This is a genomic window from Pseudoalteromonas sp. P1-30, assembly GCF_001400005.1.
GTDB classification, from domain to species: domain Bacteria; phylum Pseudomonadota; class Gammaproteobacteria; order Enterobacterales; family Alteromonadaceae; genus Pseudoalteromonas; species Pseudoalteromonas atlantica.
In genome coordinates this window covers 1-57,671 of the sequence record NZ_LKBC01000017.1, presented here as the reverse complement: position 1 = coordinate 57,671, position 57,671 = coordinate 1, and the positions used below count along the sequence as shown (strand labels likewise).

Here is a 57,671-nt window from a genome sequence, read left to right as displayed (position 1 = left end):
TGATTCAATATTTGAAACACATGGTTAATAATTTCATACTCGCATTATTATTTTATATTCCTTTTTATAGTTTTGCTTGTGACCGTACACTGTTAGTAAGTGCATCATCTACGTGGGTGCCATATTCATACACAGTTGGCGAAAAATTCAAAGGTCTCGATATAGAAATTTTGGAATTAATTTTAACGAAGAACAATTTTTGTTGGGAGTATATTGTTTTTCCTTCTTCAAGCCGTGCTTTTACCGAATTAGAAAAAGGGGACGTAGATCTTATCTTTGGTGCAACTTATACACAAGAGCGCAGTAGCTTTGCAGCATTTAGCACCGCTTATCGAGATGAAAAAATGATTTTTTTCTACAATGATAAGAACCAGCATAACAAAGATTTAATTAAAAATCTTACTACTTCTAACTCACCTTATTCATTATTATCAAAAAGCCTTATTGCTAAAAATAGAGGGAGTTATTACGGCGAAAGTTTCGAAAATTTTAAAAAAGAATGCTCAAGTTGTTTACTCGAACTAAGCTTAGCAAAAAAAAGGTTTATGTTATTAAGTACCGATAGGGTCGACTTTGTAGTCGAGGACTATTTAACCGGCCTTTATCTTCAAGTAGCTAAAAATATAATGCCTGGTCGCTTTATAGTAAATAAAAGCCCAACGCACTACATGTTTAGAAAAAGGTTATTTGACGATAAAGCATTAGAAAAATTTAACTCAACTATACGCAATAGTGAAAAAGAGATAGCTCAAATTATTTCAAAGTATGGGAATATAGAATAATAAAATTAACCTATTAAAGAGCTAATACGCTCTTAGTAGTTAGGTTACATGAGATTATGCAACCTAACTATTGATACATTATTAAAAGCGGTAACTCGCGCCTAAATACACAGTACGGCCGTTAATTGTTGTATTGTATAGACGATCATTTGAGTCTGAATATTGCTCTTCACGTTCGTTAGTTAAGTTACTTGCTTCAATTGTAACTTTTAGCTTATCACTTACCTGATAAAAAGCAGATGCATCTATGTAGGTGCTGGCATGAAAACCATTTTCGTCTTCATCTCCGTTACCTGCTTGTACTGCTGCAATATAGTCACTTCTGTATGCAGCTGCAACGCGTGCGCCCCATGAGTCAGAATCGTAATATATTGTAAAGTTACCAGAATGTTCTGAAAGACCTGGGAATGATTTATATTGATCAACACCTGAGTTACCCACATTACGGTAAAGCGCTTCACCATCAGCGAATGTATAATTAGCAATAACACCTAAGTTATTAAGTGGGGCGGGTAAAAAGTCTAGGTCACGTTGAAAAGCGAGTTCCCAGCCACTAATATCACTTTCATCTAAGTTTTGTGGTTGAATAACAGTGAATATGGTACCCGCATTTTGAGGATTACCTGCTTCATCTACATCACCTAGAAAGCTAAGTGGGTAGCCTGTTTCACTGTATGGGATATCATAGGTTTCGGTAATAATGAAGTTATCGATAGATTTATGAAAGTAACTTACGGCAGCATATCCAATATTTTCAAAGTAATACTCTACTGAAAAATCAAAGTTAACTGATTCATAAGGCTTAAGGTTAGGGTTTCCTGAACTGATACTTAGGCCATTGGTTGATGTTGCATCATTTTGTACAACGCCCGTAGGAACTAAAGCACCAAGTGACGGACGCGTTAGGTTTTCCCCGTAGCTCGCACGTAAAACTAAGCTATCATTACTATCCCACACTAGGTTGATTGCAGGTAACAAACCCGAATAAGTATTTTCTACATCAACTACTTCGCCATTTATTAACCCTATAGCATTGGTTGTAGTATCGTAATGACGCACGCCCGCATTACCCATTAAGTAACCTGAGCCTAGCTCCCATTCAGCTTCGTACTGCAAATAAGCACCAAAGGTTTTTTCTTGTACATTATCGGTAAAATCAGGATTATCTAAATTAGGGTCGATATTCATACTCGCTAGAGTGCCTAGTACATCAACACTTACCCATTGTTGCTTATTGTGCGCAGTATTAGTAAATGTAAGGCTTGAATCTACCGTGTCATCTAGTATGCCATTTTCCCAATCACTGCGATTAATATTATTAGATTTAGTTTCACCGTTTTCACTTTCAAACTTTTTATCTGACAAGCCAAATTTAATAGTTGAAGAATTATTAAGTGTGTAATTAAAATCTAGTTTAATTGAATCGAAAGTATTGGTTATTTCCTCTTCTGATAAATCAATTTCGTGGTAACGGAATAAACTACTGTCGGTAGGAGCAAACCCATACGTATTTTCTCCATAATAAGCATCGCCACGGTAGTCAATAGTTTCGTCACCGAATGTTTCTAAATATATTTTTGCGCTACCGGTATTAAACTTAGATTCAGAGCGCCCTACTAACGCAGCCATATTTAAATCTTCGGTAATTTGCCAATCGCTATTAAGCACATATTGGCTAATTTCAGTATCAGCATACTGTTTTCTACTTTCTGAATGAATTGCGGCATCTTCATATACTGAGTAAATAGCGTCATTATTTTCGTTTATCTCCAACGAGGTGAGTTTTGAACAAGTAGGTTCACTTATATAGGCCGGTCCTGTACAGCCTAGCGCAGTTGAGCTAGAGCCACGACTTTGTAAATGAAACTCATCACGTTCATTATTCAGTTCACCATATAAAGCATCAAAGCCAAATTCAAGGTCATTAGAAGGACGATACTGCAAAGCTAGAGTTGTACCTAAACGTTCCTGCTCGTTTTCAAACAATGAATAGCGGCTACCACGTGAAAAGCTCACTTCTTCGTTGTTAATTTTATCTTGTAATTCATCTGATAGTTCAGATATATCGGAGCCTGATGCATTTTTTTTGCGCCAGCGATAAGTATTGTAACCTTGCTCATTTACATCACGTTTGCTAAATGCAACTGAGAATAATGCGCCAAATTCATCATTCCAAGTATTTGAAATTAGCGCTGCAATGCGTGGGCTAATATCGTCGGTTTGTGAGTTATCGCCTAACTGCCCTGTTATGGCCGTATTGAACCCATCAAAATCAAATGGCTTAGCTGTATGAAGACCAACAGTACCGCCTATACCGCCTTCATCCATTTCGGCTGAAAATGATTTTTTCACATCAACGCGTTGAAATAACTCAGAAGCAAAAATATTGAAATCGAATGCACGAGAGCGACTTACAGAACCACGACTGTCCATTGCTGAAGATGAGGTACCTAAAGCTTCCATACCGTTGAGTTGTACTTGTGTAAAGTTTGGACCCAAGCCTCGTAACGAAATTTGTCGGCCTTCGCCGCCTTCTCGAGTTATGGCAATGCCAGGTACACGTTGTAGTGAGTCTGCTAGATTTAGATCGGGAAAATCTGCAATATCTTCAGCCACAATAGAATCTTGCGCGCCCACAGCATTTCGTTTTAAATCTTTTGCTTTTAACAAACTGTTGCGATAACCCTGTACAACAATTTCTTCCACTTCTGTTTGCGCAGATTGTTCTGCATACACATAATTAGACGCGCCTAACGAACTTATTATAGCCGTTGCTAAAAGCGTACGAGATGGTTTGTTCAACATAATGCTTCCTTGGTTTTTAATTTAAAGTTGATTATTAATAAAAGGGTTTGTGCGCACTAAATGACCTTCGTCAAATTGCACCACATAGTTAAAGCGCGCCTGCTGTGGCGAGCCGGGTATAAAATCGGTTGAAATTACTTGTGCGCCGCTATTTTTTGCAGCATTAAACTGCATTGTTCGTTGCGAATTAGTGGCACTTAAATTTGCATCTGCGCGGGTACGCACCATGTAGCCTGAAGCTATTAATTTTTGAATTTTTTCGAAATGCTTTATGGGGTTATTCACTATCATGAAAGCAGCTTCTGGTTGGTCTGCTTCATAGTGTGCAAACATACTGGCTCCTCTCAGCGAAGGACGGTTTTTTCTATACAATGAGGTTTGTGATTTCTTTCCATCAAATAAAAAGATAAATTTTTGCTTAAGCAGATCTACATTTGGCCAGCCAAATTGGGTCACTGTCTCATTTAAAGACAGGCTGCTTTTGCGTAAATTATCGGGTGTAAATAATGAGCCTGATAAAGTTTGCTTTATTACGGCATCAAGAGAATGGTAATCACTGGCTTTAAATTTTAATGTAGGGGGTTGAGGGTCTATAGAGGTACCCGTTTCCTTAACATTAATCATGACAACGATAGGATAATGGAGCGGATTTGCCTGTGACCATTTTTTGAGATTGTTTAAACAGTCACTAAATAATACGCAGTGACTTTGTACGTCAACACCAGGTATATGCATGACTTTAAAACCAGGAATTGATAGCTGCTCTATTTCATGTTCACTAAACAATGCTTCACTTGAGAAACGCTCAGCCCACGGCCTGAGGTATAAACCACCATTTGGATCTTTTAGCACATCGATTTCTAAGTGCCTGATACCACTATTGAGCTGATCAACAATATTAATATGGCCATAATCAATTTGTGCCGTAAGCTTGGGGTTAAGCTTGCTTAGCTCTTTTTTAACTCCAAGATTAAGTACTTTTTTATAACTATTATGTGAGCCAATCACTTGGAATTGATTCAAAGGGGTGGCTAAAGCACCTGTTAGCCACGTTATAGCAGCAATAAAAATAATAAAACGCATAGCGCATCTCAATTGTGAGTTTGCTACCTAAGAGCGCTCATTTTTAAATTAGGGGACACAAAAGTTTTGATTTAATAAAAGCTTCATAATTAAAGTCGTGTTTTTAAAAGTTTTGTCCCCTATTTCTCATAACTGAACTCTTTATCAATAAAGAAAACATTAACTGAGGTGTGTAGTGGTGGTGGGACAAAGGTTGACATGGTTATTTGTAATACTTGGCGCTTTTAATTCATTGAATGCTGCAGGTATTGAATATTTTGATATGAAAAGTGAGGATCAGCCTGGTACTGTAAAAGTGGCTTTTCTAGCAGATATTCATCTGCATGATATCTTTGCAACCACAGTTAAGGCTGTGAACACTGCGTTACCTAAAGACCCTAAAACCCGACAACCTCTTCTAATCCGTAGTATGTATGCTCAACTTCATTCGACTCGCTTATTTAATGAGAACTACTTTGCTTTTATTCATGTATTGGATGAGCTAGCTCAAAAAAACATTAAGCTAATAGCATTACCAGGTGACTTTACTGATGATGGCCAGCCAATTAACGTTCGGGCTTTAGCTAAAATATTGAGCAGGTACCAAAAAAAATACGGTATGAGATTTTTTGCAATTCCTGGTAATCATGACCCCGTAAAACCATTTTCATCTCCTGCTGGAAAAGCGGACTTTTTAACTTCTGACGGTAATGAATTTGGCCTTTATAGCCACGGGCATACAAAATGTGCACATAATCACTCTCTTTGCGATGATGGAGTTAAGCATTGGGGTTACTCAGAAATTCTAAGTACACTTAATGACTTTGGCTTTAGTAAACACGAATCCGACTTACTATATGAAACACCGTATAAAAATAGAGAGTTTTCATGGTGTGATCCGAATAATGCGACTCGCTGTATTATGATGCCTGATGCCAGCTACTTGGTTGAGCCAAAACAAGGGGTTTGGCTCTTAGCAATTGATGCCAATGTATATGCACCTCAATGGAAAAATACACCTATTACGTTTAAAGGTTCATCAGGAGCTGGCTACAATGCTTTAATAAAAGCTAAGCCTTTACTAATCCAGTGGATAAAATCTGTGGTTAAAAGGGCTAAGGAGCAGGATAAAACACTTGTCGCATTTAGCCATTTTCCGATGGGAGATTTTTACGATAATGCTAATAAGGAATTACATAAGGTATTTAATAACGGAGACTTTTCATTACCACGAGTCCCCACTGCACAAACCGCAAAAATACTTGCACAGACAGACCTAACATTACATTTTGCCGGCCATATGCATTTAAACGATACTGCATTAATTACTAATAATAAGAGCTCTCAATTAGTTAATGTTCAAGTGCCAAGCCTTGCTGCCTATAAGGCTGCTTATAAAGTTGCTGAATTAAATCTACAAAAGCAAACCGCCCATATAAATACCTATACACTTAACGATGTGGCAGATTTTAATAGGCTCTTTAGTTTTTATGATAGAGAGTGGCTATACAGAAATGATAATAAACAAGATAATTTTGATCGCACTATTTTAAATTCTAAAAGTTATGCAGAGTTTACTAAGCGTCACCTTATTGGGTTGATTGAGCAACGATTTTTAAAGCGTGATTGGCCTAACGAGTTAGTATCGTGGCTAGATAAAAACCTTTATTTAGAGAACTGGTTTACGGCAATGCAATGTATTGATAGTGCTAGCCCTGAAATGTTAGTTCAATTGAAATTGATATCAACAAAATCTTGGCTGCAAGACTTCTATTTATTAAGAAATGGTGATGTAACAGCTGATATATCCGATAAAAGGCGTATCTTTTACCAACAGTTAAGCACCTTATTAGAACAATCAAATTGCAAAACTCAAACGCAGATACAGCAATATTTAGCTTCACTTACACAAGTAATGGCAAAGTTTAGTAAAAATACCCAGGGAGAAAATTTTAGCGTTGATTTAAAAACAGGTAAGGTTTTTTAATATTGATAACTCAGGCCCAGGTAAAAAGTGCGGCCACTTGTTGTAGAGTTATAAGCTCTCAGCGATGAGTCACTATACTGGCGTTCTTGTTCATTACTAAGGTTAAAAGCACTTAATTTTAACTTCCAGTTTTTAGTAAAGTTGTAGTTAAAGCTTGCGTCCCAATACGTTGTTGGCATAAAGCCGGTTTCATTTTCATCATTTATTAATCCTCCAGCACGTACCAAATATCTACCTCTGAAAATAGCACCTAGTTTAAAGTTCAGGTTGGGACGATCGTAAAAAATCATACTCGATGCTGTGATTTTAGATAAAAACGGCAAGTTCTTTTTAAATAATGCTAAGCCATCATTGGAGTTGTAATAAGTTACCTTGCCTTCGTTATACGTACTTTGTAGGTTAATACCCCAGTAAGAGTTGGGTATTAAGTAATTTAAATTTAATTCGATGCCCCATTGATAAGCTGTTTCTGCATTGCTTTGCCATACCGCTATTTTATCGTTGGCAGCTTTAATAGGGTGGGGTAATGGAGCTTGAGTAGTAACAATGTAATCGTTTAAATTTTTATAATACAAAGATAAATCCAATGAACTATGACCACTAAAATCACCCTCCAGAGATACATCAGTATTATAGGATATGTAAGGCTTAAGATTTGGGTTAAAAATATATTCAATATTATCTAGGGTATTGTTAGAGTCGGCAAAGTTTAGAGAACTTAATAACGGTTTAGAATAATTTTTAGAAGCCCCAAAACGAAAGCGCCAATTCTCACCCACGAAGAGTGTACTATTTAGGCTAGGTAGCCATAAATCATAGCTTAACCTTGATAAGTCCTGAGTAGAAGTTGTTATAGAATCAAACTGGTAACGTAGCCCAAAATCGACCTCCCACTTATCTCTCTCAAGCGCTAATAATGTATACACACCCAGACTGTTTTCTTTTATATGTTCATACTTTCTTATAAAAGAAGCGTTATTTTGTTTTATGTTAAATGGATTTATTTTATAAAGTGCAAGTGCATCATTAGTGTTAATGCTCAACCAGCGCTGGTTATTATGTTTATTTTGGGGCGTTATGAGTGTTTCGGGTAACTCAATTAATTGTTGTGGAGAGTTGTTTATTTCACTAAAAAAAATATCATTTTGTTGAAGGTTATTCATTTTATTTGTAAATGAGATCCAGTCCCCACCAAATTTCATAGAGAAAGTGCCATTAAAACGATGCTGTAGGTCTATCTTTGCAAATAGATATTTATTATCTGATTGATAGTATTCTAAATCTCCGTGATATAAATCCCATATACTAATGTCTTGTAAGTTTTGGCTATAGTTAATGTCGGCGTAAAAAGGGTCTTGTGTATAATCAATAGTTACATCACTTAGCCCTTGAGTATAAATTTTATTACTATACGGTATTTCGTATTCTGATTGCTGCATACCTAATATGGCATGCACATCCCACCGTTTATTGAGCTTTTTTTCAATTGAAAACTGGCCTTGGTGGTAGGACGTATTTATTTTTTGCACTCTGCTTTCTGTTGCTACTCTTGCATCAACATAGTGAGCATATACTAACTCATTGTCTTTATTTGTTTTGATACCTGTTATTGATGTTTGATCTTTTATAACGGGTGTAGATTGGTCCCCCCGAGGATATAAATGAGACTCTGAGCGATTTCCTTTTAAAAAGCCAGATAGCACATCGACATCTATATATGTAGTCGGGTTTTTGTATTCTAAAGACAAGTTTGTACCAAAGCGTTGCTGAGTTCCCTGCCAAACAGAATATCTGTTTCCTCGGGGAATGATGTAATTCCCTTGTGCTAAATTTTCTGATTGTAATTTACTTAATGAGGATAAGTCAGCATTATTAATGGCTATGTTACGCCATCTGAATGTATTAGCACCTTGTTCTAATGATTCTCTGCTCGTATAGGCTACACTTGCAAGCGCCCCCCAGTTCCCCCACGTATTTGACAAAAGGGTAGAGTAACGTTTGGACACTGAGCCAACATAATCGTTATAGCCAATTTCGGGGGTAATAACAAAGTTAAACCCTTTCTTATCTAGTGGACTTATTGTTTTTAAGGCTATCGTACCTGATATTCCGCCGGCGATCTGGTCAGAAGAATAACTTTTGAATACTTGTATTTGTTTAAATAGCTCAGCCGGTAAAATGTTAAAATCAAAAGATCGATCGCGCTGCTTTTGCACTCTACTATCCATAGGTGAGTCATTATTTGCCAATACTGGCATATCATTAAGTGTAACTAGGCTAAAATCTGGGTAACTGCCTCGAATAGATACTTGTCGACCTTCACCGGCCTCGCGAGTTATAGCTACCCCGGGTATATATTGTAGAGCCTCTGCTAAATTTGTATTTGGAATATCTGTGATGTCTTGTGCTGAAATGGCTTCACTAATTGCCTTTGTGTTGTGCTTTAAATTACGCGAGCGGGCTTGAGAATAACGAATACCTTTAACTGTAATCTCTTCTATTAGTTTAATATTGTTTTGGCTTGGGCTTTTATAAATTACAAATCCATTATTTTTTATTTTAAAAGACAAAGTAGTATCATCTAAAAGTAATTTAAGCGCTTGAGATAAGGTGTAAGAACCACTAATAGTTGGGCTTTCTTTATTATTGAGTAGTGTAGGATCGCTGCTATAGGAAACCTGATATGCAATTGCAATCTGGCGTAAACTGTCGCTAAGTGGACTTGCTGGCACCTGAACAAATTTACTTTTTGTTTGTGCTGCTTGAATAGGGCTAGGAATTAATATGCTTAAACAAATTAGAGCATGCGTAAGGTATAAAATTTTATGTCTTAAACAATGTAGCTTGTTCATATCAATGAATTTAAATAAATCGAACACTTAAATTCTCGAAATGAGCAGTATATTTTCTCTTTCTTCAAGTTTTAAATTATAAGCATCAGCTATTAACATCAAGCTCTGTTTTGGTGTTTCTAGATTGAATCGACCACTAATAATCGTATTACTAAGCTTACTATCTAGTTTAATTTTATCGTTACTATATCGTTGTAGTTGTTCAACTATGCTGTCTAAAGTTTCTTTTTCTGCTTCAATCCAGCCGGTTCTCCAAAGGGGAAGTTGCTCCAATGATTTATCAGTAGTTACAGTAATACGACCACCCACCACGACTGCTTTTTGAGGAGGAATTAATGTTACTGTGTCATTTGCATTAACTTTTACCTTCCCTTCATAAACAGTCACTACTACTTTATTTTCATTATGCTGTACATCAAATGAGGTCCCTAACACGGTGATGTTAGTTTCTCCAGAGTCGATAATAAATGGGCGTTTTATGTCTTTTGCTACATCAAAAAAAACTTGCCCTTTATTTAGTACTACTTTTCTTACATTGGGCTGTAATTTCGCTGTTAGCTCACTCCCTGCATTTAAGTGCAGATAGGTACCGTCCGTTAGCAACTTTGAAACACGCTTACCTATAGGCGCGCTAATAGCTTTAACTGGCTCAAACTTATCATTAGAAGCAATGGTCGGTGTAATTGATGCTTCTTGTTGTGGTAAAGAAAACCAGTACGCCATAAAGGCAATAGCACTAAAGCTAGCTGCAATGGCTATTTTATGAAAACTCTTTTGCTTGCTTGCATTTTTCTTTAATGGAGTAATAGACGTATCATTATGGTAGATATGTAAATTATGTAGAGCTTTATCAATTGAAGGGTCGCCAAATATTTTAGTAACTCTATCAAATGCAGCTTTATTTTGCGGCCGTTTTAGCCACAGGGAAAGTTCTGCTGATTCATCTTCGTTTAAATCGTTAATCCGATCTACCCAGTCAGCGGCTTGCTCTAGTGTTTGTTCATTCATTCAAAAATTCTTACCAGCATGTATTAATATTATAGAGTGTAATAAAACAAAAAAGGGGACATCTCTACTGATGTTTTTCTATATGCAATGTTATTTGGGTCATAGCTCGAGTGATATGTTTTTTTACAGACTCTTGGCTCATACCTAGTTTTAAGGCAATTTCTTCTCGGCTTAAACCTTCTAAACGTCTAAGTTCAAAAACTTTTCTCCGTAATGGGGGAAGTTCATCAAGTGCTTGTTTAACAAGTTCTAGTTTTTGTTCTGTGATTATTTTAGACTCGGGGTCGTTACTTTCTGGTGCTATCAGCTCCATTTCGTCATCATTATTGAGTTGATTCTTATTTTTTTGCCAATCATGATAAATGACAGATTTTGCTACTTGATTGATATAGGCTGGAAAGTTATCAATTTTAGTGGATTTATTCCTGTTTATTGTTCTTATTAAAGCTTCCTGCACTAGATCATCTACATTATCTGCATTAGAAGTTCGACGGGTTATATATTTCCGTATATGACGAATAATATTTTTAACTTCACTTTCTTCAGAGGAAGGCTGTAAGTCTAAAGGGCTTTTAAAAGTTTTCATTACTCTGTCGTTTATTCCGTTTACAGAGATATTAAATGAATTATATGACTGAACTATTACAGGTACATTTCGATATGAGCACCTGTAATAATTAGATCCTACTTATAGGTAAAAAAGTTCTTTGAGCAGAGTAGCTTCTATTTTTATTTCAGCAGGGTTTCGTTTACACGTATTTTCAGTACCGTCGATAAACCCAGCAATGACACTACCACCATCCTCTTTACAAACACCATACTCATGAGGCTGTTTGTCTCTCTGTAAGGGGTTTTTTGAACCGGAAAAAACAGATTCCTCGCCAATTGAAGAAAGTGGCTTTACACCCAATGCCCACGTTTCTCCTGGGCCTCGAGGATCGCGCCAATAGTAGCAATATGTTCCGGTAGAATAGCTCCATGCATTAGTAGAGGTACGCTTACGTTGATCGTGATAATTACCATGAGCATACTTGCCAACATAAACAATAGGATGAGTACCATCTTTTTCTATGTCCTTAGCATCTAGGGTATACCGGCCATTGTGTTGCCAATAAGTAATATGTCTCATCTGGTTATCCACAAGATGGACGGTAATTGCCTCCCAATCATCGCTATGGCCAGAGTCTAGAGTAGTACATGAATTTTGATTACTATAATAAGCCCAATAAGTTATGAGCTTATGGGATTTCCCATTTATTTGTTCCCCATTTAAGCTTTGAGGATATACCTCATAATATACAGGTGGAGGGTTCTTTGTGAACTTTTCTTTGGTTCGGCACTCCCCGGAGTTTATGCCATTATTGGGAAAACTTGGCCAACATTGCAGGTCGCTTCTAAGCTTATAAACAGGTCGAAAATCTTCTATTTGATTAGCCAATGTTAAATTAGCGTTAATAATAAAAAGTAAGAAAATATATTTAATTACACTATATTGCATTGCGTTCCTCTATTTAAGTTAATTATTTACAAACTTATAGAGAGGTATTAAGCAAAAAGGTGGACTATTTATCTTGATTATTAACTTTATAACATCATAGATATGTTTAATTACGGCAGATTAATAAAGAATTTAAAAGCGTTCTTGTCTTGAGTTTTTCTAGCAAAATTAACGCCAAGCTCCTTGAGTTGTTGATTATTCGGGTAGCGAAAAATATCACTCTTGAGCTTATTCAACGCCCTCTTTGTTTGACCAATGCCATCAAGCGCTAAGTAGTACAAATAGGCGTACTGAACATTGCCGCTATCAAGCGACATTGCCTGTTTAAATGAATTAACAGATAGCTCCTTATTACCCGCTCTAATTAACGCCATGCCATTTGCATAATGCAGCGGTGCAGAAGTTGGTACTGTAGTTAAACCGCTATTAAGCGTATTTTGCATTTTTTCTATTTGGCCTAGTCGGTAATAAATGTCGGCTAAATTTACATAACTTGCATCAAAGTAAGGGTCAATGCTAATGCCTTTTTGTAACGACTTAATAGCGCCGTTTACGTCTTGCTTGTTAAGCGCGAGCATACTTTGATTTATATTTCCTTCACCGCGCCATGTATTTACCTTATTAGCATATGCAAGTTCTCTAATTGATTGATTAAGCCCATTTAACTGCGCTTTTGTTTGGCTTAGATTTTGTGCTGCAGCAACTCGCACCGACTTTAACTTGTCGGTTAATAGTTGCTTATAACTTTTTAAACGCTCTGCTTCGGGCAGCAAAAAGCCTACCTTAGCAATCGCTAAGCGAATAAGCGGAAGCGGCGAGTTAACCCAACTTTTTACGTCACTATCGCTAAGCTCTGTAGTTGAGCCGCCTAAATAACTTATTGCACTGGCACGGTCTATTTCGTTCAACGAAAAATCATTAATCAAGCTCATATGTGCATTTTTCGATATCGCTTTTAATGAGCGTAGTTCAAGCATACTGTGCTCGCTTGCACTTAATTCAGGCGGTTTACCGTGCCACTTTTCAAGCGTGCTTGCTGCCCATTCGTTTGTTTGGCCGTCATGGCATTGCACACACGCATTGGGTGTATCGTATTTTATTGATATGTCAGGGCGCGGAATTTTAAAGCTGTGGTCGCGCCTGTCATCAACGCCCATGTACCTGTTTGTTGGCATGTGGCAACTAACACATTGTGCACCGGCTGACTGTTCTTTATGGCGATGATGCTCGGGTTTATTGTATTCGCTGACACTATGGCACTGTAAGCACAGCCCATTCGTTTTTGTTTTAACTTTCATGGTGTGTTTATCGTGACAGTCAAGGCAGTTAACACCGGCTTTGTACATTTTACTTTGCGCAAAAGAGCCAAATACATACACTTCTTCTTTAATTTGGCCATCAGCATGATACAAATTCGGTTCTAAAAAGGAAGGGCTAAACTGGTCTAAAAACGCTTGGCTATTGTCAAAACCATCCGTTAGTGGGCTACGTAATGAGTGGCACGCATAACAACCTTGCATAAAGCTGTTATCGCGGGGCTCACCTTGCCACGTGGCGATTGTGTCATCGCCGATTATTTTCCACTGCGACATATTGGTGGGGCTTGTTTGGGCCGAATTAGTCACTTTTTTAGTTTTATGTTCATCCGTAATCTCACTGTGGCATGATTTACAACCCACATTTATGTTTGAAAAGTGTGTATCAAAGCGCTCCTTTTCACTATTGAAATTACGCTTTAAATTATCTGAATGGCAATCGGCACACATGCCGTTCCAGTTTTGTAGAGGTTGTAGCCAATGGAGACGATCGTCAGGTTTTACATCTTCGTTAGCGTAATTGGCATACCAGCGCTGGCCGCCTAGTGATTTAGCGCGGCTATCCCATGCAAAAGGAAATACTTGGTATTTGCCTTTTTCAACTTCAATTAAATACTGTTGCAGTGGGTCAAAGCCAAAAACATAACTTACGGTGTACGTTTTTTTAGTACCTTGCTCGGTCAAATCAATTAAAAAGGACTCTTTTTCTTTATAAAAAACGGCTTTTTGAGAAAAGTGGGTCGCGGTTATATCATTAAAATCACCAAGCACCGTATCTTTATTGGCTAAAGCCATTGAACTTGCATGATCTGATTGTTTCCAATCACGGGTTTGTTGTTGATGACAAGACTGGCATTCTTCGTTAGAAAATGAATTAAAGCTGCACAAAAACAGAAAGGTTATTATTGTAAATAAGGTTTTCATATACTGTACTTTTAATCCATTAAACAGATGTTTGCAGATTAACATTTTGAGTTAACAAAAGTCATTTAATGAGATTAGATACTTTCGAAATTTAAAAAACCACTATCGCCCTTCTCAAAATTAATAGGTGTATTGGTAAGTGAAATCATAAAACCTATTAATTTAACATAATGATAACTACCGTAAATAAACATTTACGTTAGTTATTTAGAGAAAAATCAATTACACTTAACTTATTCCAATATATGCAGGCGTAAATAAGGAGGCTATTTATCAAAACACGTTTTGATCACTTATTAAAATCCCAAACATTAGTACCCCTTAAGCAAAAAATGCCTTTAGTTATTCAAAATGACGAATGCCCTGTATATGCATATATAAACTCTCTTAGGGCTGTTTCATCAAAAAGTACGGCATTACGTGTACTCCATTCAATTGCACAAAAGTTAGGTCAGAGTAATTACTACAGTATTAACTGGGCTCGCTTTGATAGGAATACACTTAATAGTCTAGTCGCACTGTTACAAGATAAAGATTTATCTTATGAAACAATAGGCCTTTACCTATCTATTACAAAAAGTGTTTTGAGAGAAGCTTTTCTGCTGGGTCAAATAAATTCACTACATTGGGAGCGAGTTAAATCAGTTAAGCCACCTATGCTCGGGAAAAAAAAGCTACACGCTACCTTATCGCAAAGTGATTTTGCACGTTTGCTAAATACAATAGAGGCGCTCGCACTTACTAACACAAAGAGAGTTAGAGATAAGGCTATATTCCATTTACTCATCGGTTGCGGTTTACGCCGGTTTGAATTAGCTAAATTAAAGTTAAGCGCAATTGATTTAACCGGTAATAAAATAACCTTTGATGGTAAAGGCGGAAAAGAACGTACTGTTGCTATTCACCCCATAACTATGAGAGCGCTAAAGGAGTGGATGGTTATACGAGGCTATAAGGAGGGTGCTGTATTTACACGAGTCTATAAATCTGGCGAACTTCATAAAAGTGTAAGCATAAACAATACAGATGAGATCCCCCACTTTTCTTCAGAATCTATATACCTACTATGCAAGACATATGGTTTGGTATCAGCTGGGATAACTCCTCATTCACTTAGGCGTTCGTATGCAACCTGGTTAAGTCGTAATGGCGCTAATATTCAGCATATTTCAAAGCTAATGGGGCATTCTAGTATAAAAACAACTGAGATCTACATTAAAACAGAGCAGCGAGAAATAGATAAAACTGTATTAGATAAATTATTTGTATAAAGTAATTATTTATACCATCATACATATTTGCAGGCGATAACAACCTTTAGCATGGTAAGCTTTGATTCGATACGAGCAATCATAAGTAAAGGTATAGTGCGTTATATTAATAAAGTATGATGGTATAAAATGGATTTGTTTACTCACGTTGATTTGAACTTTACAGCCCTTAAAAATTTAACTGATAACCTTTATCAGGAGTTGCATAGCATTGAACCCCTTAGTGCTAATTGTACTATTATTCCACCAGTATATTCATCGCCTTCTACCGTCGCAGATAATCCATCAATAGAGCTATCCCACATTAGCGGTTTTACCGCACAAACCAAAATAATCAGCTCATATAAACAATTTAATCCAGTAGCAAAAAGTAATGCTAAGTACCCTTTTAGATTACCGGGAGTATTAATTGTAGAAGAAAAGCACTCGGCTAAACTCTCTTCGCTTATAGAAAACTGTAATATTCATAAAGACAATATAAAAAACGCTATTTCTTCATCAAAAATCACAGCGGAGAAAAAACGAGAAGTTATTCAATCTGTAGTTCCTAATGCTATTACTTTGCAGATTTACAGACATATATTACCTCCACTAGTAAACACAAGAAGAATTAGCTTTAGTTGGTGTAATAAATTTAGCGTTAAATGTTTTACCTATGAAAAAATGTGTGATTATCTAAATAATAGTATGAAACACCCGCCCAAAGGGGTAACAAAGAGTGAATGGTGTTACTTTGTTGGACTAGAACTTCACCTGGTACAACAACGTAAGAGAGATGAACCAATTAAAATAAAAAGGCCCCTAACACCAGCGCCTATGGCGAACATTTCCTTCATAGATAACAGCCCCAGTATTTTACGCCACGCGCATTTACCTTTTATAGTCGCTAGTGATCATCTAGTAAAAATTAAGAAGTTAAAAAACTTTACCGTAAAAAATACTCAACTTAACAAACTAGAATATATGATCAATCGTCTATACGCGTTGTGACTTTAGTTTTTTCCACAATGTGGAAATTATGATTTTACTTATCGGGCAGCTCTAATAAATTAGCCTAGACTTTAAAACATTAAATATCAGTAACTTATTAATTTTTCCACTATTATATTTAATTTTATTCTTCCTGCTTACGTAGCTGTGCTTGAACGCGCTCACGCTCTTTTTGAAGCTCTATGCGAAGCTCTTCTTCAGTAGGAAGGTGAGCTAAATATTTTGCTGCAAAAAGTTGTTTTCGATCACTCAGTACCGAGTATTTTACTACTGCTTCACTTTTTTCACTGCACAACACAAGGCCGATAGTGGGATTATCACCTTCGCTGGTGTAACGCTCATCGTACAAACGAATGTATGTATCCATTTGCCCTATATCTTGGTGCTTAAGCTTGCCAATTTTTAGATCGAGTAATAAAAAACACTTAAGTTTAAAATTGTAAAAAACTAGGTCGATGTAAAAGTCTTCATCGTCAAAGCGCAAGCGCTTTTGCCGCTCAACAAAAGCAAAGCCTTTACCTAGTTCCAGTAGAAATTGTTGCAAGTTATTTATTATTCCCTGCTCTAGCTCATTTTCTTGATAGCTTTTATCTTGTAGGTTTAAAAAATCTAAAATGTAAGGATCGCGCAGATAATCTTTTGCTGACTCAGCCAATACTTGTGTTTTTTCTTGTGCCTCTTGCTCTACAGGTTGTTTATTTTTACTTGAAAGTAAGCGCTCGTAGTAAAGCGTACCAATCTGACGCTCTAGTGCCCTGACACTCCAATGCTGCTGTGCTGACTCTTCCATATACCATAAGCGCGCAGCTGGATTTTCTATACGCGCAAGAACATTGTAATGCGACCAACTTAATTCGAGAGACAGTGTCTCTTGTTTTTCGAACGCGAGATAAAAACGTCTCATATTACGTAAGTTAGTTACATCAAATCCTTTACCAAGATCTGCTGTTAATTGAGTAGAAAGGCTTTTAAGTACGTTTTTACCGTATTGGGCACGAGTATTACCTAGTTGCTCATCTTCTACAATTAAACGTCCAATTTGCCAATACGCATGTACCATTGTGTTATTGACTGTTTGCCTAACATGGGCGCGCGCCTCCACGATTACTGACTTAATATCGCTTAGTAATGCACTATTGGAAGTGCTAGGACTATTTTTTTGAGTAGTGTGCTTTTTAGGTGCTGAGTCCAAGGAACCTCTCCTAGGAAAAAATATCAATACAAATTATTAGGTTATCATACCGCAAAGGTCACGTTTTTTTGAGTTTTAATTAGTGATAAAAGTGAAGACAAATTAGTAAACATAAGCATAAGAAAAGGTTTCAGCCTTTATCAGTAAAATTTCCCGTAAGCTTTTTATAGTCATGTATTTAATGAGTTCAATGATTTTTGTTTAACGATAAACCCATTACTGAATTTAAGGTTTACAAAATAGTTGGTCTAAACCTGTGAATCTAAATTTTGAAACTTGCAAAAAATTTAGTTAGCACTTGTAACTACTAATTTTTACCCTTTGCGTAAGCTGAGGTATATAAAAACTAATTTGTATATTCTTTGTGGTTGGTAGGTGTGTATTTTTGCATGTCTATCAACTCATTGAACCAACTCCCCTCTAAGTTACTCTCTCCTATTTAGTCGTATTTAATAGTTTTAAAAACTCATTTTTATATAAACTTTTATCTTTTTTATCTTGTGACAGTCTAAATAATGCTTTCAACAAAAAAGCGCCCTGATTACTCAGAGCGCTTTGCGTTTCGGACAAATAAACAAGGATTATACAAATTTAAATAACAAATATTGCAGCATAGCTTTCATACTACGCTTATTACTTTGGCGATATTGCTCATAGTTAATTATACCAACAGACATTTTAGTGCAAAACAAACTTAGAGCGATAAACCAGGCAAAGTTTTGAGTTGATTGATATTGAAAAAGCAGTATAGCTGAGCCACTAAAAGCAATAGTAGAATAGGCAATTTCTATTCGATAACCACGGATAGCTTTTAAAAATTTGGACATCAAAAACTATCATCAAACGAGTCAAATGCATCAAAACAATCGTTCTCTATAGAGCCCCCTACCGACTCTTCAATCTCATAAACAGTCATTACTCTATCAGGTTGGCCCACCACATTGCCACCAACATCTACGATATTAGCGCTCGCATTTGTGATAGGTAACCCTGTTGTTGGATTAATAGCAATATCATTAGCGTCGTTTTTCATTTTTTAAACCTTATTAATCATTAATTACAACTTCACAATTTAATGATTTCGTGATAAAAAACAAACTCGTTTGACTGCGCAGCTCAGCAACAAACAGTTTGGATTAAGTAATTAGCCCTTCCCTTACTTCACCTAATTTTATTAAGTAAAAACCCCTTATTATTTTCTAAAAAACTTTATTAATTAGTTTAATTTGAAGGCGGTTTTTGTCTGAAAGATAGGTTTTAAGATCGCATTTTTCGGCACGAAAAACTGCAAAAAAAGCGCCTCAGAATGAGGCCAACAAGCGCGTAATGTGTTGTAGGCGAAGCCGTAGACACATGGAGACAGCGCGAATGTACAGGCTGGTCTGTACTAACCGCGATAGTGTTTCGCATCAGCGAAATTCGATATCAATTTGGCACAAATTGATATCGAACCATCTATTTTCGTAGAAAATAAAAGCGAAGAAAAATGCGGATAATGGGGCACCCATCGCATTGTCTGAAGCGGCAGTATGGCGGTTAGTACGGAGCGTAGCTCGTACATTCGCGCGGGGTCTACAACGCTAGCGCGATAGCGCGTCGAGTCAGCTCGTTGCGGAGCAACACCAGAGCTGGCGGGCGTTTTAGACCCTATGGTTGAGTAGCGAAGCGACGAGGCCATCCGCTGAAGGCGGTTTTTGTTGCGATAATTATCGCGACAATCATTCCGTACATGCTGTAAGAGCATCTCGGAATGAAAAACGGAAATACATTTATAAAATGATGATAATTTTTGTGTTGCGGTACTAGTTAATTTTACTAATTAACTCACTAAAAGGATTTTGTGAATTGACTCAGCAGCCATCAAAAAATTTAGAAATAAACAGCTCATTACTACTTAACTACCCTCGCTATTTTGATATAGATATGCGGTATTATCCAGGCGCAAATAACCATCAAAAAGGCGTTAACCGAACTAGATTAACCGTTTTAATTGCTATTCGATTTTCTATTGTTACACCAGGGATTATTCGTTGGTTATATTGCATCAACCATCGGTTAGCACTAGAGCATTTAAACCGGCTAGAAAACGATGGGCTATTGCGTGTGGTAAAAACACACCGAAGCCCAGACGGTCGAGTCTATGTACCTACCTACACTGCAGCCAAATTTGCAGAGGAGTTAATGGGCATCGATATACATTTTAGAGCGAATAGAAACCCTGCTCTGCAGTTCAATCAAAACAATGTAATGCATAACCTGATTAATGCATTTGTCATGCTGCGCGGTATACATAATTACCACAGTGATGAAACGTACGCACCAATGTGGAATGGGTTTATTACCGAGCCTGAATTTAAACGTATTAATAACCTATCTGATACACGAACTGTGGATGGTGCTGTGCGACTCCTAGATGGCTCTGTTGCAGCAATTGAAATTGAGCATTCATTTAAAAATAAAACGGCACGACAGGTCATTTTACTAAAATATTTGGCCTCGTTAAAAGAAGCAGATTACAGTAAGATTTTTTTATTCTCTCAGTCGGTCAAAATTTTTGATGATATAAAACGATTACATGAGCAGCTACTTACGGAGCTACCTGAACGTTACGACAAAAAAACACGAGCACCACTTCTCAGTGAAAGTGATGCTGAGCTGCTGCGTGCCTCAATAATATACCGAACTAAATTGTGTGAAGAAATTAATGAAATGTTTTACTCGTAATGCAGTAGTATAAACATTAAGGCGTTATGGTTTTTTTGTTCAATTGTTTAGAGTAAAAAACCTTAGTTTCATCGTCACCAAGGATTTTTGCATACGTTATACAGCGCCTTATATCGACTTTTGCCAACCTAAAATCAGGGTTTTGATTCTGTTTTAACAACTCATAGGTTCTTAATAGCTTGAGGTTTTCACGAGCCCAGACACCTTCTTTAGCTGACCCTTTTTTGACTTTAGGGCGGCGAAATAGATTCGGCCGTGCTATATGTTCACTTTTACTAGGGCATTGGGTGAAGTACGCAAACTCAATCGCAGTAATACAATTGCCCATTTTTTTTGGCCTAAACGTTACGCATATATCTGTATGAGCATTGATTTTTTCAATAGCGGGTATGAGTACGCGAGCCTTAAAATCCCGCCATGCTCCATATGATTCGGATAAAAATAATTTTTGTTTCATCTCTGGTAATTGAAAATTCACAACTACCGCGCCCCGTCGTTTGTAATTGTGGTAATTTCGCACCCGATTAAGGAGTGCGTATAATCGAAATGATGCCAGACTGTTTAATTTTACTGTGTTATGAAAAAATAACTCTGTGAAATCACCCTCAATATTAAAAATATAGGGCTCGATGTCTTTTGAGAACTCCAATGTGATAAACGAGCCCTGATTTTTCACCTTTTCATATCTAGCATTGCTCACCCAGGGGATTGAAAGCGACGTCCCACTATCGTCTAAAATAGTGACAGATTTATCTCTTAGTGACTCTGCAGCTGCGCTCAGCTGCTCATAGACACTGCTTTTATTGAGGCCGAAACACTTGGCATATTCCGTTGGATAAATCACAATTTTTCCTGGGTTAGGCTTTTTTGAATTTACTTTAGACAGCGCTAGATTTATTAATCGCTGCTCATTAATATCGAGCGAATAACCCGCATGTAGTAATTTATTAGCGAAAACAATTTTTGGAGAATTTTTACTGCTCATTTCTCTACCTCATTTCTGGTTGATGCTGTTATGCTAACCGCGGCCCAACCAATAAAAGAAATTTCGGTAAGTTTTTTGATAAATAAAATTTTTATTTATTCACAGCATACATGTCCCCCTAAACCGTATAAATTGCCTACTCATTTCGTATAAAGTGCCACAACAAACATATAAATTGCCCACCAAAACAGTAAATATTTCATTTAATTTCAATAAGATAAACCACTCTAAAAGTATTAAAATAGAAAAAATAAAAATACAGGCACATTTGCCACTTTTATAAATTTATTAATTCATTTCTGACAGTTAAAAAATAAATTAATTATTTTTTTTAATTTTTTTGACCACGCCACTATGATTTGTAATGAGGCTACTGAGTGAACTAACTGACTTACTGAAATACGCAAAAGGGAGGTAGACGTATCTACCTCCCCTTTGCATTTGACCTATGCGCCCTGCCAAACATGATTACAATGACTGCGCTTTTGAGCCACCGTAACGAAATCCTGTATTTGCGCAGGACCTCCTCCCAGGTTTGATACTCAGTAACTGAGTAAAATGCCCTATTAAACGCTATTGCAGTTAGGGCAACGAATCAGCAAATAATGATTCACGGCATATTTTGGGAGACATGATCAGGCTGTTACTTTTTAATTTGAAAATAACCATTATGACCTAGTTCAACTGCTAATTATTTCCAATTTCACACTAAGCAAAAACATCATCTTCAAAGTCGCACGGCAGCTCCACACGCTCTACAGGGTCGCTAATTAGAGCATGCATAATCTCGTAGGTGAGTTTTCGCATAGCATACTGGTTGAGCGCTCTATTTGCTGTAATTTCAGGGCCAATAACCTCCCACAGCTCATCTAAATTCGCATTATCACTGCGTAATTCTAATAAGTTTATCTGATGGTCATTAGCGGAGATTACTCGGCTAAATGTTTGTAATAAATTTAAAAAATCCAATGTTGATACATATCTATTTTGCATGTTCATAACTATCCTTGTGTGGTTTGTTATCAAAATCGATAACTCATTATTAGGTAATAATCATGCATGGGAATTTAAATCTATTTACGAAAAAATTATAAAAAAAAGCGAACAAATGTTCGCTTAGGGGGTTATGCATTGTCGATAATATCGACCCAATCACTCTCTGCTGCTGCAAAAAATGTAGTTGGCGTTTGCATAAATATTTGCTGAAACTCCTCCGAGAAAAAATCACAAAACTGCGTTATTTGCTCTATGTAGATAAGTAAAAAAAGCGTCATGTCGTGCCCTTCTAAATACCTATTCTCAAAACTTGGATTTTTTTCCAACATACTATTTGAAATACTAATGCCAAGTATTTTTCCAACGCTATCTCTATGTAAATAGATGTAATTATTGAAATTTAACTCTAATGTTTGTTCATTAACTACATCTGCTAACAATAAAATTGTAGAGCAGTCATCCCACGGAGATCTACTGGCTCGAACGTATTGGCGAATAAATTGAGATTTAGTGTTTTTCATGATTTGTCCTAGTTAATTGTCCTGAAATTAACTAGGGCCATGCGATGGGTAAATTGAAGAGTTGCGTTTATGTTGGCTAAATTTGCAAAAATAATAAAAATCATTAATGTGGAGTACAGACCTTTCACCTCGAGAATGAACAATATGACTGATTTTATTTGGATATTACCAGCGATAGTACTGACGCTAATTGTTATAAAAATTATACTGAGACACTATAAAGAAGGTTAAATTTATGGTCTTTCTAGCCTTTACTTGAACAGTGCCATTTACTCAAATTGAGAATTCCCAAAATTTTTATAAGCTACTGATTTATCATCAAATACAGCCCCCTATTGGAATTTATTATCGTAATTACGATCTAAAAATAACTATGTTTTTTATTAGGTAAATTTCAAACACAACGAGAAATTGTTTTAAGGGTCTATTAAAGTAAGTGCTTTGAAGTGAGAATTAGATTAATTATTCTGACGAAGATCATTGAACAAAGTAAATAGTATCTAGGCTGATAATTTCCAGAGGAACTACGGCGACAGCGCATCGTCTACTTTTGAAGCGCACTAAGAGCTTTTACCTATGGGTAATTATTACCGCGGATTGCTGCCTTTCAAGTTTTACTAGCGAACGGCTCTTGTGTGCCAGTTGCGGACCTTCAAGGTGTGAATCTGTAACTCTGTTGGGTGACGCCTTCGGCTTAACCAACCTACCTTTTGACGTTACTGTACGGGGTAGGTCGGATAAGTGGCGAAGCCACGCCATCCGACAAAAATGATGAGTTTACTAGAAACAGCCCGACTTACCGCGTTTAGCTGCGTTTTAAAATTGGCAATACTTCTGCGGTTTCAGAATCTAACATTTCCAAAACGCTTTCAAAATCATGTATAGGTGACCAACCTAATTTCTCACGTGCGGACGATGAATCATATACGCGATCTAAGCATTGAGGTAATTGCCAATTTCTTTGTTTAAATGCTAGCGCGATTTCTGGGCACTTACGCTTGATGACAGATCCAGCTTCAGTATATAAAGCTTCGCAATCAGAAAGATTAAAAGGTGTTGTACCTGAAATTATAAAACGATTAAAACCGTTTAAACGTTTTTCCACAGCACATAAATGAGCACTTGCTACATCTCGAGCATCAATACCACGAGTCAGACGAAATACCGCCATTAAATCCGCAGCCTCAGGAAAACATCTCGACATTTGCAGCACAGTCACTGGAAGCTGAAACAGGTTTGAAATTTCTTTTAGCTTAGTTTCAGCATCAATTTTACTTTTATGGTAAATCGACTTAGGTTGCGGAGTAACCTCCTCATTAATCCAACCTGAAATACCTTTCGGAGTCGAAGCATAACCGTACAACGCAGTTGTACTGGTAAAAACAAAGTGCTTAATACCTGCTTTTACGCCAGACAGAGCCAGTTTCTCAGTCGCGTCTACGTTGATAGATTTAAACTCAGAATCAGGCACTAAACCAACATGAGGAGCATGAAGAGCAGCTGTATGAATGATGACATCAATATTTTCAAGAACCCCATCAATCAGAGCACTATCACGAATATCACCAATGTAATCGGCTGTTGAACAAGGTATTTTATCAATACCGACTACGTTATGTGTTCGCATTAATTTAATATAGATCGCACGCCCTACTCTACCCGCAGAGCCTGTTACCAATATTCTCATTTACAGCACCTTCTTAATGATTTACCTCAAAGCAGCTAACAATTTAATAGTGCGCTCATCGCGCATATTTCTGCTGACGCTACGCTCATTTTTCTAAATTATATAGTTTTAACAAATTACCTAAGGTATTACTATTACTAAGTTTTCTAGAATTTTTAGATGAAGTTAAATTAACCAATACGCGTGCAGCGCTCATTTTTGTGAATATATGCACTAAGAGCTGTTTAACAAATCAATTAACGACGATATTAGCCAACCTCAACGGCCGCTTCTCGCTCTAAGCCCCCTCCCATATAAATAAATAGTAGATATGGAAATGCGTTCCACATTGTGGAAACAGGTTATCAATACATAATTCTGGTTAAATACACCAGAATTGTGTATTCACTGTCGAATACCTCCTTAAATACACCATAAATATGTAACCTTTGGCTATTAACTTTACATAATTATGGTAATTACACTAAAAACACCATTATTTTGTACTCTATATTCGAGTAATACTTAGTTTAAAGGCTTAATAAACAAATTGAGATAACACAATTATGGTATTTTATAAGATTAGATAACATAATAGCGGTATAGAAACACCATTATCTTGTTATCTTTATAAGCCACCTTAACAGCAAAGCATTGAAATATAATATTTTTCAATAATAATAAATTTATCGATTACATAAAACTGGTAAAAAACACCAGTTATATGTAAAACAACCGTTTCAGATACACAAAACTGGTGTTGTTGACCAGTATTGTGTATTTTAAGCTTATTAATTATAGATTTCTGGTGTGAAAGTGGAAAAAAAACTAAACCCAAACCCAATTTCTCGTTCAAATTTACCTAAACATATAAAACAAGGGCATAAACTTGTATTCAGCCGCAAGGACTTGTCGCAAAGAGAAGCGGACTTATTTGCATTGATGATGGCGCAGATGAAAGATTCCGATTGGGAAAAAAGCACACCACAGTATACATATACAGCAAGCCAGCTATCAGAATGGCTTAATATAAGCTCTAAACATGTTGGCAGTATTTTATCTCCTGCTGCTGAACGACTTGCAAGCTACAAAATAGGAATAAAAGTAGAGGGGACCTCTGGCGACTTTGAATTTGATTACAAACCTCTATTTAAAAATATTAAGTACAAACGAGGCGTGTTAACAATGGTGCCTAACGACATGCTTGAAAGTGAATATATTGAATATAAACAAGGGTTTGCATTAATAACAACAAGAACATATTTAGATATAAAACAAGAATACGCAAAAAGATTGTACGAAATTCTCAGCCGATTTAAGAAAGACGGTTATGAAATGCATTATATTGCAATTGAAGAACTTAAAGGACTTTTTGGTTTACTCGATGAAAGCGGGCGACTGAAAAAAAATAAAAGCTCTTTTAAAAACAATGGCGTATTCATGAAACGCTGCGTAAGAGATAGCATAGAAATCTTACGTGGGCACCCTATTGCTCGTAAAGAATTTTTATTTCTAGAAAGCGAAAGTAACGACATTGGTTATGAATTAAAAACACAAGGTAAGAAAATTTCTGAAATAAAATTTCTTATTAGATGGCTAAATAAAGGTACTACTGAAGAATTAAATACTCATGATGCGCTTAATACAGTAAAAGAACTTATTTCTAAGCAATTGATTCAAAAGGAAAAGCTATCCCCAGCAGAACTAACAAAATTAATGTTTGCTTACAGGTATTTAGGTCAGGATGCAGAAGCTAATAAAGTTGAAAAAGCTTTAAGTACTCACTCTGCACTCAATAAAAATAAAGAAAACGATAAAGAAAAACAATTAAGAGAAGAGGTGTCATCGTTGATTGAGTTGACTAAGGACATCGATTACTAGAATACACCATAATTATGTAGTCTTAATACCAGTTTTTTGATCAACAACACCACTTTAATGATCCCGAATACCAGTTATATGATCAGCAATACCAGCTAAGTGATCTTAAATACCATATAACTGATCTTAACTGGCTTGTTAATTGTTAATAATCAATAATTTAGAAGTTCTATAGTTTAATAGTGTTTATATTTTAAAATAGGAATAATAGAATTTATAGTATCTGTGTATAAGTGCATAACATTGAAATACATGAGAATTATGAAGTGTACTATTTATTTAATTTAATGTTTACAAACTTATTCATATGCAGCATTATATGGAAACTTTTAAAAAAGCTGCACATTTCAAGGTAAGTTGATGGATGACAGAATACTAAAAATAGCCACTAGGGCAAAAGTAACCTTAGAGGCATTGTCTGAAAAAATTACAAATTCTCAAATAGAATTTGATGCTGAAAAATATGAACCTACTTATTCAAAATCTGCAGTTGCAAACTTACCAGAATTAGCCAAAGCAAAAGTTGATAAAGCCGTTGCAGAAATGGAGCAAAAAGGCTATCAGTTCCAAAAAAAACCAGCAGGTTTAAATAACGTTTATAGTATGGGACATAAAGATATTACCGCTATTTATGAACACAGAGGTGTTCCTAAATACCGTGATAAATTTAAAGAAGCCCATACAATTTTCCTTACAAACCTTAAAGGAGGCGTTGCGAAGACGGTCTCCAGCGTGACTCTCGCTCACGGCTTAAGGTGCACCCCTGCCCTACTTCACCATGATTTGAGAATATTAGTGCTCGATCTAGACCCACAGGCAAGTGCAACAATGTTTATGAAACATGACCTTTCTATTGGCGTTGTAGATGAAACCGTTGCGCAGGCGATGCTACAAAACGTAAGCCGTGAGGAGTTGTTGGAAGAGTTTGTAAAACCAACGAATGTATCTGGCGTGGATATTATACCTGCCTCTATTGAGGACGCATTTATAGCCTCTCAATTCGAAAAATTAGCAAGTGAGCATTTACCTGGACAAAATATATATGATGTCCTGCAAGAAAATATAATTGATAAGCTAAAACATGATTATGATTTCATTTTTATTGATTCAGGGCCTCATTTAGATGCATTTTTATTAAACTCTTTTGTTGCCGCCGATACATTTTTAATACCAGTTCCCCCAGCTCAAGTTGATTTTCACTCGACTTTAAAATTTATGCAAAGGCTCCCTGAACTTTTCGATATGACCGAAACAGCAGGAAGCGAGATTAAACTTAATTCGATATTTGGATATATGGCTAAAATTGCAAGGAAATCTGATCATGCTGATGCCCAGAGCCTACTTCGTGAAGTTTGCGGTGCAGATATGCTAGATACGTCATTGCCATTATCCACTGCATTTGAACGTTGTGGTGAGAGTTTTGGTACTGTTTTTTCAACTAATCCAAAATTTTATCCTGGCGACAGAGACGCGTTGAAAAAAGCGCGTTTAAAGGCTGAGGAATTTACACGTTCAGTATTTGACACAATTACGTTTAATAGAAAAAACAAAGGCTAGACCACTATGAACACAAAAAAAAGAGCCGTGATCGGGCGTAAGGTTACAACTACTAATCTAGATGAGCTTATTACAAAAAATAGTGGAAATAATATAGTTGAACGTTCACCTATTTCTGAACGAGACATTGAATGGGAACGCGTTGAAATTGAAAGCCAGGATGTTTTAAATAAATGTAGAAAGTCGATTTATAATAAACGATCTTTTAAAGATTTATCTTTAGCATCTGTGCTCGATATTTATCATTCGATAAAATCTACAGGCGGTAATACCGAAGCCGTAAGAGCTGAACTTGTTGATGGAAAGTATGAAATCCTAGGTGGTCTTCGTCGTGCTTATACTGTTTCTCTTTTACCAAACACTAAATTAACTTTGGTTGTAGCCAAAAATTTAACGGAAGAAGAACGTGCTCATTTTGCATTAGTAATGGATGAATACTCAGAGCCTAGCTATATGGATAAAGCACGCTCTATTAGTGAGTTAAAGGATAAACTCGAAAAAAGAAATGGTATAGAGCTGACAGGAACAAAACTTTGCGAAATTTTGGGGATGAAAAAAAGCAACGTGTACTACGCGTTAAGCTTTTCAAATATACCTAACGACATTATAAAACTGTTCCCTGCCCTAAAATTTATATCTACTCCATTTCTACGAGAATTAGTAAAATACAATAAGGAAGGTTATCTAGATAATTTAGCTATACATTTTAAATCGATTGAAACATCACCACTCACAGGTAAAGAATCTAAAGAAGAGTTATCAGAAATAGACGAGCTTTTAGAAAAGGAATCTAAAAAGTTACAACGTGATATTTTAAATAAAATTAGAAATGATAAAACTGAAGGTGAAACTGTTTATAATGGTAAATTTAAAGAGCTTATAAAAAGCAATGTAAGTGGGGTAAAATTTACGACGACAAAGAATGGTGTAAATATTTCAATAGACGAGTCTAAAGTGAGTCCCGATATATTAGAAATGCTATTAACGAGTTTTAACGCCTAACGCTTGCTTATTTTTAATACCCTTTCCACACTGTGGAAAGGGTATTTTTATTACAAACAAACTACTTATTATATAAAACTTTTTCCTAAACCAGACCTATCACAACAGTTCACTCATAGTTTTCATTAGTTTAAATTCTGCTCGCCTATAATGGTAGAATCATATATTTAATTTACACTAGTTTTCCATCACGACGTTGTACCGTATGCTTAAGCTGCATCGTAGTTTTTTATGCGTCATTAAAGAGCTATAAGTGATAGAGCGTTTGAGAATAAACGTTTATTTTTACTCATTAGGGCATTAGTAGCTGCAAATATGATCACCTCGGATAAATACAGATTTGTGTGAAGCATATCTACAACCAAGCGAAAAACATATTGTTAGAATAATTCACCGATATAATCTTAAAGAGTAAATTAACTATCAATATTGCCATTTCTCAAACGGCATAGCATCTCGCATTGTAAATAATTTATTATCACGTAAATAAATCAATCGTGGCTAAGCAACATTACTTAATAAAGTAACTATGAGTTTTTTTATATGTGGGAACGGTAATGAATTTATTCTTTCAGAGGATTATAAGTTGGCCAATGAATAAGCATTACCACCTTTTATAAATGTACTCTCAACTACTGTTTATCAACGTTAAGCTAAAAGATTGTAAGTAGGGCTATGCTAATTAGCTTGTACTTATGAAAAAGTGTAACTTTTGCTACCAATTAGTCGATTTAAAAAATTGCCATGACAATGGGATTACTAAATTTCTAACGATTAAAAAGCGAATAGTTAAGCGTAAGATATACTCAATGAGCTAAGCTGAGAAAGTTAATTTTGTAGAAATGTTATACAATCCAAAAAACGCGATTCATACACAGGATTGATTGAAGAGACGTACTATTTTGAATTAAAAACTGTTTGATGAAAGTTGGGAGTTCTAGGGGGGGGCTAGTGCAATAAAAGAAAATGTGGATGTAATATTAAGATTTCCACAATGTGGAATGACTATTAAAAAGCATTATGGCATAGCACTTAGTAAAAATTTGATCTGCAATTTTCACTAAAAATAATATTGTAAATTATGAATGTTAAAGCGCTTTTAGATTTATTTCTTTCCAGTAATATCACCCTATTGGTCTATTTGGATGACTTCTCATATCTTGATGGAAATTTTCTTCATTTAATCCCTATTCTTCTTTTTTATACAGAGCTGGTTACCTCTAATACCAAGTAATAAATAATATTGAGTATAATTAGCAACTAGACGCTATGAGTTCTGGATCAGATTTTTACTAAGATTATTTATATCAACTGATTAAGGGGAGCTATAGGGTTCCATAATAAGGGTATATATACTTCTGATATTATAATTTGTAATTATTTTAATAACATATAATAATTTTTCATACTTATACTTTGTTGTTAATTTGTTGGCTCCACACAATAAATATAAGGTAAAAAATATGAGTGAACATGTATACCCAAGAACTTTTTCTCACATTGGTATTTCTGTTCCGGACGTAGAGAGAGCGGTGAAGTTTTATTCTGATGTACTAGGCTGGTACACAATAATGGAACCAACAGATATTGTTGAAGACGATTCGGATATTGGTGAAATGTGTACAGACGCACTGGGTGAGGGGTGGGGCTCTTTGCGCATTGCTCACATGTCTACAGGTGATCGTGTTGGCATAGAGCTGTTTCAATTTAAAAACCAAGAAAGCCGCGAGAATAACTTCGAATATTGGAAAACTGGGGTGTTTCACTTTTGTGTTCAAGACCCTGATGTTGAAGGGTTAGCTAAGCGAATAGTTGCAGCTGGCGGGAAACAGAGAATGAAGAAGCCACGGTTTTATTACCCTGGAGAAAAACCATATCGAATGATTTTTATGGAAGACCCTTTTGGTAATGTAATCGAAATTTATAGTCACAGTTACGAGTTACACTATGCAAGCGGTGCATATAATTAGGGCTGTGTAATAGCTAAAGTGGAACACATATTTTAAGTGTTCCACTTATCTGATTTTAAGCTACTAATAGTCGCTTTTAATTTACTCTAATAGTCATGGTTCTTCGCGCTGCATAGAGCAATAATATTGTCGCAGTGATTGCCATGATGGTATTTATTAAATAGACATCCCTATAGCCAAGTAGCTGGGCGAAAGAAGCGATAATTACCGCGCCTAGAATATTGCCTACATTTGTTGTATTCCAAAATAGTGCAGAAGCAGCACCTGTTTTATTGGGCATCAAATCTTGAAACCACGTCATGCCTAAACCAGCAATAAAGCCTATCATTAATGCATTGCTAATTTGAAGTGGGAATAATATCCACAACTCAGTAGCCTGCCAAAAACCTAAGTACAAAACAATTGGAGCAATAGCTCCTATGCAAACTAAAGAAGATATCGCAAAGCGTGTGCCTAGCCACCCTGCAAAAAGCATTATTGGAATTTCAATAGCTGCAGCGGTTCCCATCAGCCAACCTGACCAACTTACATCTACCCCTAATTCTTGTGTTACATATAAGGGGAGGGCGATTATATAAGCCTGGTTACACGCAAACATAAGTGAGAAAGCTATAAAAGCAATAGCTATCAAGGCGTTGGGTTTAGCATTAGTCATCACTTTTGATGATGAGATAGTTGCTGCTGGTAAAACAAAAAGGGCTAAGGCTGTGCAAGCAATATAGAGCAGGGCTATCAGTTTATAGTATGAATAAAAATTAAAATAATTAAGTAAAATAAACCCTAGGGCAGGGCCGCCAACCCAGGAAAATGCAGATAATGCGCGTAAACTAGTATTGAACATTACTATTTCTTTACGATTAAAGCTTTGCTCTGCATATTCTCTGGCATGAGCAAAAATCTGAGAAATACTGGAAAATGAAATACTAAAAAAAGTAACCCCTGCGAGTAAGGCTACGATATATGTATGTGCTTCTGAAAATATGTAACAGCTTATTGCACCTGAAAATAACCCAAATGTAATTAAAGGGCGTCTATCTGTAAGCTTATCTGATAAATTTCCCATTAGTTGAGATATTACTATTCCTGATAGCGCTATGAGTATAAAAAACATACCTATTGAAAAAGCATCAGCTGAAAATTTTTCTGAAATATAATAACTAAGCGTCGGAAGGGTTAAAGAAAACAGAAAAGCCTGAAGGCTTGACGTAATAAATATAAATAATACGGGTAAGGATAAAGCTCTTTTAAATATCATATAAAGTCTTTTTGTTAATTTAGCTTAAAGCTAAAACTTACTAGAGAAAAAAGTATATAGATTGTACAATCAAAATGAACCGGTTCATATGGCGTGTTGTATTTAATTTCAAGCCTTACGTAACCCCTTTAAAGCCAAGTAATAATTTTTATGGTTAATTGGGGCTCAGTTACGTTGTTGAGCTCAGATAAAGCAGGGAGTAATTAGTATGAAGGCAGAGAAATTTTTCATTATTGTGGCGTTAAAAATTTTGCTACTAGGTGGTTGTACCCATACACAAATTAATGAGTCTAAAGAGACAGATAACGAAAAGCTTAAACCCAATATATTGCTTATACAAGTAGATGATTTTGGATATGACGACCTAGGTATTCATGGAAATGAAATTATACAAACGCCTAGCTTAGATGAGCTTGCAAACCAGTCAGTTCAGTTTAATAATTTTTATGTATCGTCTTTATGCGCACCAAGCCGAGCTTCATTATTAACGGGTAGAAATTTCATGAAAACAGGAGTTTCTGGTGTTCATGGTGGGCGCGATTATATTGATTTATCAGAAACACTGCTCCCGCAAAAATTACAAAAAAATGGTTACATAACAGGTATGTGGGGTAAGTGGCACAGTGGAAAAACAAACGGTTACTTTCCTTGGGATCGTGGTTTTGATGAAGCTTATTATGCGAGCCTATACAACTATTTTGATAATGTAGGTTTATTAAATGGCAGTGAAATAAAAACTCAGGGCTCAGCCACTAAAGTGATAACTGACTTTGCGATTAACTTTATAGAAGAGAATAAAAGTAAACCATTTTTTGCTTACGTTCCTTATATGGCACCTCACAACCCTTGGCGGGCGCCTGAGAGCATTATAGAAAAATATCAAAAAAAGGGGTTATCAAGAGCGATGTCTTCTCTATATGCCATGATTGATAACTTAGATCAAAATATAGGTCGTCTACTCGAATCACTAGAAAGAGCTAAGGTCAGTGATAATACCATAGTTATTTTTGTTAGTGATAATGGGCCTTGGGTTAAGAGTTACCGTTTTGGTTTATCCGAAGATGAATGGGCCTTGAGAAACCCAAATAATAAAAAAGGTATGAAAGGAGATAACTGGGAAAATGGTATACATTCGCCATTATTTATACGGTGGCCAAAAAATTATGCAGCTAAAACTACTGAGCAGCTCAGCCAAATTGAAGACTTGTATCCTACAATTCTTACTTGGGCAGGTATTGAATTTGATAGTGAAAAACTAGATGGTTCATCGTTGGTTAACGTTTTAAATGGCGGCGAATTAAGTGAGCGCTACATTGTGAGTGCTTACGCATCACCTTCAACCCAAAAGGTGAATTATCACGAATTAGATCCTACAGGGTTCTACTATCCTTTATCTTCTGATTATCGAATAGATATATCTGATGCTTCTGAGCAGAGGCTTGCTGTTAGGCATGGCGATTTTAAATTAGTACAAAATGAAGGTAATCAAGATAAAGTTGTACTGTATAACCTAGCTAAAGACCCACTAGAAACAACAAATGTATTCGCTGAACACAAAGGCATAGCCAAGGAAATGCAAGAGTACCTAACTAAATGGTATGAAAAAGTATTGGATGAACCTAATTCTCTGAAAATGCCTACTTTTCAAATTGGTTATAAAAATAGAAAACTTAGTCAAATTTACGCATCATCACCTTCGGATATTAGCGCTGACTTAATGAATACCAATCACTTTCTAGCTAACTGGACTAACGAAGGCGCATGGGCCAAATATAATGTGAATGTTAATTCAAGTGGTACTTATCAAGCTAGACTAATTACAAACATGCAAGAGCCCTCATCAAGAGTATTTACCCTTAGCTGTGGTGAGAGCGCTCTATCATCGAGCCTTGAAGCAAGTGACACTACTAATGAGTTTGGAACGTTAATTCAAAATGAAAGTGCTTACTGGAGCGACTTTGATAAACCGGAAACCTTTAAAGCAGAAATACATAACTTTATTCTTGGGGATATAAAGCTAGATGCCACTTGCTCAGTGTTAAAGTTAGAACTAGTTGAGGTTAAACCTAACACAACTGTTGCTGAACTTGATCAAGTTATAGCGATACAATTAATAAAGCACTAAAACGCGAAGTAGGAGTTGGCCTATAAAAGTAGCTTTTGATAGGCCATATTTGTTGAAATTCGTCGTAAAGTTTAAGTCATGAGAAAAGTATTAAGCTTCACTTTATGAGCCAGTTATCTGAATAAGTGTGATTATCAAGGGATTATGTCGGTCTAATTACCAAGGAATTATGTATTAGTCCAGACAAGATCTGACAGTCGCATAAGTGCCATGAGCCGACTATAAGCCGTAACTCGTTTCTGCCCCAAAGTGAGTTAACGTAATTACTTTATAGGTCGGCTTTGAGCTATCAGATACAGTCTGATTCATCTAATGATATTGGTTCTACTCCATAATCTTATATTCCACTAACTTTTATGTTGGTGATGACATAAATAACTGTATGAACACACAGTTTTGTTGTTGTGCTCCCATATTCAAGAAAAATGAGCGACGAGTGCATTTTCTTGAATATCTTTAGTGTCAATAATAATATTAAAGTTGGCTATGCATTACGTTATTTGTTAAAAATAGATTCATTAATACATGCGCGTAACATCGGCACAAAGATGCGCGACGAACGCACTATAAAATTGTTAGCTACCTCAATCAACATAGGAGCATAAATGAGCATTCTTTGGTGGGAAAAGACAGTTGAATACTATTTCATCCAAAAGTACGTTGATTTAAGAACATTCGTAGCTCCGCTAGATGGAAATCACGAAAAGGCTGGAGATGCTATATTTGCAAATGTTTCTAAATGGGTGTTAATTGAATTTAAGCGAGATTCTAAGAGTGTTAGTGATGAATTAAAAAAATTCACAGATTATAAGAAAGCTAAGGAAGAGCTTGAATCAATTGGTCAGCACCATCTAATAATTTATGGGGAAGAAAACTTCTTAGGTAAAGATATTGAACTTGTATGTCAAGAGTATTTTTCTGGCAAGAAAGTTGATACCGAACTGGCACTAGAATCGGGAATATCAAAGAGTAAGTTCATCGAATATATTAATAAATTTGTTGAACATAAGAAAAATTCTAAAAGTGGTTCTGGAAGTTTTGGACTGGTAGCTGGTGTAAGCAAAACAGGTGCTGTAACCAGATGTATGAGACTAAATGAGTTTGGTAAAGCGATAAAATTAGAAAAAAAACTCCAAATCAAACTTGATCAAGAGCTCCAGAATCAGCAACAAACACAAGCGCCTCGTATGCGGTAGCAAACAAGTAAATCCAGGTGATGCCTACGACGCAGCTGATTTAGGCTTTAGATTCCTACGCGCCGTCTAAGAGGGAAGATTATATAGAATCATGGATAAAAGCATCGAAAAAATTATCAATCCGCCTTGGTTGAATTCAATAAGAAAGATGGAAAAACAATTAAGCCTTGCTGCTTCAGTGTTTCAGGAATCTGAAACAATTCGAACAATAAGAAAGCTCAGTGAGACAACAAGGCTGGCATCTTTGGCTTTTAACGAATCAGAATTAATGAAATCTGCTCGGATTGCCGCTGACAGTAGCAGACTCGCTTCGCATACTTTCCACGAATCAGATGCCATGAAGTCTATTAGGCAAATGACAGAATCAACTCGGTTGGCAACGTTAGCTCTACAAGAATCGGATGCTATGAGGTCTTTTAAGGCTGTAGCTGAATCAGCCCGACTATCCTCTCTGGCATTTCAGCAGTCTGATTTTGCGAAACAGCTGAAAAGATTTGAAAAAACAAGTCAGCTTGCCTCAATTGCCTTGCAGCAATCTGAGGCATTTAAGCAAATATCTCAAATTAGTAACTTGGCGTCATTTAAAGCTTTAGCCAGTCTAGATAACAGCCCATTTCCTGAAAGTGTAGCCTTGGTCTTCACGTCGGAAATGGGCAAGACCGATACAATAGATGAATCTCTTATAGAGATAGATGCTCAAATAAGCGCAGAGGTATATTCACAAACAGACTTTAATGCGCTATCTGACAAAACTAAGAGCATCTTGCTCTATTTATACCACTATTATTTTTTGCCGATTTTACTTAGTTGCTTATCTGCTTACATGATGACCAACGCAGTGGAGGCAAGAAAAGAGCTAGAGTCTATATCTACGCCTACCGAGGTTAGGCAATTTACTCGCGCAGCTAACAGCAATTTTGATCGTTCCTCGTTAAAAGGGTTTCGTGTAACAACAGTGCAATCTCTTCATTTTAGAGAAGGCCCCAGTATGAAATCTGAAATAATAACGACTTTGCCAATTGGTTCATTAGTTGAGGTAATAGATAAGTCACACCGCTCATGGCTTTTAGTCGAAGTAGAGATTGATGGAGTGCTTGATCAAGGCTGGGTGTCGAGACGCTATACGGCATATTTTAAATGAATCTAACAAACGGCCGCACCGGACAAATTTCTGCTTTCACCTTTTGTGCAAAAGACGCACAAAAGTCGCCATCAAAAATTTGCTCGGAGAGCCGGGCGTTATGTTTACTATGGAGGTTTGATGTTAGGCCAATTTGCTAAGTTCTTAAACTCATTATGTAATGCAGCTCCAAAGCTGTATGAACTTTACCGACAAGGACAACATGACGATAAAATAGTTGAGCTTCTTGAGTGTTTTTTTATCATGGGTGACCTCGTTGAAACCGCTGATGAGCTGTTAGATATTTGCCGAGGAAAAGATGCCATCATATTTTCAGAATTAGATGAGAATGAACTGCAAAAACATTATGGGATCGTGCAGAGCAAACTAACAATTCAACTTCAAAGGCTACAACGGATGGAGGATATATTTCTGGAAAATCCTACTATTGAGTTACTTGATGCCGATATCCAAAAAGATTTGAAAAGAGCAATTGGAGGTAAAGAGCAAGGACTTTATCACTTAGGTGCAGGTTTGTTTTTCAATCAAATGTTAGGGGATTCTATAAAAGAGAATGAATTAAAAGACGACTGGATGCGTAGAGTTGTCATGGAAAAATATGAATTTTCAGAATCAATTTGTGATTTAAAGAAATTTTCGATTAAAGATCAAAAAGAAATTGTAGTGGAACTTAGAGTGTTAAGGCATTGCTATAGAGATATCCTTGATAAAATTGCTGAGCCAAAGCATAAAACGTTATTTGCAACAAAAGCAAAAGAGTTGGCAAAAACTTACAGCGTACGAGTGTAAATAAAACAAGTGTCTAAATCAAAGGACGCAAAACAACAGGTTTGCGCTTCTTCGTTGCTATTTTAAGTCTGCTATTCCGCGCAGGTTAGGCAAGCATTACCGAATAAATACTCTAACTTGCTTTTGTCCAAAAACGAGTTTACTCGACCGTCTGCTTCTCGCTCAAAGCCGCCTGTAGGGCGAAGTCTAACCCCGTTCTTTTAAACTGTAAAATCGGACATGAGCTACAAGTTATCAAGTTGATTTAGGTAGGTTTTTAGTGCTTTAGCTAGTGATGCAAAGCCAATCATGTCAAAATTTATTTTGCTTATTTCTATCCATTTAGCTTCTGATATTTCGCTTTTTTGTAGCTCTAAACAGGGAGAACTTGTCAATTCAAAGTAAAAAACACTATCTAAAGTATGGTAAGTGATATTTTGGAAATTATAGGTATTTGGGAATGATGCAATATATTGCCAACAGGTACTCTCTATCTGCAAACCAAGCTCTTCTTCTACCTCTCGGCTTAAAGCCTGTTCAAGGGTTTCGTTATGATCTACAAAGCCACCGGGCAAGTCTAACATTCCGTGGCATGGTTGTTTTGCCCTGATCGTAAATAGTATTTTATTTTGAAACTTAATTATTCCTGCAACCGCAGAAGCAGCATTATGATAATAAAGAAAATCACAATCTTTACATTTCCAGAAATGCTGATTGATAAAGTTGATATTAATACTTTTACAATTAGGGCAAAATTTAAACATAATGGGACCTATATTCTCTTAATAAAATTCACTATTTCAGAGGTTTTTTGATTCAGTAAATTAATATCACCTCTTGTTTCTAGATTTACCCTAAGTAGCGGCTCAGTATTAGAGCATCGAACGTTAAAACGCCATGTATCAAAGGTAATTCCCAGGCCATCAATATGCTCGGTTTCAATAGCATCATGAGCGTATGCTGTATAAAGAGCTTCTAGTACGGTTATTGCATTATCTACAGTTAAGTTAATTTCGCCACTGCATGGGTATTGTTGCTGGTATTGCTCTACTAGAGAAGATAGCGGGGTGTCTATACTACTCAAAAATTGACATATTAATAACCAAGGAATTGTCCCATTATCACAATAGTAAAAGTCTCTAAAATAGTGATGTGCACTCATTTCACCGCCATATAAAGCATGTTCTTCGCGCATGCGTTCCTTTATAAAGGCGTGCCCCGTTTTACTTTTTATCCCTAGTGCATTTGTATCATTAATGATGGACTCTGTATTCCAATAAAGGCGAGGATCAAAAATAATTTTACCCTCTGGTTCTTTATCCAGCATTAGTTTCGCAAAGAGTCCTACTAAATAATACCCCTCAATAAAGTCACCTTTTTCGTCAAAGAAAAAGCAACGGTCAAAATCACCATCCCAAGCAATTCCTAAATCAGCTTTATGCTGTTTAATTGCATGCTGGGTAACAGCTCTATTTTCAATTAATAGGGGATTTGGTACGCCATTAGGAAAGTGACCATCAGGCTCAAAGTTCACTTTGATAAACTCAAAAGGTAAGTGTTTTTCAAGTGAATTTACCACTTCTCCAGCTCCACCATTGCCTGGATTGACAACTATTTTTAGTGGTTTCAGCTTATCGATATTAATAAACTCGAGTAACTTTTGCGTATAGGCACTTCTTGGGTTTTGAAATGATAAGCTCCCTTTTTCTTTAACGGGAGCAGGGAAGTTATTGTCTTCGATTATAGCCTTTATTTGAGCTAAACCCGTTTTTTCGCTTACAGGGACTGACTCTTTTCCAACAATTTTCATGCCGTTATAATTGGCAGGATTATGACTCGCGGTTACGCAAATACCACCATCAGCATTATAATGTGGTACGGCAAAGTATATTTCTTCGGTACCACACTGACCTATATGAATTACATCTACACCACAATCAATTAATCCTTGTGCTAAGGCTTCACAAATATCTGGGCCTGATAAACGTATATCGTGACCGATAACAACTTTATCACCCGTAAGCACTTGTGCGTAAGCTTGCCCTATTTTATAAGCAAGTAGAGGATTTAATTGCTCTGGCACTATGCCACGAATATCGTAGGCTTTAAAACAGTCTAGGGAATACATAATGTTCTCCATTATTGAGGCATTTTTAAGTCATGATTTGAAATCTCGTAACCTTTAGGCACAAGTATTAGGCGCCTAAAACCTGATATTTCAGCCCAGGGTTTGTAGCTATTATTCTGCATGACATTAAATTTAATTTGTTGAGTACCGATTTTTAATTTTACCGAACCTAATTTTTGTAAGTTCAGCTCTGTTAGCTCAGAAGAAAGGTTGTTTTGTCCGATATTTACATTTATTAATATTCCCGCGGCATCAGTATTGTCTTGCTTGAAATATACATCGTAATTCCCTGCTTTTTTTACTTCTATTAAGTAACTAGCACTATCTCCTTTAGCTTTCATATTAGTCATATGATGCGCTGTACTAATAGTATTTCCATTTGTTGTTGCAGCTCCAAAGCCATTTACCACAGAGATCGTTTCGTTACCACCTACAACAAAAACAGGTGGTGCATAGCTTGTTTTTGATACAAGAAGTTGATGAAACTTTTCTTTTAGCTTTACCTTCATTTTATTTGCTACAACAGGGTGTTTTGAAATGACATTGTGGCGCTCTAAAGGATCTGCCTGCATATCAATAAGAATGTATCTTTGTACTGGTTGCGGGTAGCCATCGCGGTCATTAGCTGGGTTTAAAATAAGCTTATATTGCTCGTTTCGCAGACCTATTACTTGAGAGTGATAGGTCATTTGTGAACGAGCCTCATCATCAATTGGTGTCCATTGATTAAAATGCTCTTTATTAGATTTAACGCTGTGCGAAGCTATATATGTTTCTCTGTTGTTAGGCCCCTCAGTATTACCGTACAGGTAATCGACAAAAGACTGTCCATCTATAGGTTTATTTGTTTTTGGTAATTGAGTTTCGGTTAAAGATAAAAGTGTTGGGAAGATGTCTTTCACGTCTACGTAACGATTCACCGTACCTGCTTTGAATTCATTAGGCCAGCGAATGAATAGGGGGGACTTTATGCCATTTTGCCAGCTTTGCCCTTTATTACCGTTCATTTTAGAGGGGTTACGTTCTTCCCACTCACTTTTGGTCATTGCGCCTAAGTTACTGGAATCCCACCAAGGGCCATTATCGCTCATAAAAATAACTATAGTATTATCAGCTAAGCCTTGTTCTTCTAAGCTTTGTAAAAGGCGACCTATTTGATAATCCATTTCTTCAATCATTCCGTATAAATTCGCAATGGCTGGCCGCATTCCCTTATTAATAAATTTTTGTGTAAATTCTTTAGGTGCTATCCAGGGTTCATGAGGGGCTAAGTAACTTGTATATGCAAAAAAAGGTCTATTTTTATTTTTTCTTATAAAATCGATACTGTAATCAGTGATTACTTTTGAAACCCAACCCTTATGCTCTACTGGATTGCCATTATAAAAACCTGTACTGTTTTTATGTTGGTAAAGCTCTGCATAGTAGGCTTCATCAAAACCTCTATCGGTTGGCATATAACCTTCAGTTTTACCTATGTGCCACTTACCCCATAGCCCAGTAGCATAACCATTGTCGTTTAAAATATCAGAAATCAAAGTTTCAGATAGCTGCATGTAATCACGACCACCGTGCACCCCAGATACGCCTGTCTTATAAAAATCTCTTCCTGTTAATAAGGCCGCCCGTGTAGTTGAGCAAACCGGCGTAACCGAAAAGTCAGAGAATTGAACTGATTGCTTAGCTAAGGCATCTAAATTAGGAGTTTTTATATATGGGTGTTTATGCAGTGATAAATCATCAAATCCCATATCATCGGCAGTAATAAGTAATATATTAGGTGGTTCCTTCGCCCATAGTGGGAGGCTAATTAATATCAGAATAAATATACTAAGACGCATGTGAAAGCTCCTTTATTAAGGGTAATACTTCAACGCCAGCCATAACTAGATGGTAAAGAGTACTCGCAGGGGCAGTGTCATTGATGACATCATTATTTTTATCAAGTTGGTCTACGTATGCACCTTGAGCAGTTGAGCGAATAAAGTGAGTTAAAATTCCACTTGCAGCCTGATCGGCATCTTGCAGATAATTATAAGTTGATGCTTTTTCATATTCAGCTTGCGCTAGGCTTGCTTTTAACCATTCCGTCATAGGCCAGCAGCGTTTGGTACCTGATGATACAAGTGTTTTAATGTTTATTTCATCAAGAAGTAGACCGCTATTTTCGTCTAAGCCTAGTTTTAGGGCATTGTGGTAGAGTATGTTACAAATTTTATCTACCGGTGCTTGAGTGTATTTTTGATACTGGCGAAGTAACCAAACCCACTCCATCATGTGCCCAGGCTCAACGGTGTTTCCTTTATCACATGCTGCTTTTTCCCAATTTTTGCTAAAAAATTCATATACAACACCTTGCTCTAAATCCATAAAGCAGGTTTCGAACAAGCAATATACTTCCCCAGCTTTGGCTAACCATTTTGCATTATTTGTAAATTTATAAAGAGTTAAAAAGGCTTCAAATAAATGCATATGAGGGTTTTGTCTACGAAATTTTGTTTCATAGCTACCCTCACTCCAACCTCCTGGTGAATCTTTTAACTGTTTATCAATTTGACTGAGTAGTTCGTTTGCCGCATTAAGTGCGTTCAGGTCATTGAATACGTGATAACGCCAACCGTATGCTAGTAATAAAAAAGCTATGTCATATAAATCTTGATCATCATTAATTATTTCATGCTGATAATTTAATAAATGAGCGTAATGTATTGCGCCAGGTTTTTTTGCATATTTGGATATGTAGTTTTCTAGGCCTGAAACCAGCGAAAAACCATTTTTAATCCATCCTAATTTATGACCAACAGAAAAAACAAACATCTGTCTTGTTTGTACTCTCACTCTTCGATCAGATGTGATGTCAGGCTCACCATTAGCATTTATTTTTTCATAGCTGCTACCGAGCTCATCAATAGCCAATGTGCTCCAATAGGGTAGTGCTTTATTTTCTAACCAGTTCACATACTCATATAGGTTATTTTTCATTGTGTTATACCTTTTGATTTTTAACGATTACTCTGACAAATTTTAAATTGTCAAAAACACCAATGTGAACCGGTTCATTTTTTATTTAAATTTTATTTGGGCGCGCTAGTGCTTTCTCTGATCACGAACTCATAAGGTAAAATATGCTCTGTTACTTTTGGTTTTATTCCTGAGAGTAGCTCAAATAGTAGCTCTGCTGATTTTTCCCCAATCTTTTCAGCCGGTTGTGCTACCGTGGTTAGCGTAGGTGTGCAGTAGCGAGATACATTCATGTCATCGAAACCAGTAACAGACATGTCATCAGGAACTTTGAGTCCTTTGTCGGTAAACCCCTTCATAGCGGCAATTGCCATCTGGTCATTCATACAAAAAACTGCAGTTGGTATGTTGGCCATTCGAGTAAATGTTTCTGCGGCACTTAGTCCTGACCAGTAATTAAAGTCACCTTCAACGATAAGATCAGCGTCATATTCTATGTCAAAGTTAGATAAAGCTTTTTTATAACCTTTTAAGCGATCCACTGTATGCGGGTTATCAGCTAGGCCACTAATCACTCCAATTCTTTTATGGCCTAAGCTTATTAAGTATTCAACCACCTTTTGCGAAGCTTGAACATTGTCTATTCTAACTGTTGCCCCTGGTGTATTCTCACAACTACTAGCATTAACGGAAATAATACCTTCTTTCGGTAACAGCGCATCACCGGCCTTATATGGTCGAAGATTTATAATACCGTCTGCAAGTTTAGTTTCCACCATAGAAACAAACTCTTTTTCTCTTTCAATTGAGTCTTTTGTATCCCCAAGTAATACGCTAAACCCTTCCTTTTGAGCTACTGTTTCGATACCAGAAATTACTTTAGCAAAAAACAAATTGGCTATATCTGGTACTAGAACAACAATGGTATTCGATGTTTTTTTCCTAAACTTTTGCGAAAGCATATTAGGCTTATAATTTAGCTTTTTAATTGCAGCTTCAACTCGAGCAAGATTTTTAGGCGACACTTTTTCTGGCGTACTTAAAGCCTTAGAAATAGTACCGGTACTTAACCCCGATTCTCTAGAAACGTCTCTAATTGTAGCCATTATCAACCTTTGGGCAAAAACATTAATGTACTGATAATAAAACAGTTAGATTAACTTTTACAGAAATTTAAAGATATCTCTGGCAATCTTTACTATTAAAAGTTATCTTGAAAATATGAACCGGTTCATTTGGTTCATTTTTAGATTAACACAATAAAATAATTTATCCACAATCTTGTGGTCAAAAGTCACTAAGTTAGGTTGTATAAAATGAATATGACAACATTAGACTTGGCAATAATTTTAAGCTACTTAGTAGGAATTGTTCTATTAGGAGTTTGGATTTCCAGCCGAGCAAAAAAAAGCACACAAGGCTATTTTTTAGGTGGAAATAGTCTCAAATGGCAATATCTCGGGCTTTCAAATGCCTCTGGTATGTTTGATATTAGCGGAACGATGTGGATGGTATATCTTTTATTCATCTACGGGGCTAAAAGTATATTTATTCCCTGGCTATGGCCTGCGTTTAATCAAATATTTCTAATGGTTTTCCTTTCTATTTGGCTAAGACGATCAGGGGTTATGACTGGTGCCGAGTGGATTAGGTTTAGGTTTGGGGATAACCGTGGTGCAAAGCTGAGCCATTTAATTGTAGTCGGTTTTGCTTTATTAAGTGTACTAGGCTTTTTAGCCTATAGTTTTATCGGTATAGGTAAGTTTGCAGTTGCATTTTTACCGTGGGAGCTTTCAGCTGACCCGCAAACCAATGAAGTGTACTACGGACTAATATTAACCGCTTTTACAACTATTTATGTTGTAAAAGGTGGCATGACAAGTGTGGTTTTCACTGAAGTTCTCCAATTTATTTTGATGACTATTGTGTGTATTGCAATTGGTATAATTGCAATGAATCAAGTCTCAGCTGAAATGCTAGCAAAAGTGACGCCAGATGGCTGGGCTGAAATAGGCTTCGCTTGGCAATTAGACATAGATTGGTCTGGTATTTTAGACAGCGCCAACCAAAAAATTATCGAAGATGGCTGGTCATTATTCTCGGTATTTATAATGTTGGTATTATTTAAAGGGATTTTACAAAGTCTGGCTGGGCCAGCTCCTAATTTTGACATGCAACGTGTTCTTTCGGCGAAAACTCCGACAGATGCAGCTAAAATGAGCTGGCTTGTTAATGTTGTTCTATTATTTCCTCGCTACATGATGATTGCAGGCTTGACTGTTTTAGCTTTAGTATTTTATATGGACGAGCTAAATGGAATGGGCGATGCTGTTGATTTTGAAAAAATTCTCCCTTTTGCATTAGCTAATTACGTTCCAGCGGGTTTACTCGGTTTAATGATTGCAGGCCTGTTAGCTACTTTCATGTCCACATTTGCTGCCACTACTAATGCGGCACCTGCCTATGTTGTAAATGACATATATCGACGTTATATAAATCCAGAGGCGACTGAGTCAGTTTCATTAAAACTAAGTTACGTTGTATCTATCTTGTTCGTTGTTTTAGGTACGGCTATTGGCTTATTTGTACCTTCATTAAATGACATAGTACTGTGGCTAGTTTCAGCTCTATACGGTGGTTATACAGCATCTAACGTTCTTAAGTGGTATTGGTGGAGATTCAATGGAATGGGCTACTTTGCCGGCATGGCCGTAGGTATTGTGGCTGCTATCCCTATGATGTTCACAAGCGTTTCGCCTCTTTATGCATTCCCATTTATGTTTGCTTTTTGTTTACTAGCATGTGTTGTCGTGAGCTTAAAAACCAAGCCAGATGATATGGAAGTTCTTAAAGCATTTTATCTAAAAACTCGACCTTGGGGGTTTTGGAAGCCTGTTTTAGAAGAGATTCATAAAGACAACTCAGCTGTTTTACCTAACCAAGATTTTAAACGCGACGCATTGAATGTTGTGCTGGGTATTATATGGCACACATCGCTTACCGCTGCTCCAATCTTTATGGTTATTAAACACTGGGTGCCGTTCACCATCGCATTAACTGTTGCCGCAATTACGTCGCTAATCCTCAAGTTCAATTGGTGGGATAAGTTAGTCGATTACCCCGAACATGCGCAGTTAGCCAACACAAAAGTTTAAAAGTCGTTAAATATTAAAGAGAATTATGATGAGTAAATTAACAATCACAGAATTTGAAGCAAAGCTTACAAAGTTACAGGCACAGCACAAAACATTAATTGCTAAAGAAAATTCAGAAGTACAAAAAAGCAATGGTATTTATAGTCGTTGGAGCAATCCAATAGTCACTAATGATCACATTCCATTAAATTGGCGTTACGATTTTAATCACGAAACAAATCCGTTTTTACTAGAACGAATAGGCGTAAACGCAACACTCAATTCAGGCGCGATAAAATTTAACGGAAAATACGTAATAGTAGTTCGAGTGGAAGGTGTTGATCGAAAGTCATATTTTGCGGTTGCTCAAAGCGATAATGGCGTCGATAACTTTGAGTTTTGGGAACGTCCGATTACGATGCCCGAGACAGAAGAGCCAGATACAAACACATATGATATGCGCCTCGTGGAGCATGAGGATGGCTATATTTATGGGCTGTTCTGTACAGAACGAAAAGACAAAACTCAACTAGAAGACACTAGTGCGGCAGAAGCACAGTGTGGTATCGCAAGAACAAAAGATTTAGTTAATTGGGAGCGCTTACCTGATTTAGTTACTTTCTCTGGCCAACAGCGCAATGTTGTATTACACCCTGAGTTTATTGATGGTAAGTACGCTTTATACACAAGACCTCAAGATGGTTTTATTAGTGTTGGCGGAGGCGGTGGTATTGGCTTCGGACTATGTGACTCTATGGAAAAAGCAGTCATCAATGAAGAAACGATTATCGATGAGAAAATCTACCATACAATTACTGAAGTCAAAAATGGGCAAGGGCCTGCGCCACTTAAAACTTCACATGGTTGGTTACATTTAGCGCATGGGGTACGTAACACCGCGGCCGGTTTACGTTATGTTCTATATACATTTCTAACTGATCTAGAAAAACCTTGGATTATTACTCATAAACCTGGTGGTCATTTAATTGCACCTGAAGGTGATGAACGAGTGGGTGATGTATCTAACGTTGTGTTTAGCAATGGTTGGATAGCTGATAGTAATGGTGATGTATTTATTTATTATGCCTCGTCAGATACGCGCATGCACGTTGCTACATCAACCATCGAAAAATTAGTCGATCACTGCGTTAACGCGCCAAGTGATGGACTAAGTTCTGCAAAATCAGTTGAGTCAATTAATAAGTTAATTGATAGCAACTTAGCTATTTAGTTTGAGGTTTAAAGGATATGACTAACTTTAATCACTCTACAATTTCAAAAGAGCTTGAGAACATTGCTTCATGGTGGATAGATAATTCAATAGATCATCTCAATGGTGGCTTTATTGGTGAAATCGATTGCAAAGGTAATCAAGTACTTCACGCTAGTAAAGGGATCGTTTTGAATAGTCGTATCCTTTGGTTTTTTAGTGAGTTGGCTTTGAAAACTAAAAATACAGCTCATGTTGAAGCAGCAATCCGCTCATTTAATTACATAATTAATTATTTTGATGATGCCGAATTTGGAGGGGCTGTTTGGGAGCTTGATTACCAAGGTAACGTTATCAACTCTAAAAAACAAACATATGCACAGTGTTTTTGTATTTATGCTTTTTCTTCATACTTTAAATTAACAGGCTCAAAATTGGCCTTCAGTAAGGCTGAACAATACTTTGAGTTAGTGGAGAAATTTGCACTAGATAAAGTGCATGGTGGTTATATAGAAGCGATGACCCAACATTGGGAAAGCATTGAAGACTTTCGGTTGAGCGAAAAAGATATGAATGCGCCGAAATCAATGAACACTCATTTACATGTGCTTGAAGCCTATACTGCTTTCTATCAAATAAAAAAAGATGCAGTGACCAAGCAAGCTTTAACAGGTGTACTTGATACTTTCGCAGACAATATTGTTGATGCTGACAGAGGGCATCAAAAATTATTTTTCGATATGGAGTGGAATGACTTATCAGAAGCATTTTCCTATGGACATGATATTGAGGCTAGCTGGTTATTAAATGAAGCTATTGAAGTGTTGGATAATCAGAGAATTAACGCAAAGATTTACCCAATAGTTATTAAGCTTGCCTCTTCATGTCTATCTGAAGCTATCGGTAATAAAGGGCAAGTTTGCGATGAGTTTGTTTTTTCAACTGAAACAAGGTTGGAACATAGTGATTGGTGGGTGCAGGCTGAAGCGTTGGTCGGATTTTTAAATGCATATGCAATTACAAAAGATAAAAAATACTACGATGCTTGTGTAGCAATATGGAATTACATAGACGAATACCACTTAGATAAAGAGTTTGGAGAGTGGCATTGGGTATCCACTAACGATCTTAACGATGTGAAAGCTCGCTATAAGGTCGGATTTTGGAAAGCTCCTTATCATAATGGTAGAGCGATGATGGAGTTATGTAGATTGTTCACCGAGTTAGATGAAGGAATTAAATAATGCGCTTACTGACACTTCTTACAGCACTTATCGCTACCCCTACATTGGCTTTTGATAACTATATTACAAGAACAGGTAGTGAGTTATACGATGGTAACACGCCTTTTCGTTTCGCAAGTTTGAATGCTCCAGAGTTACATCGAATTGAGGATGATGCATTAGGGGTTTGCAAGAATGATAGTCGAAGTTGGGGGCAATATTTTAAATGGCCAACGTCAGATGAACAAAAAAATTGGGTACAATCTTTTGTTAAATCAGGTCTAAATGTTACTCGCACATACGTCTTTTCAGTTGCGCAAAAAGATGATGAAAAATGTGCGAGGGAGACACATATATTACCTCCCGAAGAAAAAGATGGTATGCCAAGGCTTAATGAGAAAGCTATGCGAATCTTCGATCAACTTATCGCACATTCTGATAATGAAGGGTTACGCTTAATAATTCCATTCATTGACCACTGGGAGTGGTGGGGGGGACGTAAGCAGTTAGCTGCATTTTATGCAGAAACGGAAGATGACTTTTATAATACTAATTCAAAAACATATGCCGCTTACAAAAGTATTATTAAACAGGTGATTACCCGAAAAAATACGATTACAGGGCGATACTATTATGAAGAAAAAAGTATCATGGCATGGGAAACAGGTAATGAACTAGTAAAAAGTACAACAGACTTTGTTTCACAGACTGCAGCGTATATTAAGTCTTTAGCCCCTAATCAATTGGTTATAGATGGTAACTATTTGTCAATTTTAGATTCTTCTTTGGACGATCCGAATATAGACATCATTAGTAATCATTTTTATACGGTAAATGGTAATAATAAACCTCAAACAGTTAAAAATGACTTAAAAAAAATCGCAGGGAAAAAACCTTATATTGTAGGTGAATTTGGTTTACAGCCCATAGAAGGGCTTCAAGATATCATGGAGACGGTTGTAAATTATTCTTACAACGGAGTTAAAGCATCAGGCGCTATGATTTGGGGTTTCCGTGGGCGCAGACATAATGGTGGCTTTTATTGGCACGCAGAGGGCGATAGTGGTTACTATAGTTACCATTTACCAGGCTTTGATGCAGGCAATGCTAACGAAGAGAAAAAGGTGATTCAATTAGTCAGAGAGTCACAGGCTAAAATGAATGGCCTAGAAAGTGCTCCTACTCTTCCTGTTCCACAAGCACCTATATTAAGAAATGTGACCAAAGACCTAAAGTTATCATGGCTAGGTTCCCCAGTTGGTGAACATTATTCAATAGAGCGTAAACTGTCAAACAGTTCAGACTGGGAACGAGTTGCTAGTGAAGTAACTGACGGTAAAAATAAGTTTAATCCACAAAAAGATACATTGTTTCAAGATACTTGGCCAGCTGGATACTCAGGTGAAATAAGCTATAGGGTAATTGCTGAGAACGAGGCGGGGAAATCCGCGCCAAGTAATGTTGTGAATACAAATTCAAATAACAAAAATACTTTTATCAAGGTTGAAGGCTCCCAGTTCATAAAAAATGGAAAGCCTTATTACTATGTAGGTACAAACTATTGGTACGGCCCTCTTTTAGCTGCTCCCGATGGGGATAGGAAAAGGCTTATTAAGGAACTCGATAATTTAGCTAATAATGGAATTAAAAACTTACGAATACTAGCTGGAGCTGATGGCGGGATAACAGACTCCTCAGTGAAACCAGCATTACAAATTAAACCTAACGAATACAATGAAAATTTATTAATTGGCTTAGATTATTTACTTGCCGAAATGTCAAAGCGAGACATGGAAGCGGTTCTATATCTAAATAATAATTGGATCTGGTCTGGGGGGATGTCGCAGTACTTACAATGGATGGGGTATGGGGATGTGCCTAATCCATTTGAAGAGGGAGTCTCTTGGCAAGAATATATGGATTACACTGAACAGTTTTATAGTTGTGATCCATGTAAGGCAAGCTACTACAAACACGTTAAATTCTTATTAGAACGCACAAATAGTATTACAGGTGTGCCTTATAAAAATGATCCAACCATAATGAGTTGGCAGCTTGCTAATGAGCCTCGTGTATTTTCAGAAAAGTCAAAAATACCATTCAGACAGTGGGTTAATGAATCGGTCAACCTTATCAATGTTTTAGCGCCAAATCAGTTGATAAGTACCGGTAATGAGGGCGCTGCTGGGAGTATGGGTAGTCTAGAGCTGTTTAGAGAAAACCATACCAATAAGCATATAGATTACTTAACTATGCATATGTGGCCAAAAAATTGGTCTTGGTACGATGTTAATAATGAAGCTGAATCATTAGAAACAGCAATAGATGAAGCAAACCAATATATGAGTGAACATATTGAAATAGCTAAGTCTATGAATAAGCCAATCGTTATGTCTGAATTCGGCTTTCCGCGTAATAAGGAAAGTAACTCTCCTAAATCTCTTACTGATTACCGCGATAAGTTTTACAAGGCCATGTTTAGAAACATTACTCATAGTCGAAATCATGATGGTGAGCTTGCGGGGTTTAACTTTTGGGCTTATGCCGGTTATGGCGTTGCTAATCCCAAGAGCAATTATATTTGGCAAGAAGGAGATGACTATCTTGGCGATCCTGCACAAGAGCCCCAAGGTTTGAATAGTGTATTTGCAACCGATGTTAGTACCTTAAAAATCATCAAAAAAGTAAATGAGAATTTACAAGGAGTGAATCAATGAGAGCGATATTTTTAATAATTTTCTTAATGTGCTCTACAGCATTTGCTAGTGATAAAAGTTTCGATAATTTTATAACTGTTGATGGCACAAAGCTTATGGATGGCGATGAAGAGTTCAGATTTTTATCTTTCAATGTTCCTACATTAAATTATGTTGAAGATGAAATGGCATTTGAAACAGCAAATCCATATGCACTTCCTTCAGAATTTGAATTACATGACTTATTTAAAACAGTGAATCAATTAGGGGGCAGAGTTATTCGCTCGTACACCATCCCTGTTAGAAATAATAATTTTCCGGATGAATCTATTACGTTTGTTGAGTCTCCTGGTGTTTTTAATGAAGAAGCATTTAAGGCTATGGATATGGCAATAGCCTTAGCTGGGGAATATAAAGTACGCCTAGTTGTACCGCTACTAAATAATTGGCCTTGGATGGGAGGCCGCCCTAACTATGCAGATTTTAGAGGGAAAAAATCAGAAGATTTTTGGACGGACCGACAGCTGATCGAAGACTTCAAAGCGACAGTTAATTATGTGCTTAATCGAACCAACACGATTACCGGAATAAAATACAAAGATGACCCAACTATCATGGCTTGGGAAACTGGGAATGAGTTAGAAAACCCGGCATCGTGGGCGATTGAAATTTCTAGGTATATAAAGAGTATTGACGATAATCACTTATTAATTGATGGTTTTAATGCAATTCACTTAGAAAAAGAAGATGTATGGGTGCAGCAGTATTCAATTGATGAGCCAACTATCGACATGGTGAATACTCATCATTATGAAGGTAGCCCTGATAAAATGCTCAAAAATATTAAAAAAACAGTTGAGATGATTGGTGGTAAAAAGCCTGTTTTTTTGGGAGAGTTTGGTTTTATAAGTACTACAGGTGTAGAGAAGGTACTCGACTATGTAATATCTGAACCTGCTATTCCAGGGACTTTTTTGTGGAGTCTCCGACGTCATCATCCTGAAGGTGGTTTCTATCAGCATTCTGAACCGGTTGGATATGGGCTATACAGAGCTTATCACTGGCCTGGCTTTGATGATGGACACATTTACGATGAAAGAAATCTATTAAAGCTCTACCGAGAGAAAGCATTTGAAATTCAGGGCAAAGTAGCTCCGAAGATAGTGGTTCCTGAGGCGCCAAAGCTACTGTCATTTAAAGAATCTCCAAAGTTTAGTTGGCAGGGCTCAGCTGGTGCTTCGGGATATAATATACAAAGAAGCCCCTCAGGAAAAAGTGCATGGAGAACAATTGCATATAATGTAGAGGATTTAGATACTCCTGGCTTTGATTTATATAGTGATACAACAGCTGAGATTGGAAAAAGTTATTATTACCGCGTTATTGCACTAAATCAGGCTGGAAACTCTGAGCCTTCAAATATTATAGGCCCTGTCGAAATTAAGTATTTAACCCAAGTTGATAAGGCGAGAAACTTTGCTGTATTGGATGAATCAAGAGGTATTGAGCTAAAAACTGGTGATTATAGGTCTTATAAAGAAGCATTTAGTCGGTTGTCGGGCAAGAAAGGCTCTTGGATAAAGTACGATGTTTCTGCACCCATTCAAAAGGTAGAAGTTTTCACTTATGAACGCTCTCAAAAAAATGCACTTAGTTTTGAATATGCTGATAGCTCTCTAATTTACCGTCCTGTTAATGCTAAGGTTAGCAATTTTAGCTCTAAAGAGAAAAACTACGACTATTTAATACCAAAGAAATATACTTTATCTAGGCTCGATTTTGGGCGTATTAAAATTATTTTTTCAGATAAATCAGAAATTGTTCGTAGTGAGATTGATTACATTGCGAAAGACTAATGGGAATAAATCAAAATTGTTTTAATTTTGTTAACTTTTGATTGCAACTAGAGTTTAAATATTATACGTTTCATATACACCGGTTCATTATTGTTTTAACTGTAGCGAACCGGTTTTTTAACAACACAAAAATGAACCGGTTCATTTGCCATTTCGAAGTAGGCAACAGTTTACGGTATGGGAAGAATGATGAATAAGACAACATACACACACAAACACTCAAAATTAGCTATTTTAGTCGCTTCAATAATGTTTGCTGGAATATCAGGCTGCGTTGAAGGAGAAAAAATTAATACAGAAACGGCAGAATACACTCCAGAATCTAGACAGCTCGGTGTCATTGCGGGCGAAGACGGTGAGTTTGCACCTGGCGAGCAAGTAACTATTGATGGCCGCTTAGTAGGTACCACCGCAGGCCAAACTATTTTATGGTCGCAAACAGAAGGGGATTCAATTGCAATTGAAGACTGGACTAGTACAACGCTTAACTTTGTAGCGCCTCAGGTAGAGGCAATTGAAGCATACACATTCGAAATTAAAGCAATCGACGAGGATGGCAGTGTTGTCGTAGATGCTGATGGCAGCGAACTTAAAGATGACGTTACCATTACTGTTTTTGACCCAGAAAAACTTATTACACTTGAAGCTGAAGACAGTAGTGTTGCAACCTTAAAAGGCACAGTGAGAATAGTTGATAAAAATGATGATATGTATATCGCCGGCCACTCAGGGACTAGCCATACATCAGATATCAACCCAGGCGACTCAGTAACATTCAATGTTAATTTGGATGCACCTGGTTATTACACTGTTTATCTCAACTACGCCATAGGTATCGGCTATGGTGGCAAAGTTGGTCAGGTAAAAGTAAATGGTGTGGTAAGCGAGCTATCACTTGCTGAAACGGGTAAATTTGAACAAATTCGTGTTGATGTTTTTAACATGAATCAAGGGGAAAATACAATTGAAGTTGGCGGAGGCTGGAGCTATTACAGAGTTGACAGTATTCAAATTCTTCCTGCTGCAGCTCCTGCAGCCCCTTTAGCTGTAGAGCCATCTTTAGTTAATCCTAACGCCACAAGTACAACAAAAAAGTTGATGGAGTTTCTAACTCAAAATTACGGTTCATCTACCTTATCTGGTCAAACTGAGTTTCCTGCGAAAGTTGGTAATGAATTCCCTCTAACGAATTTTGACGCAATTGTTGATGCAACAGAAGATGATGCCCCGGCAATTGTAGCCTTCGATTACATGAATTACTCAGCCAGTTATAACGGTAGCGATATCGCTGGATTAACCGATTCAATAATAAAAGCTCACGAAGAAAAAAATATTATTGTGTCTGCACTATTTCATTGGCGTGCCCCAAGCGGTAACGAAGCTGAGCAAGGGTGTTTTTACAGTGATTGTACCTCATTTGACTTAACAGCAGCTCTAGCTGATGAACAAAGTGATGACTATAAAGCGCTGATTAATGATATCGATACTGTAGCTCTTGAGTTAACTAAGCTTGCAAATGCTGACATCCCTGTTTTATGGCGCCCATTACATGAAGCCGAAGGCGAGTGGTTTTGGTGGGGGGCTCATGGCTCTGATGCACTAAAACAATTATGGGAAATCATGTATGAGCGCATGACTAACCATCACCAACTGAATAATTTAATCTGGGTATTCACTCATACACAATCACTAAGTGCAGATTGGTATCCAGGTGACGAGTACGTAGATATTGTTGGCTATGATGGCTATGCAGAGCCAAAGAACGATGATGAAGTCACATTCAAGAGTCAATTTTCAACATTAAAAGATCGCCATAACGGTAAGAAGTTAGTGGCACTTACAGAAACTGGCACTATTCCTAACGTTGAAACTATGCATGAACAAAATGCATGGTGGTCTTTTTTTATAACCTGGAACAGTGAAACTTGGGATACTAGCTCTGTTATAGGACCGCAAGGGGCAGATAAAATAACGATAGATAGTAATTATTCATTTGACGGTATTATCAACTTACTCGATTTACCTAACACGACTGAAAAAGTAGAAGCTGGTACCTATGAAAACTTTGAAGCAAATAGCGATGAGTTCGATATTTCAGCGTGGGAGTTCCAAAACAATTGGTCTCCAACAGATGGTATAAATCTTAGTACAGCATGGTTCTCTGATGGAGCTCAATCTCTTAGTGGCGAGACTCAGTTAGTTGAAGGTGATGATAATATTATTTTGCAAACGTACCCTGAAGGCGGTGTGGTTTTAGGCTCAGTTAATACATTGAAAATTACTGCGCATACAGAAAATGCCGGGAGCGATGTTCAAATTCAGCTATTTGCCAAAGATCAGAATGATGAATGGCGTGATGGAGGTGCAGTGCCTCTATCTGAAAATGGCACTCAGCTATCTCTAGATATTTCTGATTTAAATGAGTTGAGTGGTTTTGGTGTGCGCTTTATGGGGGCTAAAGGGAGTGTAGATACCCCAAGTCAATTTTATATCGACAGCGTTGAATTTGAATAACTAAATCACTGGCTATTCGGCAGCTTTAGGCTGCCCACACACACAACATATAAGGGAAAATTATGAATAATAATACTTTCAAGTATAGCCTTATCGCATCAGGCATTATAAGCGGCGTATTTGCTTCCTCTTCTCTCTATGCTCAAGAAGCAGAGACACAAACAGCTGAACAAGCAGAGAAGGATATTGAGGTTATATATGTTCGTGGTATTAAAAGCTCAATCGTAAAATCGATTAATAATAAAAGATACTCAGACTCAGTGGTTGATTCAATAACAGCTACTGATATTGGTAAATTACCAGATGTTACGATTGCAGATTCACTTCAGCGTATAACAGGCGTACAAATATCACGTTCAGGCGGGGAAGGAGCACAGGTCAACATTCGAGGGTTGCCTCAAGTTGCTACCACTCTCAATGGTGAGCAGATGCTTTCAGCTGGCGGCATAACGACGGTACAACCTAATTTTTCAGATATACCTTCCACAATGGTCTCTGGTATTGATGTTATTAAGTCAGCACAAGGTAAGCATGTTGTAAGTGGTCTAGCTGGCACAATTGATTTGCAAACTGTAAGGCCTCTTTACTTAGATGAAGGTGCTACATTTGTTGCTAAAGGTGAGGCAACACAAGGCTCTATGGGAGATGACACTGATAGTAAGTTCTCTATCTTTGGCGCCTATAATTTAGATGCTAAAACAGCCGTGTCATTAAACCTTAGCTATGACGATGTGAAACTTGCAGATTATTTGATTGGCTCTACTGGAAATGATTGGGGGTTCAATGCAACAGAAAGGTCTAACTTTGTAACAAGTGATGTTGATGCAAACTCAAATGGCAGCTTAGACGATGTGTATTACGCTTTTCAAGGCCATCAGGCTTCAAACAGATTTATAGAAAGAGGGCGTACAGGGGCTAACTTTACTATACAGCATCAATTAAATGATAATTTATTGATCACAGGTGATGTATTTTATACAAAATTAGATGAACATCAGTACCAAGCTGGTTTCGTTGCAAGTCAAGCATGGCAAGGAGAAACAGGCTGGTTTACACCTACAAGTGATGGTTTTACCGCACATGAAAATATTGTTGATGGTGTCGATATAGGCGGTAGTTATAATTCATTTTCAGCTGGGGAGTTGCAAGCTCGACGTACGATGGTCCACTCTGAAACTCATGAAGTAAAAAAAGAAGCACTCAATACGAATTTAGAGTTTGAATATGAAGGCGATGGACCATTTAGCGCTAAATTTAGATGGGTACATGGTACAGCGAAAGATGATCAAGCTGTTAGTTATATAGATGCTTACGTAAACAGTGGCTCTCAGGTAGGTGCGACATATAAAGGTCCAAATGGTGTTCCTTTAGGTAATGCTAATCCGTGGGGTTATGACGGCAGTTTAGCCACATTACCCGATGGGACTCCAGTTGAAGGCTCATATACTCAAATACCTGTAAATATTGCCTATTCAGGTGATAAACAGCATTGGGTCTTGCCTACTATGTCTGTTCTTGAAAATGATGGAACAGTTACAACAGAGCAGTTTGGTACAAATATAGATCGCTATAGCTTAACGTCGAGCAGTTTAGACGGCGTAAATAAAAATGCGGATCTAGATGTATTTCGTTTTGATGGTAAATGGTTATTTGACGGTGATAATCTAATTTCGATGGATTTTGGGGTTCGCTATGCTGTTAGAGAAGTTGAGCAACAAACTTGGCGTGGTGCTGTTGCAAGAACAAACGCATATGGTGACCCATTTTTAGCTCATTGGAAAGATACTGCTTCACAAGCACCAGAAACCTTAGAGTCATTTATAGATAATATAGCATTTACGGATTCTCGTTTAGACGGAAGCGTAACGCAAATTAGTGATTTTCAGGGCGCATCTGGTTTAGGCTCACTGTACTTTATAGACCCAAGAGCAATGAAAGACCCTGTCGGTTTTCATGAAGATATATATGGAACTATCGTACAGACACCTCGAAGCGGTGGTACATACGATTTAGAAGAAACAACATCAACTATCTACGCACAAGCTAACTTTTCTGGAGAAATAAGCGACTTTACTTACTCAGGTAACGTTGGCCTTCGATACGTTAAAACTGAGTATGATATTAATCAAACTGAATCAGGTTCAGGAACGTCAGCAACTTATAATGGTGTTGAGTACATCATAGAAGGTGCATTAGGCACGCCAGCTCCAGCTGCGGGCACTATTAATACGAAACGTGACTACGATGATTTTTTACCTGCATTAAATCTAAAAGTAGATTTAAATGAAGATATGATTATGCGTTTTGCTTATAGCAAAACATTAACAGTGCACGATACTAATAATCTTGCTGGCGGCATTACAGTAAATCGCACGTTAGCTTGTAATGTACAGAAGTCGAATGGTGCAGATGTTTTCTGTGCTACTAGCGGTAACCAATCAGGCAGCCCTTATTTAGATCCTTGGCGCTCAAATA

The 57,671-nt window shown here is 36.9% G+C and carries 40 protein-coding genes (1 of these 40 running past the window's edge); 20 read left to right on the top strand and 20 right to left on the bottom strand.

Translation table 11 applies throughout. The features are described from left to right. On the top strand, window positions 1-782 hold the 3' portion of the coding sequence (locus tag AN395_RS17685; RefSeq protein WP_054983801.1) for an ABC transporter substrate-binding protein. It extends 1 nt beyond the left edge of the window; 782 of the gene's 783 nt are visible here — the last part of the coding sequence; only part of the start codon is in view: it crosses the left edge, with 2 bases visible at window positions 1-2; the stop codon is at window positions 780-782. A gap of 81 nt (window positions 783-863) precedes the next feature. Here AN395_RS17685 and AN395_RS17680 read toward each other — a convergent pair whose 3' ends face one another. Together AN395_RS17680 and AN395_RS17675 are read right to left on the bottom strand one after the other, a co-directional pair. Further along, entirely contained in the window at window positions 864-3,587 is a 2,724-nt protein-coding gene (locus AN395_RS17680) for a TonB-dependent receptor (RefSeq protein WP_054983800.1), read from the bottom strand. Between the two features lie 21 nt (window positions 3,588-3,608). After that, window positions 3,609-4,670, bottom strand: a complete 1,062-nt coding sequence (locus tag AN395_RS17675; protein WP_054983799.1) for a Ca2+-dependent phosphoinositide-specific phospholipase C — start codon at window positions 4,668-4,670, stop codon at window positions 3,609-3,611. Between the two features lie 193 nt (window positions 4,671-4,863). On the opposite strand from AN395_RS17675, the gene AN395_RS17670 reads away from it, so the two are divergent. Continuing rightward, complete coding sequence (locus AN395_RS17670) at window positions 4,864-6,636, top strand: metallophosphoesterase (protein ID WP_235576590.1); 1,773 nt, start codon at window positions 4,864-4,866, stop codon at window positions 6,634-6,636. On the opposite strand, the gene AN395_RS17665 is transcribed toward AN395_RS17670, so the two are convergent. From AN395_RS17665 to AN395_RS17645, 5 genes are all read right to left on the bottom strand, one after another. Beyond that, complete coding sequence (locus tag AN395_RS17665) at window positions 6,633-9,515, bottom strand: TonB-dependent receptor (RefSeq protein WP_235576589.1); 2,883 nt, start codon at window positions 9,513-9,515, stop codon at window positions 6,633-6,635. The genes AN395_RS17670 and AN395_RS17665 overlap by 4 nt on opposite strands. Next, window positions 9,516-10,496, bottom strand: coding sequence for a FecR family protein (locus AN395_RS17660; RefSeq protein WP_054983798.1), 981 nt, complete (start codon window positions 10,494-10,496; stop codon window positions 9,516-9,518). It abuts the gene before it with no gap. 64 nt (window positions 10,497-10,560) lie between these two features. Then, window positions 10,561-11,082 (bottom strand): RNA polymerase sigma factor, encoded by a 522-nt coding sequence (locus tag AN395_RS19435; RefSeq protein WP_095206682.1) that lies wholly within the window; start codon window positions 11,080-11,082, stop codon window positions 10,561-10,563. Window positions 11,083-11,184: 102 nt separating this feature from the next. After that, window positions 11,185-11,994, bottom strand: a complete 810-nt coding sequence (locus tag AN395_RS17650) for a hypothetical protein (RefSeq protein WP_054983797.1) — start codon at window positions 11,992-11,994, stop codon at window positions 11,185-11,187. A gap of 110 nt (window positions 11,995-12,104) precedes the next feature. Further along, entirely contained in the window at window positions 12,105-14,234 is a 2,130-nt protein-coding gene (locus AN395_RS17645; protein ID WP_054983796.1) for a multiheme c-type cytochrome, read from the bottom strand. A 332-nt stretch (window positions 14,235-14,566) separates the two neighbouring features. On the opposite strand from AN395_RS17645, the gene AN395_RS17640 reads away from it, so the two are divergent. Together AN395_RS17640 and AN395_RS17635 are read left to right on the top strand one after the other, a co-directional pair. Next, complete coding sequence (locus AN395_RS17640) at window positions 14,567-15,505, top strand: site-specific integrase (protein WP_054983795.1); 939 nt, start codon at window positions 14,567-14,569, stop codon at window positions 15,503-15,505. Between the two features lie 129 nt (window positions 15,506-15,634). Further along, window positions 15,635-16,495 (top strand): DNA replication terminus site-binding protein, encoded by an 861-nt coding sequence (locus tag AN395_RS17635; protein WP_054983794.1) that lies wholly within the window; start codon window positions 15,635-15,637, stop codon window positions 16,493-16,495. A 124-nt stretch (window positions 16,496-16,619) separates the two neighbouring features. On the opposite strand, the gene AN395_RS17630 is transcribed toward AN395_RS17635, so the two are convergent. The 3 genes from AN395_RS17630 to AN395_RS17620 all read right to left on the bottom strand — a co-directional run bounded on the left by AN395_RS17630 (window position 16,620) and on the right by AN395_RS17620 (window position 18,720). Next, a complete protein-coding gene (locus tag AN395_RS17630; protein ID WP_095206681.1) occupies window positions 16,620-17,687 on the bottom strand; it encodes a YhcG family protein in 1,068 nt (355 codons plus the stop codon). Between the two features lie 581 nt (window positions 17,688-18,268). Then, window positions 18,269-18,514, bottom strand: coding sequence for a hypothetical protein (locus AN395_RS17625; protein ID WP_054983793.1), 246 nt, complete (start codon window positions 18,512-18,514; stop codon window positions 18,269-18,271). Beyond that, window positions 18,514-18,720 (bottom strand): hypothetical protein, encoded by a 207-nt coding sequence (locus AN395_RS17620; RefSeq protein WP_054983792.1) that lies wholly within the window; start codon window positions 18,718-18,720, stop codon window positions 18,514-18,516. The genes AN395_RS17625 and AN395_RS17620 overlap by 1 nt, the downstream gene beginning before the upstream one ends. Window positions 18,721-19,532: 812 nt before the next feature. Between AN395_RS17620 and AN395_RS17615 the strand changes: the two genes are divergently transcribed. Next, on the top strand, window positions 19,533-20,411 hold the full coding sequence (locus AN395_RS17615; RefSeq protein ID WP_054983791.1) for a hypothetical protein: 879 nt from the start codon (window positions 19,533-19,535) through the stop codon (window positions 20,409-20,411). 16 nt (window positions 20,412-20,427) lie between these two features. Here AN395_RS17615 and AN395_RS17610 read toward each other — a convergent pair whose 3' ends face one another. From AN395_RS17610 to AN395_RS17595, 4 genes are all read right to left on the bottom strand, one after another. Continuing rightward, window positions 20,428-21,396 carry a replication initiation protein gene (locus AN395_RS17610; protein WP_054983790.1) on the bottom strand — a complete coding sequence of 323 codons (969 nt, stop codon included), beginning with the start codon at window positions 21,394-21,396 and terminating at the stop codon, window positions 20,428-20,430. A 708-nt stretch (window positions 21,397-22,104) separates the two neighbouring features. Next, the gene (locus AN395_RS17605; protein ID WP_029772494.1) at window positions 22,105-22,389 is read right to left on the bottom strand and encodes a hypothetical protein; all 285 of its coding nucleotides are present in this window, start codon (window positions 22,387-22,389) and stop codon (window positions 22,105-22,107) included. A 131-nt stretch (window positions 22,390-22,520) separates the two neighbouring features. Continuing rightward, window positions 22,521-22,913, bottom strand: coding sequence for a hypothetical protein (locus AN395_RS17600; RefSeq protein WP_054983789.1), 393 nt, complete (start codon window positions 22,911-22,913; stop codon window positions 22,521-22,523). 805 nt (window positions 22,914-23,718) lie between these two features. Further along, window positions 23,719-24,600, bottom strand: coding sequence for an NAD(P)-dependent oxidoreductase (locus tag AN395_RS17595; RefSeq protein WP_054983788.1), 882 nt, complete (start codon window positions 24,598-24,600; stop codon window positions 23,719-23,721). Window positions 24,601-25,395: 795 nt separating this feature from the next. Between AN395_RS17595 and AN395_RS17590 the strand changes: the two genes are divergently transcribed. The 4 genes from AN395_RS17590 (at window position 25,396) to AN395_RS17575 (ending at window position 30,989) form a co-directional block, all read left to right on the top strand. After that, the gene (locus AN395_RS17590) at window positions 25,396-26,460 is read left to right on the top strand and encodes a replication initiation protein (RefSeq protein ID WP_054983787.1); all 1,065 of its coding nucleotides are present in this window, start codon (window positions 25,396-25,398) and stop codon (window positions 26,458-26,460) included. A 360-nt stretch (window positions 26,461-26,820) separates the two neighbouring features. Next, the gene (locus AN395_RS17585) at window positions 26,821-28,017 is read left to right on the top strand and encodes an AAA family ATPase (protein ID WP_054983786.1); all 1,197 of its coding nucleotides are present in this window, start codon (window positions 26,821-26,823) and stop codon (window positions 28,015-28,017) included. A 6-nt stretch (window positions 28,018-28,023) separates the two neighbouring features. After that, complete coding sequence (locus tag AN395_RS17580) at window positions 28,024-29,019, top strand: hypothetical protein (protein WP_054983785.1); 996 nt, start codon at window positions 28,024-28,026, stop codon at window positions 29,017-29,019. 1,463 nt (window positions 29,020-30,482) lie between these two features. Then, window positions 30,483-30,989: a lactoylglutathione lyase family protein gene (locus AN395_RS17575; RefSeq protein WP_054983784.1), complete on the top strand. Its 507-nt coding sequence runs from the start codon at window positions 30,483-30,485 to the stop codon at window positions 30,987-30,989. Between the two features lie 76 nt (window positions 30,990-31,065). On the opposite strand, the gene AN395_RS17570 is transcribed toward AN395_RS17575, so the two are convergent. Continuing rightward, entirely contained in the window at window positions 31,066-32,244 is a 1,179-nt protein-coding gene (locus AN395_RS17570) for a sugar efflux transporter (RefSeq protein ID WP_054983783.1), read from the bottom strand. A 208-nt stretch (window positions 32,245-32,452) separates the two neighbouring features. Between AN395_RS17570 and AN395_RS17565 the strand changes: the two genes are divergently transcribed. The 4 genes from AN395_RS17565 (at window position 32,453) to AN395_RS17550 (ending at window position 37,495) form a co-directional block, all read left to right on the top strand. Then, entirely contained in the window at window positions 32,453-34,369 is a 1,917-nt protein-coding gene (locus AN395_RS17565) for a sulfatase-like hydrolase/transferase (RefSeq protein ID WP_054983782.1), read from the top strand. 605 nt (window positions 34,370-34,974) lie between these two features. Beyond that, window positions 34,975-35,565, top strand: coding sequence for a hypothetical protein (locus AN395_RS17560; RefSeq protein WP_054983781.1), 591 nt, complete (start codon window positions 34,975-34,977; stop codon window positions 35,563-35,565). A gap of 91 nt (window positions 35,566-35,656) precedes the next feature. Further along, a complete protein-coding gene (locus tag AN395_RS17555; protein ID WP_054983780.1) occupies window positions 35,657-36,706 on the top strand; it encodes an SH3 domain-containing protein in 1,050 nt (349 codons plus the stop codon). Window positions 36,707-36,826: 120 nt separating this feature from the next. Further along, on the top strand, window positions 36,827-37,495 hold the full coding sequence (locus tag AN395_RS17550) for a hypothetical protein (protein ID WP_054983779.1): 669 nt from the start codon (window positions 36,827-36,829) through the stop codon (window positions 37,493-37,495). Window positions 37,496-37,719: 224 nt separating this feature from the next. Here the strand turns inward: AN395_RS17550 and AN395_RS17545 are convergent, their stop codons facing one another. The 5 genes from AN395_RS17545 to AN395_RS17525 form a co-directional block, all read right to left on the bottom strand. Further along, window positions 37,720-38,238 (bottom strand): NUDIX domain-containing protein, encoded by a 519-nt coding sequence (locus tag AN395_RS17545; protein WP_054983778.1) that lies wholly within the window; start codon window positions 38,236-38,238, stop codon window positions 37,720-37,722. Window positions 38,239-38,246: 8 nt separating this feature from the next. Further along, a complete protein-coding gene (locus AN395_RS17540) occupies window positions 38,247-39,602 on the bottom strand; it encodes a phosphomannomutase/phosphoglucomutase (RefSeq protein ID WP_054983777.1) in 1,356 nt (451 codons plus the stop codon). An 11-nt stretch (window positions 39,603-39,613) separates the two neighbouring features. After that, window positions 39,614-41,443: an arylsulfatase gene (locus AN395_RS17535; protein WP_054983776.1), complete on the bottom strand. Its 1,830-nt coding sequence runs from the start codon at window positions 41,441-41,443 to the stop codon at window positions 39,614-39,616. Further along, window positions 41,433-42,584 (bottom strand): AGE family epimerase/isomerase, encoded by a 1,152-nt coding sequence (locus tag AN395_RS17530; RefSeq protein ID WP_054983775.1) that lies wholly within the window; start codon window positions 42,582-42,584, stop codon window positions 41,433-41,435. The genes AN395_RS17535 and AN395_RS17530 overlap by 11 nt, the downstream gene beginning before the upstream one ends. Window positions 42,585-42,676: 92 nt before the next feature. After that, the gene (locus tag AN395_RS17525; RefSeq protein WP_054983774.1) at window positions 42,677-43,669 is read right to left on the bottom strand and encodes a LacI family DNA-binding transcriptional regulator; all 993 of its coding nucleotides are present in this window, start codon (window positions 43,667-43,669) and stop codon (window positions 42,677-42,679) included. A 210-nt stretch (window positions 43,670-43,879) separates the two neighbouring features. Between AN395_RS17525 and AN395_RS17520 the strand changes: the two genes are divergently transcribed. The 7 genes from AN395_RS17520 to AN395_RS17490 all read left to right on the top strand — a co-directional run. After that, entirely contained in the window at window positions 43,880-45,718 is a 1,839-nt protein-coding gene (locus AN395_RS17520; protein WP_054983773.1) for a sodium:solute symporter family protein, read from the top strand. 25 nt (window positions 45,719-45,743) lie between these two features. Next, window positions 45,744-46,928, top strand: coding sequence for a glycosidase (locus AN395_RS17515; protein ID WP_327078105.1), 1,185 nt, complete (start codon window positions 45,744-45,746; stop codon window positions 46,926-46,928). Between the two features lie 17 nt (window positions 46,929-46,945). Then, the gene (locus tag AN395_RS17510; protein ID WP_054983772.1) at window positions 46,946-48,151 is read left to right on the top strand and encodes an AGE family epimerase/isomerase; all 1,206 of its coding nucleotides are present in this window, start codon (window positions 46,946-46,948) and stop codon (window positions 48,149-48,151) included. Next, complete coding sequence (locus AN395_RS19545; protein WP_200910456.1) at window positions 48,151-50,847, top strand: hypothetical protein; 2,697 nt, start codon at window positions 48,151-48,153, stop codon at window positions 50,845-50,847. The genes AN395_RS17510 and AN395_RS19545 overlap by 1 nt, the downstream gene beginning before the upstream one ends. Then, entirely contained in the window at window positions 50,844-52,682 is a 1,839-nt protein-coding gene (locus tag AN395_RS17500; protein ID WP_054983771.1) for a cellulase family glycosylhydrolase, read from the top strand. The genes AN395_RS19545 and AN395_RS17500 overlap by 4 nt, the downstream gene beginning before the upstream one ends. 189 nt (window positions 52,683-52,871) lie before the next feature. Beyond that, the gene (locus AN395_RS17495) at window positions 52,872-55,196 is read left to right on the top strand and encodes a glycosyl hydrolase (protein ID WP_054983770.1); all 2,325 of its coding nucleotides are present in this window, start codon (window positions 52,872-52,874) and stop codon (window positions 55,194-55,196) included. Window positions 55,197-55,258: 62 nt separating this feature from the next. Beyond that, window positions 55,259-57,671, top strand: a 2,413-nt coding sequence (locus tag AN395_RS17490; RefSeq protein ID WP_054983769.1) for a TonB-dependent receptor, incomplete at its 3' end; no start/stop codon positions are given.

Bases quoted from the DNA above. Each gene is read 5' to 3' on its own strand.
- AN395_RS17680 (WP_054983800.1), bottom strand. From the start codon at position 3,587: ATGTTGAACAAACCATCTCGTACGCTTTTAGCAACGGCTATAATAAGT.
- AN395_RS17675 (WP_054983799.1), bottom strand. From the start codon at position 4,670: ATGCGTTTTATTATTTTTATTGCTGCTATAACGTGGCTAACAGGTGCT.
- AN395_RS17660 (WP_054983798.1), bottom strand. From the start codon at position 10,496: ATGAATGAACAAACACTAGAGCAAGCCGCTGACTGGGTAGATCGGATT.
- AN395_RS19435 (WP_095206682.1), bottom strand. From the start codon at position 11,082: ATGAAAACTTTTAAAAGCCCTTTAGACTTACAGCCTTCCTCTGAAGAA.
- AN395_RS17650 (WP_054983797.1), bottom strand. From the start codon at position 11,994: ATGCAATATAGTGTAATTAAATATATTTTCTTACTTTTTATTATTAAC.
- AN395_RS17645 (WP_054983796.1), bottom strand. From the start codon at position 14,234: ATGAAAACCTTATTTACAATAATAACCTTTCTGTTTTTGTGCAGCTTT.
- AN395_RS17640 (WP_054983795.1), top strand. From the start codon at position 14,567: ATGCCTTTAGTTATTCAAAATGACGAATGCCCTGTATATGCATATATA.
- AN395_RS17635 (WP_054983794.1), top strand. From the start codon at position 15,635: ATGGATTTGTTTACTCACGTTGATTTGAACTTTACAGCCCTTAAAAAT.
- AN395_RS17625 (WP_054983793.1), bottom strand. From the start codon at position 18,514: ATGTCCAAATTTTTAAAAGCTATCCGTGGTTATCGAATAGAAATTGCC.
- AN395_RS17620 (WP_054983792.1), bottom strand. From the start codon at position 18,720: ATGAAAAACGACGCTAATGATATTGCTATTAATCCAACAACAGGGTTA.
- AN395_RS17610 (WP_054983790.1), bottom strand. From the start codon at position 21,396: ATGAGCAGTAAAAATTCTCCAAAAATTGTTTTCGCTAATAAATTACTA.
- AN395_RS17605 (WP_029772494.1), bottom strand. From the start codon at position 22,389: ATGCAAAATAGATATGTATCAACATTGGATTTTTTAAATTTATTACAA.
- AN395_RS17600 (WP_054983789.1), bottom strand. From the start codon at position 22,913: ATGAAAAACACTAAATCTCAATTTATTCGCCAATACGTTCGAGCCAGT.
- AN395_RS17595 (WP_054983788.1), bottom strand. From the start codon at position 24,600: ATGAGAATATTGGTAACAGGCTCTGCGGGTAGAGTAGGGCGTGCGATC.
- AN395_RS17585 (WP_054983786.1), top strand. From the start codon at position 26,821: ATGGATGACAGAATACTAAAAATAGCCACTAGGGCAAAAGTAACCTTA.
- AN395_RS17580 (WP_054983785.1), top strand. From the start codon at position 28,024: ATGAACACAAAAAAAAGAGCCGTGATCGGGCGTAAGGTTACAACTACT.
- AN395_RS17575 (WP_054983784.1), top strand. From the start codon at position 30,483: ATGAGTGAACATGTATACCCAAGAACTTTTTCTCACATTGGTATTTCT.
- AN395_RS17570 (WP_054983783.1), bottom strand. From the start codon at position 32,244: ATGATATTTAAAAGAGCTTTATCCTTACCCGTATTATTTATATTTATT.
- AN395_RS17565 (WP_054983782.1), top strand. From the start codon at position 32,453: ATGAAGGCAGAGAAATTTTTCATTATTGTGGCGTTAAAAATTTTGCTA.
- AN395_RS17560 (WP_054983781.1), top strand. From the start codon at position 34,975: ATGAGCATTCTTTGGTGGGAAAAGACAGTTGAATACTATTTCATCCAA.
- AN395_RS17555 (WP_054983780.1), top strand. From the start codon at position 35,657: ATGGATAAAAGCATCGAAAAAATTATCAATCCGCCTTGGTTGAATTCA.
- AN395_RS17550 (WP_054983779.1), top strand. From the start codon at position 36,827: ATGTTAGGCCAATTTGCTAAGTTCTTAAACTCATTATGTAATGCAGCT.
- AN395_RS17545 (WP_054983778.1), bottom strand. From the start codon at position 38,238: ATGTTTAAATTTTGCCCTAATTGTAAAAGTATTAATATCAACTTTATC.
- AN395_RS17540 (WP_054983777.1), bottom strand. From the start codon at position 39,602: ATGTATTCCCTAGACTGTTTTAAAGCCTACGATATTCGTGGCATAGTG.
- AN395_RS17535 (WP_054983776.1), bottom strand. From the start codon at position 41,443: ATGCGTCTTAGTATATTTATTCTGATATTAATTAGCCTCCCACTATGG.
- AN395_RS17530 (WP_054983775.1), bottom strand. From the start codon at position 42,584: ATGAAAAATAACCTATATGAGTATGTGAACTGGTTAGAAAATAAAGCA.
- AN395_RS17525 (WP_054983774.1), bottom strand. From the start codon at position 43,669: ATGGCTACAATTAGAGACGTTTCTAGAGAATCGGGGTTAAGTACCGGT.
- AN395_RS17520 (WP_054983773.1), top strand. From the start codon at position 43,880: ATGAATATGACAACATTAGACTTGGCAATAATTTTAAGCTACTTAGTA.
- AN395_RS17515 (WP_327078105.1), top strand. From the start codon at position 45,744: ATGATGAGTAAATTAACAATCACAGAATTTGAAGCAAAGCTTACAAAG.
- AN395_RS17510 (WP_054983772.1), top strand. From the start codon at position 46,946: ATGACTAACTTTAATCACTCTACAATTTCAAAAGAGCTTGAGAACATT.
- AN395_RS19545 (WP_200910456.1), top strand. From the start codon at position 48,151: ATGCGCTTACTGACACTTCTTACAGCACTTATCGCTACCCCTACATTG.
- AN395_RS17500 (WP_054983771.1), top strand. From the start codon at position 50,844: ATGAGAGCGATATTTTTAATAATTTTCTTAATGTGCTCTACAGCATTT.
- AN395_RS17495 (WP_054983770.1), top strand. From the start codon at position 52,872: ATGAATAAGACAACATACACACACAAACACTCAAAATTAGCTATTTTA.